This window comes from Mucilaginibacter sp. 22184 (assembly GCF_052045695.1).
Classification (GTDB): domain Bacteria; phylum Bacteroidota; class Bacteroidia; order Sphingobacteriales; family Sphingobacteriaceae; genus Mucilaginibacter.
This window is the reverse complement of the sequence record NZ_JBQEPI010000016.1, coordinates 1-57,671: the sequence shown is the minus strand read 5'-3', so window position 1 is coordinate 57,671 and position 57,671 is coordinate 1. Positions and strand designations below refer to the sequence as shown.

Below are 57,671 nucleotides of genomic sequence, written 5' to 3'. Positions count from 1 at the left end.
AAGTAGGCGGTACGCATGCGCTGCCCCTGGATGAAAAGACAGCCACCTTTCTTTGCCAAGTTTTTGAACGGTTAACAGCGGAAGCACAATCGACTGAATGCAAACCGGATTTACTTCGCGCCTATATGCAATTGATCATTCATGAGGCCCTGAAAATCGCGCCCCAGCAAAAAACCGCGATACTTAACGCATCGAAACTGCGATTAACTGATCTTTTTCTGAAATTGTTGGATACCCAGTTTCTGCAAAACGCAACAAATCATAGCCCTGATCTATGGAATGCGCAACAATACGCCTTGCACCTTTCGGTTCACCCCAACCATTTAAACCGGGTTCTGAAAGCAGTCACGGGAAAATCCACGACTCAGCATATCTCCGAACGTCTATTAAGCGAGGCCAAGTCCAGGCTATTGCACGGAAATCAAAATATCGCAGAACTGGCATACGGCCTGGGTTTTGGCCATGCCTCCAACTTTCAGGTATTCTTTAAGCGCCATACCGGTCAAAGCGCCAACGCCTTCCGTAAACAGCATGCTGCAAACTCATAATTTCCGGTTTGAATCTCATACTTTTTAAAAACCCGGCCATTCTACCTTTGATTTATTAAAAATCAGCGATAAAATGCAAACTATATTGATTACCGGAGCGTCCAGCGGATTAGGAAAGGCCGCCGCGCTAAAATTCGCCAATAATGGCTGGAAAGTGATTGCCACCATGCGTGATCCTGAACGCGGCGCCGAATTGGCCGCCCACAGATACATCACTGTTCTCCCCCTTGATCTTACCCATACTTCCCAGATAGCGGAAACCGTAGAAAAAGCCATTGCATCGGAGGTAGACGTCGTATGGAACAATGCTGGTGTTGGGTTGACCGGTCCTTTAGAATCCTATACCGACACGCAATTACAACAGCAGTTAGACGTCAACTTACTAAGCGTCATTCGGGTGACCCGCGCGTTTATCCCCTATTTTCGCCAGCGCAAGCAGGGACTTTTCCTGGCCACCACGTCGATTGGCGGATTGATCACCTTTCCTTTCAATACCGTTTACTGCGGCAGCAAATGGGCAGTGGAAGGGTTATACGAAAGCCTTTCCTTTGAACTGGCGCCGTTTAATATCGGCGTAAAAACCATATCACCGGGTGCCATCGCCAGTTCTTTTCGGGATAATATGGTCATCGCGCAGCATGAATCTTACCAGGACGCGTTTGAGCAGATGTACCAAGCATTCCTGAGCGGAAAAACACCAACCAGCGTTTCTACCGCAGAAGAACTCGCCGAAGTCGTTTTCGAAGCGGCTACAGATGGGAAAAAACAACTGCGGTATGTCGCCGGCAAAGACGCCCATGTCTATGTTCAACAACGCTTAGCGCAGGGCGCGGAGCAGTTCAGAAATAACATGGCGGAACTTTTCTTTGGCAAATAAACCATCAGGACCGCCAGGCACCTGGCGGTCCTGATAAATCAATACCATCCACATTCCTTTAAGTCCGGCGTTCCGTTAACATATAGCCCTGGCCGCGCACATTGATGATATCTAACGCCGGGTCATCCCGCAAAAACTTGCGCAGCCTGGTGATATAGACATCCATACTCCTCGCACTAAAGACATCATCGTTGCCCCACAGTTTGATCAATGCGGTTCTCCGGTCCGTTAACTGGTTCTTATATTGAAGTAAAAGCTCCAGGAGACCCGCTTCCCTTTTTGAAAGATCAATAATGTTATCGCCATTGTACAATTTCAAGGCGAAGGGGTCAAACAGCAGTTTGCCCAATTGCCGGTTATGATAAGGTGCTACCGCCAATTCCGTTTTGAGCACGCTGCGTCTTAACAAAGCCTTGATCCGCATGATCAGCTCCTCCATGCTAAACGGCTTTTTAAGATAATCATCGGCCCCCATATCCAGGCCTTTAAGCACATCTTCCACCCGTGTTTTTGCAGTCAAAAAGATGACCGGCACGAGTTCATCAACCAAGCGAATATCAGCGACGAGTGACCACCCGTCCTTTCTTGGCATCATGATGTCAACAACACAGACATCGGGCTTCAGGGCATTGAACTTTGCCCAGCCATCGACACCGTTGGTCGCTACCGATACCTGGAACCCCCTTGTTTCCAATGACTCCTTGACCAGCAAGGCCAGAACATCCTCGTCTTCCACCAAGAGTATTTTGATACCTTCCATCAGTAAGGAAAATTAATGATAAAGGATGTCCCTTTCCCCTGCTCGCTTTCCACTCTGATCACGCCACCCAGAGTCGTCACCAATTGTTTGACATAGCTCAGCCCAAGACCGTAGCCTTTTACCTCATGTACATCACCTTCCTGGATCCGAAAAAATTTATCGTATATAAAGGGCAAAACGGATGAAGCCATCCCGCTCCCATTATCTTTAACGATGAGCTGCCAGGATGCGGATAACCCGTTTACGATAACCTCCACCTTGACCTTGGCATGGCTGTATTTGATCGCGTTATCAATGAGATTAGACACGATCGTGCTGATCATATATCCATCTGTCACGATTTCTTCCTGGGGCAAGTGATAAAATAAACTGATCACCGTTTCCGCGCTCCCTGCAAACAGGTGTAAAGTATTTTCGAGTAAGGCGCGGAGACCGACCGGTTCCCTTTTGGCCAGCTTAAGGCCCTGTTCATATCGCGTAATATCTAAAATCCGTTCCACATTAGCGCTCAACTTTTCGAGCACCGCCGTATTGATATGAAGATAACGGCGAATCTTCGCCGGGTCCTCCGCGGCTCCGAAATAAAGCAGCGCCTCGTTAGACGTATTTAAAATAGAGATCGGCGTCCTTAATTCATGCGTCATGTTATTGATAAAATCGTTTTTGATATCATCCAATTGTATTTGGGTTTTGATGACACGGCCCATATAGAAAAGGCATCCGGCGGACAAACAAATCAGTAAGAAAGAAACAAGGACCGGGAACATATTCTGTTTCAGGGACAACATCAGCAAATCACCAAACTCCGCTTCGATGACCGCCGGAGATTGAAGAAAGCCAACAGGTACGCCGATATGACCGGCCGCAACAGACTTTTGATTTTTAAATAAGACCAGGCGAAATGGCAACCGCACCTTTTCTTTAGCCAATTCTCCCTTATAAATCGCCGCCAGCACATCCATTTTTACGGGCTTACTCAGTTGCTGAGCGATTAAACGCGCCAGCATCAGCTTCACCATCGGTAAGTCATTGGAATTGATGGCCATGCTTTTATACCGCACCGTAAAGATCGTTTTTGCATTTTTCAGCATGGATTTTACCGAATCCGGCACCTGATTTTCTACCGTGGTATCCATAAAGACCGACAATGACGGGGTCTTATATTTTAGGGAAGCCGGTAATTGATTTTGCTGCAGTTCATAAGATACAATGCTTTTCTCTAAGACAGCGGTCAGCGTTTTGCTGAAATTTTCCTTTCCCGTCTTATACACGCTGTATACCCAATAGAGCTGAAAAAAGAGTATACCGGTGGCGGTCAAAACCGCGATAAGAAAGATGAACTGGAACCTCTTCCGCATGGTTAAAATAACATATTCTTTATTGGCGACTTCTGCGCGATCCTCAAAGATATTATAAATCTGATACATAAGCCCCGGCAACAAAAGCGTATCCTCAAACGCCCCGTTCAACTGCCGGCAACACCCGTACAGTATTAAAGAAAAACCGGCTTATCCGTGAACAACAACCTCCCGCCGGCAGTGCCTTGACATCACTACCTATTGCTATCAACCATGGTGATCATGTCTGAAAGCTCCTCCAGCAATTCCGCCGACGTTCCATTGAAACCCGTCGTTTTGAACCTGATATTCCCGTTTCTGTCGATGATCAATTTTGTTGGCACGCTGTCGACACCATAGAGACTTCGTACTTTTGATAAGCGGCCATCCTTTCCTTTTTCGTCAAATAAAAGCTGGAAGGCGTACTTATTTTCGTCAATGAATTTGGCCGCTTCCTGTATATAATGGTCACCGGTTTCCCAGGTATCGATAAATAAAAAAACAATGTCCTTATGGTCCCGATACTTATTGAGCGCCATTTGCATCCCGGGAAATGATGCTTTACAAGGCGCGCACCAGGTTGCCCAAAAATCAAGGATCACCATTTTGCCCTTTAAATCCGACAAGTTAACCCGCATTCCATACTGATCTTTTAAACAAAAACCGGGTGCGGGTATGTCCAGCATTTTTTTGGCCAATGCCTGCATTTTCTGTTTTTTTGCTGTATGGAGAAGACTGTCGAGATATGGTCCGTATCCAACTTCGTTGTGATTTATTTGGATATAGGCCTCTTTTAACTCATCTTCCAATTGCCACGAGCTAACATTTGTTCTGATCATCTTTTCGATGACGGCTTTCGTGGTATCATATCTCCCAAGCTTATTCAGCATCATCGCGTAATGCTCCGTAACGCCCAGGACCGGCGCATGCTGACCATAGGTATATACCTGCCCTTGGTAGTTTAAAGCCTCTGCCCATTTGCCCCGCTTGAAAAGTATAAGGGCATAGGTGTCCATACAGTCAAAATAAGTATCCCGATTCAATTCCTTTTGCATGTCCGGGCTTAAGAACATTTGAGGGCTGGGTTTGCTTTGCAAGCTATCCAAAAGCGTTAAGGTTTGTCTGGACAGCCGCTCCGCATCATTTAACCTGTAACTATCTTTTAGCCAATCGGTCAGCACCGCGTTTACCGCTTCCGGCATACCGGATTTGTCTTTCATTTTCCACAAGGCGGATGCAAACTCCGTCAAACGGCGGGCCTGTAGATACGCCGTAGCTAATTGGCCCAGCAACCGATCCGCCTCCGCAGCGGAATCCCGTTCTCCGGGGAAATATTTCGACGTGAGTAGCTGATACAACGAGTCCTTTCGTAGTACATCCGCAGTATGGGAAAAATTGGCCTCCAATTCCGTTCTAACCAACTTTCCCCTTGGAAATCTTATTTTAATTACCCGCGCTAAGGAATCTGCCTTTTTTGTTTTTTTAGCATGCTGAAAATAATCAAGAGCATTGATCAGATCGTGCTCATTCGAGCTTTTTGATAAGGCCGCGGCTATGCGGTTACCGAGCTGCTGGTCCGCGGCCGTAGCATAATATAAGGTCAGCAAATACAAAGACTCATACTCGCGTTCCAGCGAAGGATATCTCGCAAACTCCTTTTTGTAAAGCGCCGCAGCGTCGGTCATATTTTTTTTTATACCAAACATATCGGCGGCCAGACCGACCATGTAGGCCTTATTCGCGAAAGCGCCCCGCGCCGGCAGGTGATTTTTATACACCAGGTAGACGTAGCCCATTTGGTTATTATCATCCAGCAGATCCCCATTACGCAACTTAATACCAAAGGCCTTCGCCCCATCGGGTATCTTAAAACCGCCTTTTAGCCATCTCCCTTCAACCCTTAAGTCAATATCTGCTACCGGGTATTTATCGTTATCAAAAAAGTATACGCTTGCTTTTACAGCTTTGCCCTGCAAAACCGTACCGGCCGGATCGTAGGTCAGCGCAACATAGCTACCCGCCAGTGGCGTGTGGTCTGAAAGGTTTACATGAGGCCCTGCCTGTCCGAATGAAGCAAATGCCCGGATAAGCAGGAGCGCCATTAGTAAAAATTTGTATTTGTTCATCTGGATAAATTATGTTGATGACGCAAAACTATAGAAACCAACAGCGCTCAATGTTAATCAGCAAAGGTTTAGTGTTAACGAGTGTTAACTCCCTGATGAATCAGGTTGAGGCCCGTTTCTATCCATTTTCTAAGAAGTATACCGCAGCTGTAATACGTTGATCAGACCATGGATCAAGGATAAACGATGTATGGAGATACCGGGGAAGCAAATGGCCGGCCTTACCGGTTAAGCCTCGAAAGCCGCGCGGTTTTTACCTATAAATTCGGCCAGCTTCATTGGATCCTTACCGGTGATGGTTCGTATGCGATCATTCATATGGGGGCCCGCAAAAAGATGATCACTGATCACGTGCGCAACGTGATTTTTAAAGTGGTCAGATTCGCCCAGTCCAATAATATCGGCCATTTCCTGAATACTCACTTGTTCGTAAACTATATTTTTTCCCAAGGCACGGGAGAAAATTTCTCCTATTTCCGTGTAGGTCAATTCCTCTGGGCCAAAAAGCTGGTAAGCCTTTCCCACATGTTGTTCTGGTTCATCTAAAATAGCTACAATTGTACGAGCCAAATCCTCCCCGGCTACCGGCGCGTGCCGCGCGCGCTCAGGAAAAGCCATTTGCAATTTGCCTGCTTTGATGGCGGCTGACACATATAAAAACCATTCTGAAAAGAAAGTTGCCCGCAGATGCACGGTGGGAATACCTGACCAGTTGAAGGTTTCCTCGGATAAAAAATGACGTATGGTCGCAGGGCTTTTAACTGTGGACGCCACTTGTTTTTGGGACAAATTGACGATCAATTCCGCACCGGCTTCCTTCGCGGCCTGCGCGAACATGACGGTAGCATCTAATAAATTAGGGCTCAGCGGATAACAAAAATACCCTCTTTTAATACCTTTCCAGGCTGCCCGGACATCTTCCATATCATGTAAGTCTCCCACAAATATTTCCGCCCCAAGCACCTTTAAGCTTGTGGATCGTTCATCCTCTTTATGCACAAAAGCCCGTACTGGGTAACCTTTTTGCATTAATAGTTCTACCGTCGGCGCGCCTGTCGCACCCGTTGCGCCCGTAACCAATATGGTTTGCTTTTCCATGATTTTTAATTTATATATGATCTCTGATATCGTTTTGTATGTCATTTTCCATTATCCTTTCCATCTAAAATATACCGAAAAAGTATATTTTAGATGAAAAAATTGGGGTTTACCGTGCCTCTTTCATTCGTGACCGAACAATTTATAAAATATACTTTTAGTATATTTTATGATAAAAAAATTAACTGCTGTACCTATGGAGTTCATTCTTTAAACCATCGATTAATACCCGCATGGGTGCCTCATTATCCATGGCGCGACATATCACCATCCCGCCCTCTATGGAAGCGTACATCCTAAATGCAAAGGCTTCCGGATCAAGCATGGAAGAAAACTCTCCATCCTTAATACCATCCCGCAAAATAGAAGCGAAATATTCTTGCGAATCCAATAAACGCTCGCGGACCTTCGACTTTATGCAGGCATTATTATCATCAGCTTCCACGGCCAAATTAAAAATGGGGCATCCTCCTTTGATATAGGTTTCCAGCGGCCTGGTATTGAAATCCAGGTAGGCAAAGATTTTCTCTTTCGCGGTTTTTCCTTTGCTGATGGCCTGGTCCGTACCAAAAGTTATTTTCGCTAACAAATAGTCCGTGACCTGAGTCGATAAATCATCCTTGTTTTTAAAGTGACTGTAAATCGCACCCTTGGTTAATTTCGTAGCCTCCAAAATATCATCTACGTTGGTTCCCGCAACTCCTTTTTCGTTGTATATAGGAGCAGCCTGCTCAATGATGAATTTTTTTGTTCTCTCCGCCTTTGTCATAATTCCTTTTGCTTTGGCACAACAAAAATATACCAAAAAGTATATTTTACAAAATTAATAGACGCCTTGGCGCTTTATTGATTTTTACATGACAAAACGCTATAATTTCCGGGTTACTCCGCCAGTTCATCAACCATACCTTCTATCAGATAACTGATGCTGCAAACGAAGCAGCGCGCACTGCTTCGTTTGCAGCAAGACCAGTGATCCGTTTGTTACCGGCATCAATGAAGTAGCCGTATTACAGGGAACGCACGTCAACGATTTTTTTGAAAATGATGTTTTCCGCAGAACTTCCAACCTCGATCTCAAATTTCCCGGGTTCAATCGTATAATTCATTTTTTCATCGTAGACACCAAGCTCATCAACCGGGACACGCAGCACAACCTTAGCCGTCTGCCCTGATTTAATCAGCACTTTTTGAAACGCCTTGAGCTGCTGAACTGGTGTCGCTACCGAACTCACCAGATCTTTCACATAAAGCTGTACAACCTCTTTCCCATCCCGGTCCCCGCTGTTTTTTAGCCGGACTTCAACAGCAATGGTATCCTTCTCCGTTAATACAGAATCTCTTGCTGTACATCCCAGGTAGCTGAAGTTGGTGTAACTGAGTCCATAGCCAAACCCCCAAAGCGGGTCCGGGTGGTCAAAAATATAATGCCCTTTTGGCTTATCCAGGCTTCCCGGACTGTCAAATGGTTCGTTCCTGTCTGTCGCCAAATGGTTGTAATAACTGGGTGTATTGCCCGTACTCCCTGGGAAGGAAATATTTAGCCTGCCCGATGGGTTAACCGCACCGGTCAGTATATCGGCGAGCGTTCGACCCTGTTTTTCGCCCCCATACCATTGCACGAGCACGGCGTCCGCATGCGCTTTTACCCAGGGCATCGCCAATGGCTTTCCGGCAATAAATACAACTATTAACGGCTTTCCTGTCGCCTTGATCGCTTTTAGCAAGTCCTCCTGAACCCCCGGAAGCTCCAGAGCACTAAGATCGAACCCTTCTCCGGAAGTAGAATATTGAGGGCTTCTCCCCAGAAATGTACTTCGCGTCCCTATGGCCACAATGGCCAAATCGCTTTCGGACACGGTTTTGACGGCCCGGGCGATGCCTGATTTATCCTGACTCCACCAGTCGCAACCTGGCTCGTATTTCAGCGCGCCCCGGTTGCCCACGACCTCTTTAAGACCTTGTAACAAAGTAGTTCCCTCCTTCGTATCGCGGCTGGTCCAGGCGTAATCACCAAATACCGTCTGATCGGCATTTGGCCCAATAACCGCGATAGACCGGTACTTTGATAAATTAAGGGGTAGAATCCGGTTATCGTTCTTGAGCAAGATAGCGCTCTCATCGGCCACTTCCTTCGCCAGCGCGATATGTTTCGCACTGCGAACCACCGCGCTTACTTTTTTTGGCTCACCGTAGGGATGATCAAACAAGCCCAATTGAAATTTGACGGTCAAAATACGGCGCACCGCCAGATCGATATATTTTATATCCAGATTTCCGTTTTTAACCGATTCCTCCAGCGTCTCATAAGCCCCGTCAACATCCAGATCAACACCCGCCCGCAGCGACTTGATAGCCGCTTCTTCCCGCGAACTTACCGCATGGTGAAACGTTTGTAACCGCTCCACCGAACCCCAGTCTGAATAAACATATCCCTTGAAACCAAGCTCCCCGCGCAGGATATCCGTCATATAATAAGAAGAGCCGCTTACGGCAATACCATCATAGGAACTATAACAGGACATTACAGCCAAGGGGTTTGTGTGGGCAATCACCTGCCTAAAGGGATACAGATACAAGCTGCGCATGTCCCGTTCACCACCACTGACATTAGCGCAATTTAGGCCTCCGGATGGTGAGCCATGCGCGACAAAATGCTTTGGCGTACAGGTGATGTTAAAAGACTGGTATCCACCGACAAAGGCCGTTCCCATTTGCGCGATCAGGTAAGGATCCTCGCCGAAGGTTTCCTCTACCCGCCCCCAACGCAGTTCCCGCGCAATGTCCAGAACCGGTGACAATATCTGATGAATGCCGATCACCCGGGCCTCTTCACCCGCCGCGGTGGTCATTCTTTTGATCAAATCAGGATTAAAGGTGCTTCCTTGTGCCAGCCCGTGCGGAAAGATCGTACAATTATTTTGCAGGATACCTTCGATGCCTTCCACCGCCGTCAGCAGCGGTATGCCCAGTCTCGTCTTTTGCAGCATGTAGCGCTGCAATTCCTGGTACATATTTGCGCAATCCTGCGCGTTCATACTCATCTCGTGCGTACAGCCGAAACTCTCTCCCTTAAAAATGCGGTCTATTTCCTCCGTCTTCCCTGCGGCCCGGTTTTCCAACTGTTCCATTTTTTCCCGCAGCGTCATGCGCTTTAATAAATCTTCTACGCGGGCGGCAACAGGCGCGTTCGGATTTTTGTATAGCAGCGTGTCCTTGTTTAGTGTGACTGCTGCATTCCCCGCGAACACGATCAGGGATAAAACGATAACGGTAAATGTTTTTTTCATTTTCTTATGGGGTTTGTAGAACTTGCGGCTCGGGAGAGGTCCCGTCGTAGACGTAATGAAACCAATCGAATAAGGCCGTACCTCCGGCACTTGCGGTGTTATAGGAGAAAAGCGCTGGCCGGACCGCCTTCCAGAAATTATAGCCGGACAGTTTACACGCTTCCCCTAATTGATGATACGCCTGACCATTCACACGATAAAAAAGTAAGGTATTGCCATCCAGGTCGATCTTTAGCTGTAAAAAAATGTTCTCCTTGTCCAAAATTCCTCCCTTTGTCACTTTGCCCATATTATCCGCGTAAATGACTGTTCCACTGTCGGTTTTTAAAACACCGATCTCATGAACGTAATTACCCGTCAATGCCAGGCCTGCCCGCTGCCCCACTGTCATTTTAGCAATGTTCAACTTAACCGTAACCATCCCCCGTCTCCCCATTAACTTTTGTGTCAGGGTATTTCGGGCATGCTTATGATCGGCCGCGTTCATGGCGGTTAAAGCGAGGTAACCTTTCTGCCCGGTAAGCGACCAATGGTCGTTTACCGGGTTGTGGTTCCATTGCCATTGAAGCCCCAGGGACGCGGCATTAAACTCATCGGAAGTCTGTAGATAAACGGCTTTCCGCCGGCCATTTACTTTTGGTTTTTGATAAACATCAACCGGTTCGCCAATACCGTTACCGTCATTGTCCACACCCATAACCGGCCAGTCTTTTACCCATCTAACCGGTTCAAGATGAGTTACCCGTCCGATAGCGCCGGCGTCCTGGAAGTGAACAAACCAGGATTCACCCGATGGCAACTCCACCAGGCCGCCCTGATGGGGGCCGTTAATCCTGGTTTTGCCCTGTTCGAGTACAATTTTACGTTCATAGGGCCCGTAGATACTTTTCGACCTTAGGGCCGTTTCATAACCAGTCCCTACCCCACCTTCAGGTATGATCAGATAATAGTTATCATGACGTTTATAGAACTTCGTGCCCTCCGCGACCGGACCTTCATAAACGGTTTTGCCCGAATCCAGCAATCGCGTTCCGTCAGGGCTCATCCGGTGAACGATAATGGGACCCGCCCCCAGGCGGCTGTGTCCTAAATACGCCTGTCCGTCCTCATCCCAAAAAGGACACGGATCTTCCCATCCTTTTATCTGTTTTACATGGACAAGCGGGGCCCAGGGACCCGCCGGATTTGTGGCAGTGGACATATACAACCCCTCGTCCGGTGTACAGAAATAGATATAAAATGTACCATTATGATAACGTAATGCCGGCGCCCAGCTACCCGCACCATACTTGTCCATCGTGTTGTATTTATCATCGATATCGAGGCGGTGATAAACCTGGCCGATAATATGCCAGTTCACCAGGTCGGTTGACTGCAGTACGGGCATACCCATAAAGTGAAACTCCGAACAAACCATGTAAAAACTTTCCCCTACCCGAATGACATCTGGATCAGAATAATCAGCATTGATAACCGGGTTTTTATAGGTGCCATCCAATTGGTCTCCCCAGCGACCGCGCTGTAACGTCACCCGTTGTGCAAAAATGAACTGTGTAAAACCCAGTAGGATAATACCAACTAAAATGCCTCTTCTTTTTGCTTTATTCATAAAATTATTTTCCAAAATGCCAGCTTCCTGTTTCTCCGCAACAAAACGCGGATCGTTTTAAAAGCACGATCAATACCAGCCGGTTCGGCCTGATCAGTAAGCCATCAAAATATACCGGGTTACTTTGCCCGCGATTTTTTAAAGGACGCCTCCCTTCAAGGCGCCCTTAACCAAAGCCGTTATGTTCTTTTAGCGTAAACGCATTGTTGTTTTATTACCGGTTAGATCTGTTTAGTATTTCCCTGTTAATTCGCCCTGGTTTGCACCTGATAGACTTTGGAGTAATTCCAGTAATTCTGGGGATTTTTTCCTGCTGCCAACCCGCCGGCCCGAAGGTAATAAGTAGTATTGGCCTGAAGTTTGGTAAAAACTCTGGTGAAAGAAGCATCTCCGGACAGTCCGGTGTGATCGTCACGATAGGTGCTGTTATCCACGGGATTAAAATTAGACCCATACCATGAAAAACGGTTTACCCCTGCCGATGGACTAAGCCAAGCCGCCGCTTCCGTAACACTTTGAAGTGGATCGTTCCCTTTTACCTGGTAGCTTATCGTTATTGACGCGTTCGTAACGGCCGTTATTTGCATCGTCACCTTTACAAAAGGCGCCACTTTAAAATCATGTCTGGTCTGACCGTCAACCACCAATACCGCGGTATCCGCGTAAAAGGCACCGACAGGTATCGCTTTGTAAGTACCGGCGAAAATTGAATTATTGGTATAAGTACCGTTTTGACTGTATGATGTTCCCTGGGCGCTGGAGGCTGTTGCGCTATAGTGTTGTTGATAAACATTCAAAACCCCGTCCGGGTAATTAAAGCCAAAAGCATTGGTATTATTGGTCGTCGGTACCGTATCATTGGTGCTCACATCCAGCAACGCGCCCGAAATAGAGGCGTTGGGCGGGCTATAATTATCTATTTTAGAGCAGCTGTAAAACAACAGGCTTGTGAGGATGATTACCGCACCTATTTTTATATTGTTGATCATCTGATTTAATTTTTATGAATTAATAACCTGGATTTTGTTTTAAATAGCTATCAGCCCCGCCGGTGCCAATAGAAAAATAATACGTAGATGGAATGAAAGTCCGTGTAGGCCTGTTCGGTACCTGTACGATCCTGAATATATAGGACATGTTGGCAGGGCTGGTATTATCTTTCCAAACCAGGTACGGGAATAAGGCGTGGAGCGGCGTATTGTTAAACACCTTATCCGCAATATGCCATCTGCGAAGGTCCCAATACCGCTGGTTCTCAAAAGCCATCTCCACCGTACGTTCATGTCTAACCTGATCCCGGGTAACAGCGCTTAACAGCCTGATGCCGGCACGGCTACGTATCTGATTGATGGCGGTGAGCGCATCGCTCGTATTACCCAATTCTATAGCGGCTTCGGCGAAATTAAGCAGTACCTCTCCGTACCTGAAAATGATACCCGTGGCCGAGCTCTTGTTCAGATTAGGGACAAAAGTGGAAGATTCTGTAAGGAATTTTTTCATGAAGAAACCCGTCTTGGTAGATTCGTTGGAAACCGTTGGTCCGTCCTTACCATTAAAGGTGATGGCGTTAGCTCCTGTACCGTAGGTCTTACTCAGATCCTCGTTAATCAGGGTATCCGTTCCGACTACGATCCCTCTCCGTAGTTCTATATAGCCGCCTTTGGGGTCGCCGTTGGCGTGCCACTCCGCGTTAGGATATAAAATAGAGGCGAAAAAACGGGGGTCTTTACCGGCAAACAGGTCCGCGGGATTTTTATAGGGAATGGGGTTCCCGTTCGCGTCATTGACTTTCAATTTCCCGGGGCTGCCGTCGGTATACTCAAACTGCTCGACCAATTCCACTGTTGGATTCGTATAGTTACCCCAGTCTACTTTGAAGCTTTGGGGTTCATTGAAAAAATCGAGGCTGTATGCGTTATTCGGCAGCGTATATGCCTTGGCAAAAATAATTTCCCTATTATTTGTAGCATCGGTACCATTAAACAATTGCTGGAAGTTCGCCGCCGGATCGGCATTGCCCTGATAAAGCCCAAATGCCCCCGATTGTATAATAGCCTGTCCCGCGTCATGGGCTTTCTGCCAATAATCCGTGGCTGCCGAGGCCGGGATACCTACCAGACCATTGATTTGAACAGATCCATATTCGGCCTCTGAGGCGGCATATAACATCGCTCTGCACTTTAAAGCATAAGCCGTATACTTGGTTGCCCGGAATTTATCAGAGCCATCGCCGTAAGCCGGACTTAACACATTGATCACCGAATCCAACTGGCCACCTACAAAATCATATACCTGTTGTTCCGTGCTTCTGGGTACCTGCAAATTGTCAACCCCGGGTACCAGTACCTTGGTAATGATGGGGACCCCGCCATAGCGCTTCACCATGCCGAAATACATATAGGCGCGCAGGAACTTCGCTTCCGCCAGATATCTTGTCCGCAAGTCCTGCGTAATATTGGCACCGGGAACTTTAGCTATAAAATCATTCAAATCCTTCATCAGTCCATAGTCCCACCAGCCAAACCCGCCTGAAACGTTGTTGGAAACATTGGCCCAGGGAAAAGTGCCGATGGATTCATCTGTCCAGGTACCCGTATAATTGGGCGGGAATCCTTCTGAGTAAGTTTGATCCTCGAAGTTTGATCCGATCCTGCTGTAAAAAGAAGCCATCAGCGCATAAACAGCACTGGGCGTAGAGTAAGCCGCGGTCCCCGATATAATGGTTGTTGGCTGCAGATTTACAAAATCCTTTTTGCAGGATGAAATCACCAACGCGAGTAAACATAAAATATAGTGTAGCTTTTTCATAGCTTATCGTTTTAACTTTAGAATTATGAGCGAACTAAAAGGTCAAATTCAGACCCAGCGAGAATACCTTTTGTATGGGATAAAAGCTCCCCCTACCATTGCCAGCCAGGTTTTCCGGATCAAGATATTTCACACCCGTTAAAATAAACAGGTTCTGACCGGAGAAATAAAATCTGGCACTGCCGATGCCTGTACCCTGAAGGAGGCTTTTCGAAAGGCTATATCCCAAATCCAACGTCTTCAACCGCAGATAGGTGCCGCTTTTGGTCCAGAAGGTAGACGATTGGTTGTTATTGTTCGAGCCGCCAACAATCGTGCTCGGGTATTTTCCCGGCACCCAGGGGCTGCTCGGATCAAATATGTTTTCATGATGCCACCGGTCTGTGAAAAACTGAAATGTATTTGATCCGTTAAATAGCGGATCCTGCAGTTCAGCAGCATAATTTACGTCAAATTCAGACGCGCCCGCAAAGAGTACCGAAAGATCAAATCCCTTGTAAGCAAGCGTCGTATTCAAGCCGTACTGCAACTGCGGAAAAGTTCCCCTGCTGATAGCTGTCTGATCGTCGCCGTTGATAACACCATCACCGTTGATATCTTTGTACCGGATGTCACCTGGCCTGAGGGTTAAGTTTCCTTCGCCATCCTGGATCGGGGCGGAATTAATTTGTTGCTGATTTTGAAACTGCCCGATAGCGATATATCCGCGTCCCAAATTGGCATTCCGATAGGCAGAACCACCGGTATAATTGCTCCATGCGCTTCCGGCAGGAGGATTGACCTGAAAGCCATTCCGGGTACGGCTATAGGCCACATTGGGCGACAGCGTCAATCCAAAATCACCAAACCTCTTGTTAAAGCTTAACTGCAATTCAAAACCCCGGGTATTATCCTGGTTAAGATTGGCTTGTGGCGGGTTGATGCCGGTTACCGACGGATAGGTCACCTGTACGGTAGCGGGAAGACCGGTTCTTTTCCGGTAGAAAACATTGAATTCCCCGGTAATCATGCCCTTCCACATCCCCCACTCCAGTCCGCCATTATACAGCGTTCCCACCAACCAGGTTAAATTAGGATTGGCATAGCTGCCGACTTGCAGCCCATTGGTAGGCGCGCCGGTAGTAAACAGGTAACTCCCACTTGGATAATTATAGCCTGAGATATAATTAAAACCATTAAAATTGGCATCATCCGGCGTACGCGCCCAGGATAGCTTCAATTTCAAATTGGATATAAACGGAACCTTGAAGAAGTTTTCCTTGCTGATCACCCAACCGGCCGATACTTCGGGAAAAAAGCCCCCGCCATTCGGAAACTTCCAGGAATAATCATATCGGCCACCAAATTCCGCCAGGTATTTCGCTTTATAATCGTAATTGATACGGGCGGCATAGCCCATATAGGCCGTTTGGCTAAACGGGTTATTCACGTTGATCGTCTGATTGAGGATATCCCCGAGTTGTAATTGATCCAAGGCATCAAGAGAGAAATTACGCTGGACGGAATAGCCGTCCGAATTGGTTTTTGTCTTTTGCAACAGCAATAATCCGGTCACATGGTGGTCCGCACCAAACGTATGATCATATTTCAACGACAATTGAAGGTCAGAAGGAATTCCTCCCTGGTAATTGTATTGATTTAAAGTAGACGGGGAGTTTGCCGTAGAAACAACATTATACGCCCCGGTGGATGGCGAATAATTGTATAAGGAGTACTGCTTCAGCCAGGTTTTGGAATTCGTATTATCATACTCATAGTTATAGTTAAGACTTGCGGTAAGCCCATCAACATAGGGTATTTGGTATTCTATTGTTCCTGACGCGTTTAAAACGGCCTTGCTGTTATTATAATAGCCTGCCTGGGTGCTTGCCGTGGCCAACGGATTTACCCCAATGACATTGGTCGCGCCAAAATAATTGGTGTTATTGTTCGCGTAAGGCGTATATATGGGATACGACCTGATGATAGCCGAAACCACGCTCGTGCCGCCGCCGCCATCGGTAATGCCCGGTCCCGGAGGTGCAAGGGTATTCTCCAATCTGCCACTGACATTAAAGGACGCCTTTAGTCGCTTGCTGATTTTGAAATCTACGTTACTCCTAAAGTTATATCGTTTAAATGTAGAGGTATTGCTGCGCAGCAAACCGTCCTGGTCCAGGAATCCGCCGGAAATAAAATATTTTGTCGCGTCCGTTCCACCTCTTATACTCAGGCTGGCGTTTGTCAGCGGCGCATAGTTTTTAAAGATCAGCTTATGCCAATCTGTACTCTGATAACCCGGGGCGGTCCCCGCTATCCATTTTTGAACGTCCTCCTGGCTGTAGGGCAATGATGGCAATGGTCCGTTGGGATTTTGGGCCGAGGCGATATTGATCGCGGCCTCGTCGCTCAGTTCCACAAACTGTCCCGCGTTCAACAGCTTGGGATAGGCGACCGCGTTTCCCTGCAATCCCCTGTAGATATCCAGCGACAACACCGGCGCGCCGGTTTTACCATGTTTTGTGGTAACAATGATCGCGCCGTTCGCGGCCTTAAAGCCGTACATGGCAGCCGCACCGTCTTTCAATACCGTGATGGATTCTATATCATTGGGATTCAGCTGGGAAATATCCGTCGCGACGCCATCCACGATGGTCAGCGCGCTCCCAAATCCCCTGATATTAACGGATGCGCCATCGGAGCCCGGCTGACCGCTTGTTTGTTGAAATTGTAAACCGGGTAATCTTCCCTGCAAGGCATTATTGACATTGGTCACCGGCGATTTGGCAACTTCTTCACCAGTGACTTGTGTAACAGCGCCGGTTAAAGTCGCTTTCTTTTGTTTGCCATAAGCGACGACCACAACTTCACTTAATTCAGCCAGCTTAGGAACCAGTTTTATCGTCACCTTTGCCGAAGCCTGTATCTCCTGGCTGTCGTAGCCCACAAAAGAGACCAGCAGCACAGCCCTTTCTTCAACATTCCGAAGGGAAAACTGCCCGTTACTATCCGTTGAAGTACTGATCTGCGTGCCTTTGATGACTACCGTTACGCCGGGCAGGCTTTTTCCGTTTTCATCCAGCACAAGTCCCTGCACATCGATTTTAGCCGGGATCGTACTTGTCCGGGTGGGGTTATTGACCTTATCCTTCTTTTCGATCACCACCGTGTTTTCATATATATTGAAATCAAGCGGTTGGCCGGAGAGGCTTTTTTTCATCACCTCTTGCAAGGGGGTGTTTTTAAAATCTATGTCAATCGTAACGTTCGTGTTTACCTGGTCATATTGATAGAACACATTATAACCTGTTTGCCGTCTAACTTCTTTAAATAACTGTTTGAGTGTTATGTGATGGTCTTTCAGGGTCACATTCTGCGCATAGGAAACAGCGCTTGCCTGCATGATGACTGTAAACAAAAATAGGGCCGTAAGCTTCATAACCCGCAGGATTGGTCGTATGCATTGTTGCAGCCGATGAGAAATAATAGCATAGTAAAAGCTAGTATAGTTTTTATACATTTGGGAGTTGGTTTAATTCTTAAAATGTAGTCCGAAATCTCTTTTTAGGATACCGACTTTAAATCAGGGGAGCGGGAACTCTCCTGATTTTTTTTATGCGGTAACCAATTGTTCTGGGGTTACTGTTTTTTTCTTTTCTTCATCTCTTTTGGTTAATTTAATAATTGGTTTATCTGTGGTTTATTGGGTCACGATGATTTTCCGGCCTTCGAGCTTAAAATGAGCGGCGCGTGTCAGCTCCAGGGTTTTAAGGACGGAGGAAACATGAGCAAAACGGGATACGGTGCCGCCGAAAAATTTATTTTTAACCGAGGGATTCTCGTAAACGATATCAACATCATACCATCTGGAAACCCTCCGGAGTATACTTTCCAGGTTATCGCCATCAAACGAGAAATAATTGTTTTTCCAGGCCAGAATGTCGTCGACATTGACCGTATGCAAAACCATATCATGGTGACCTGCAAACTGCTCGGCTTGCTGACCTGGTTTTAAGATCGCTTCCTGTTCAGGGCTACTCACTTTGATACTTCCCTCGACCAAGGTCGTTTTGATGGAAGCTTCGTCATCATAAGCGTTGATATTGAACATGGTACCGATGTCTTCGATGGTCTGTTGTTTCACTTTAACTTTAAAAGGTTGTGCCGCATGATGGGTTACTTCAAAATAAACCTCACCGGTAACCTTGACTAAACGTTCTTTTCCCTTAAAAGTCGTCGGAAAAGTGATGGTGGATGCCGCATCCAGCCATACCCTGGTGCCATCAGCCAGGATTAAAGGATATGGGGATTGTTGTCCCCTTGCCGTAGAAAGTGTATTATAGACCACCTCGTCTGCAGCATTATCGTTACCAGCTGCTGTATAGGAAATCGCCTTCCCATTGTCAACTTTTACAACCGTATTGCCCTGTTGCGCGAGTGTGCCATTCAAATGACTGGTAAGTGTAATTTTCCGCCCATTAGCTAAGGTTAACGTAGCCTGATTGCTACCCGGCGCGATATCCGTCGTTTTTGCCAGGCTGCCCGGTGTCGCCGGTTTCCTGATCGCTATGAAATATAGCCCTACTATTAAAATGACGGATGCCGCTACCGCCGCGATGCGCAGGGTTAGTACGCTGCCCCCGCGGTTCGGCGGCAAAGCGTTCCAGATCTCGGTCTTTAGTCTTTCATAATTGGGCTCCGGAAGCGTATCCTCCATAGATGCGGATGAGCGAAGGTACCAGTTTTCTACAATGGCTTTTTCTTCTGGGGTACAATTACCCTGCAGATATTTTTGCAGTAATTCTTCTTCGTTATTGCTCATAAACGACCCGGTGTCTTATTGGTTATGATGTATAACGACAAACCAACCGGGAGGTAGTAGATTAAAATAAAAAAAAATCAAATCATTAACCAATCACCTCATCTGATGATCGTTACGATATCATTTATTTCTTGTTCGCGGTTATAAATTTTCTCCGTCATTTTAAAGATCTGCGGAGGCAAGTTAAAAGGGTAACTTTCGCAACCTTATGAGGTCAGGCAAATGGTCAAATCTATTTGATGAGTAATTTGCCCCTTAATATCTGGAGGGCATTGCTGATTTGCTTTTTAACGGTATTGCTTGAAATGGCCAATTGTTCCGCGATTTCTTTATGACCAAGATGCTCGTTGCGGCTAAGTTCAAACACCGCACGCATTTTTGCCGGTAAGGCAGCCACCTCTTTCTCAATTTCAACAGCGAGTTGCCTTTCCCTGATCAGGCTGTCCGTAATAAAATCCGCTGACTCCTTCATGTCTTTCAGGGACTCCATGAATTTGCCTTTTACTTTCTTGTTTTTTAAATGATCAAGTACCTTGTTACGAACAGCGATATAAAGAAAGGCTCCTAAGGGAGGAGCGATACCCGCGTCGTTTGTTTTTATCCAAAGCATGGTGAAAATTTCCTGGACAATGTCCTGCGCTTCGGTATCGTCCTGGAGCATTTTCCGGCAATGCCGAAACAATATCGGCCAATATCGGTCATAAATTACCCTATAGGCTTGCTTTTCGCCGGACTGAAGCCGCTGTAAAAGTTCGTCATCCCCCAAATGGGTTAAATTGTCCATCGCCCCGAAAAATCAACTAGGTGGTTTATAGAAAGAACAATATTAATTAATTTTAGATCTATCGACCAAAATTATTCAAAATAATGGGCTTGCAGCAATGATTGTCAAAACCGATACGGAATAGAACGCACAATATTAACCCCTATAGATGAAACCATTTCCCTATCTGACAAAACACAAAAACAGGCTTTATCCCCATTATTTTTTGCAGACACCGCAAGTTAAACCTTCTTTCGCACAACGCTTGCAGTATTTGCAATCCTTACAAGCCTTGCATGGACTCTACCCTTTACAGGTCAGTCAATTACAAAATAAATCACTCATTTTTTGATGAACAATCATATTCAATACATCATCATTCAACGGCCGCAATTGATTTCAAATCATCAGTTACTCGGGAAGATAGTTTGACAACGGCTCAGTCAATGGCCATTCAAAAGAAGCTGCGCCTTTTTTTTTCGGACAACGGTATTCAAAATAAAATCGCTCAATGGTTTCAATGTCAAATCCCGGTACACCGGATGGACACCGCCCCCAGTAAAGAACTCATACTCGTCCTTTCTTTTGGTATACCACACTTTTCCCAGTGAGTAAGTTGTCAAAGTATCGTAACGGAGGACCATTTGGAAGTCGTTAAATTTAACACGATCATACGGAATGACCGAAGGGTCTCCGGGAAAAGCATCGCAGGCCACCTTCTCGTACTGCCTCCCGTTCCAGCGTATACATTTTTCCTTGATCATAGATAGATAAATCCCCCCTAAGCCGATGACTAGCACCAAAGAACCCGATAACCATATGACATACCAGGGATCGGTCAATTTCCGCGGACCTGTTTTCTTTTCTTTTGGCGGCTCCACTATCATATCCTCTTGCATTCCAATATTATCATCTCCAACAGCGGTCGGGATATCCTCCGGTTCAACCGGACCGGCTATGTCAATGGGAACCGGGTATAGCCTCAGGTACTCCTGGTATGGCCTGGGTGAAAAATCGGTTAACCAGGCTAATAATTCTATTTGCCTTTCTCCGGGTTCAGCGACTTCTCCGTTTAAAAGATTACTAAGTGCTCTAAAACTATTAACGCCTCCCCTTCTTATCACCCGTGCATATTCAGTATAGTCTTCACGTTGCTGAAAAAATGAAGCCAGTAGCTTTTCGTCAGATCCTTTGAAACGGCTTTCACAAGCATTAACCGCTTCCCGCCGCAGATTCGCCGCCGTTGGATGCGTCAATTCATGCGAAAGACTGCAAGCGGTCTTTCGTTCTTCATAATCCCGGAGTACCGCGGCACGGTATTCATTAAACCGATACATCGTACTAAGATTTAAACTTTAGCCTTTTCCAGTCTCGCTACGGCAGCCAGCAAAGCCTCTGTGTGCTGATAGATCCCATCCAGGGATTGCAGCTCATATTTCACCTCTTTCTTCGCCTCATCCAGTACGACCAGGTATTCCTTAGCACCACCCAAATACAAACGACAGATCGTTTTACGGTTATTATCATCCAATAGGATCGCAAAATAAGACTGCGCATCCCGGTAGGTGACCCGCTTCGCCTCAACATGCTGACGCAGCAAAGATTTCACAATATAAAAACCTTCCAGTTCCTCTTCAGTCGTTACGATATTCGAGGCCGGCTCCGTCGCCATAGCCCCCTCCAGTTTACCCGCTTCCGCCACCTCGATCTGCTTTTCCTGGTTAAGGGCGGACTTTAGCCGCTCATTGATCGCATCGCTGATCAATACGAAAAAAGAGCGTTTGATGATCGGCCCGAACTGTTCTTTGACCTTAGCGGTCAGCACACCCGCATATACCTGCTTGGTAAAGAAAGAAACAAAATGATCCGAAGGCGCCAGCATTTCCTTATTCAATAAGTTCTTCAGCTCGTTCAGGTATTTCAGTTCGCTGGCCGTATTCGTAATACTTTCTATATCAAAATATGACTTATGAAACTTCTTCAGTTCCACGATCTCCGTTTCCTTGATCTCCGTGATCGTAAACTCAAAGAAGGGCGAACTGTCCATCTTGTTCTTTTCATCGAGGTCCGTATAAAAACGATAAGTCAATCCATTGGTCAACAAGCCGAACTTCGCCTTGGTCGTATGGAAATAACGGAACAGTTGCGAATTGTGCGGGTCCAGCTTCTCCAGGTGATGCTTGCATTCGATCAGAATCGTAGGTTCCCCATCCTTCATGATCGCGTAATCGACCTTCTCCCCTTTTTTGATACCGATATCCGCGATAAATTCCGGGTTGACCTCAAAAGGGTTAAACACTTCATAGCCCAAAACCTGTATGAAAGGCATGATGAGCGCGTTTTTGGTTGCCTCTTCCGTTTTCAGCTGGGGTAACAGCTTTTCGACACGCCCCGCCAATTGTAATATTTGATCTTTAAAATCCATAATGATAGTGATATAGGTTCAACGCAACTGATAAAATTCAGCCACGGGTTTAAATGCAGATAACGTGGTTGTCAAAATAGGCCTCATTCCAATGCCCCCTGTTATCCGTACGCTTGTTCTTATTTCCTTAAATCTTCAATTTTTGCCCTGGCCTCTCCGAAAGCACTTTCAATGACCGTCCTGTCTTTGATAAACAAAGTATTGTCCGTGCCATACTTTTCCAGTTTCACATACCAGGTGCTTTTTCCCTTTTCAACATAATAGCCAAGCTGAAAACCATCGGTGGTGACGAACTTATTTTCCAGGTAGTCCGGATTGCCTGCGATATCCTTTTCAATCTCCTGTGTCAGGGTTTTCAATGCTTTGATGACCTCCAACAAATCGGTATATTCGATCGAAGCCGTCGTATTGCTATATTGACCTTTCTTCTCGATCTGATAAAAATAAAGCGTCTCCGCGCCGCTCATTAACTTCCTGACCCTGGTCTCCGCGTTTGTATAGGCGGTTTTCAGGTCAGGCAACCGGAAATCCACAAACTTGGATATCGTCCCCGTTTTGGAAGAGAACTTCTCCATTTTGGTTTCAAAGACCTTCGTCTCTTTTTTGACTTCCTGGGACCAGGCAGCAGTTGAAATAAAACCGCATAATACAAGGGCCAGGATCATTTTAACAGATGACAATTTCATGGTTGTGACAAATTTTGTTTTAGGATATTTGATAGACTGTTTTCAGAAAGTGATACGATTTAGAATCCATATAAACTTTTACGCTTGACGCTGGCGGCGACACTGTACGTTTTAATAGCGGCGTTGATTTCCGTACTCATCTCCGTTTTACCATTGTACATCAGGTACTCCACCTTGTTGTTATCATTGACGACGCCCACCAACTCCATAACAGGGATCTGTGTGGAATGCAGAATGAATCCAAACTCATCAATAAACTGAATCGTCAGTGTTCCGTTGAGCGAGTAGTTTTCCCGGAGGTCATTGAGCTCTGATACCCTTAAGTTATAGTAAAGAAAATTACCCCGGTACAAGGCCTTGAGCGAGGTTGATGCGCCCGGCTTGACAAAGCTCAGGGTACTTACCCCCAAATCCCTTTGTTTGGGTTTAGAGACTTCGAACTTCTTGATGTCCCGGGCAGCCAGGTCCCCTATTTCCCGGAGCTCGTTATCAATTACCTTATAGATCTTATGCCCGTGAATAAAAGTATTTTCAGCAATCTGCGTATCACGACCGGCACAAGAAGCCAGTAACAGGATACCTACGAGGTAAATAACTGATCGGGTATACTTTATCATGATGAATTTAGATTAAGGTAACACCTCAAAAGTATCGAGTCCGGAGATACATTTTTTACGGGAACCCGTAAACCCATTGACCATGCGTCAGGCCAGCTGACAATAAAAAACGCCCCTATTGTCGAGACGAGGTCAACCGCCTGTTCCATACCATTTCCGAACCATCGGATGAGATAATCGTTCCTGTCTTACAGCCCGCACTTACAGACCGACCGCTCCACATATTCCTTATTTCCCCCGGAACTCATATAGTAGCAGCCACCCTCCGGACCTAAATAGAGCTGCTGACCGCTTTTATAGGTACCGCAATTGGAATCACCGGAACCCCGATCCGTGTTGACATCGGATTTTTTAGAACAATTGGTCAGGACACAAAGCCCCAACAACGAGAGCACAATTAACTTTTTCATGTGATTTGGTTTAAATAATACTTTTAATAAATGCAGGTGATCAATCAAAATATATCGTGTGTCTATATGGAGCACTAAACCATGACACTGTTCAGGCTACTTCCTCCATAAGAAAGGTCACCATGAGACCACGATCCTCCTGACCCGTTTTTCCCCTTCCAGGCCCACCCGTTTTCCGGCTCCCGCGACGCCGTCTCATCCCGAAGTGGCCAGAGCGATCAGGGCCAGGTTCATCCCCATATACAAACCCAGCACCACCCAGGCAGCGCGCCGGTCAAATTTCAGCGCCCGCTCCAGTTTCCCGTTCTCCGCCATCCGTAGGGAGACCACCGATAAAACCAAAGTCGCCAGGATAAACAAAAAAGTCAGGTCATGAACTTGATCCACAAAGGAAAAGGCCGTCGTAGCGGGAATATTACTGTCCATAACATATTTATTGCCCACCGCGGCAAACAAGCCCCCGATACTCAAGCCAAAGCGCTGGTCACGCGCCGGCGGCACAAAAAACACCAGAACGGCCACAGCAAAGGAGATATATAACCCGATGAACAATTTAAAGAACAGCCCCCAGCTGTTCCTTTGAATACGGACCTCATACGTGATCCGGGAAAAAGCACTATGCCCTTTTAAACGCCGCTCCCCGAAGTCCGAATCATAATGCACCAGGCTCTCTTTCGCCCCATAGCCGATAATATGCCAGCCTGGAAGCCCCAGCCCGCTATACAGCTTTAAACCCTCCGCCTGCCCCTTTAAGATCATCCTGGATGTATCCAAACCCGCTTCCAATTGAATCTGCAGCGCCTGCCGGTCAAAAGGGTAATTCTTCAGCTTCCAGTCATGGATCAGAATCGCCCTGCACGATTCGCTCGCCAGTAACAGACGCCCGTCAGCACGCGCGTAATACGGATCAGCAAAGGAGACCTGTTTCGCGTTGATCAGCTCGACATTGTTCAAAGGGTCGAAACCCTTACGCCGGTAATCAAACCACATCCAGAAATCCGTCGTGCAGGCATATTCCTCCGGCCGGAGATCATACATATTTTTCAAATATATCCCCGTATAACAGGTATCCCGCTGTCCGCCGAATAAAGCAAGCGGCCATACCAGTAAAGCACAGCACAACCACTTTTTCATCTGATCGTCGGAATCATCGGCGTGGGTATAAATGACTGCAGGACCATACCCAGGCCAAACCATAAAACCCAGGCCAAACCCAGCAGCAGGACCACACGGGTCACCGCAACGGCCAGGTTACCATGCTGTAACTCGACCCGAAGGGATTGCCCCCTGAACACCTGACGGGACAACAGGCCCTCCAGAACAGCAGCGATCACCCAGGCCACACCGGTCAGACAACAACAGATCAGCAGAAAACTCAGGAAAGCCCCCGAGCGCCATGGGTTAAGGGAAGATACCACCAGCAGAAAATCCCGCACCGGCGCGAACAAAGCCGTGATCAGGATGATACCCGACAATGTTTTACCGGCTAAAACCAGCGCCTGTGCCGGATTCGGCGACTCCCTGGGAAAATGCTTTTTCCGGAAAGCAACGGTCACTACCAGAACAAATAAGTAAGTCCATACGACAGCCAGCACCAGCATAATGCCTCCGGCCATTAAAAATGATGATTTCATGATGAAAGTGTATTAATCAGGTAAAAATCCCAATAGTCCATATGATCAACCTCCGGGCTGAGCCGCCCCGCGGTAAATCCCTTCGCCGTCGTTTCCCATAACACAAAACGCTGCGGTCCCGCCATTTTCGCCGAACCCGGCAGCGGCAACTCCAGACCCAGCAGGGAATGCCGGAACGCCGTGCTCCCCAGGATCGCTACCTGATAACGGTAATGGTTAAATAAAGTAAACAAAAAGAGCGTCCGGGTATCGCAATCCCCTTCCAAATTCGCCATGAACTCCACCGGAGACTGTACACCATAGGGGATGTGCCCCAGACAGGCTTTCACCTGTTCCTCGGGCCCACTTAAATTCAGATCGGCAGCACTGTTGCCGCAGCTACCCTCTGTTACCGTTGTATAAGGAATATCCTGTACAAATCCGACCAGCATTTTCGCGAATTGCAGGCTATCCAGCCGGTTAACCCGGCGCAGGCTATCGAACAAGGGGTATACGCCGTTCAGCCGTGACCGGTCCGCCAGGGTCATCGCCGTATAAACATCGGATAAGGAAGTCAGCCCCTTGAGCCCTTCGTGTTCCGCTACCGCGCGCCGGTAGGCCGACCGGAGTACCCGGACATCGCCTTCATATGGATGACCATCCTGGTCGGTCCAGGCCCGGTGATGAATGATCCACTCGTCATCCGCTTTCTCCGTGTCTTTCCGGACAGCCCGGTGCCTGACCGGTTGTGTCCGGGTGAAATCCCGCCTGTCAGTACGCTGATCCGGTCGGGGGGCACCAGGATGCCGGGCCTGGAACACCCGGAAAATACTAACCGCGATCCCGGCCAGGTACAACAGGCATAGTAACCCATAAAATATGGAGCGGAAAGTATTTCCCCAACCGGTACGCCCGACACGGGAAGTGATCGCCGCCAATAAGATCAGCCCCAAAACAAACAGGCCCGGCCATGACCAGTTGATCAGCCACAGTAAGAGCAGCCCGATGAAGCAAATACCCAGAACCGTTTTGATCAAGCTCGTAAACGACCATCCCGTTTCCACCGCATACCAGTCCCCCCACCGGTAAGCGCCATTCCCATGACGGTAATAATCCCGGCGATGCCGTGAACCATGGATATAGCTATACTCAAAGTTAGCCGTCCTTGTCCAGGCATTCCCCCTGGTACCCGTTGAAGCCGCGGCAGCGACCGGAGGAGCCGGCGCATTGAAGGGATGCGGGTCCGGCAACACGTGTTCCGTCCTGACCCGCTCGGTCAGTATTTTGGAAATATAACCGTAGATCGTACCGGATATGGTCCCCAGGTGCTCATTGTCCTCTTTCATCACTTTGGATAGTACCGGGTCCGCGATCCGCGGCTCTTCCAGGTTCAGCTGAAAATAAGCCCCGGAACCGGGGTCATAACAACTGACCGGCTGACCAAAGGTTCCCTTGAAGGAACGCATCCCCGTCACCTCCGGAAAATCCCCTTCCTCATCTTTCCGTACTTCTTCCAGCCTGATTTCCGCCTGATAGATATGCATATGATAAAACTCGCTGTACGTCTGTGACCACTCCCCGCGATGTTCCGCATAATACTTCCCCGTAAACGTGCCTTTGATAAAAGTGCGCTGCACGGTCGTGATCGTATCTTCTGTCCAGAAATTGCTCATCGGTAAATCCGTTCTAAAAAATCTTCCTGATCCTTCAGGTCTCGTTTTTCTACTATTCTTTCGGTATTGAAAGGTGGATCCTGATAGGTCTCCCCGACCTGGATATCCAACCGGTATTGGTCTTTGAACAGGTCTGTATAGGTCCGCTTGAATTCCTGGTAATCCCGAAGAATGATATTTTCATACACAGCCCTTTTATCTTTAAAATAAGGGTTAGAGATATCCATATGCCATTTCAGGTAAAAGGGCAGCAGGAATAAGGCCACCACGATCAACGTAAAAAACCAGGACAGCATATATAACCCGCCACTGACCAACAGCTGCAAGCGCTGCACAAAGAAATCCGCCCTGCCAATCACAAAACGAACACGTTCCAGCGCATTTTCCCTGTCCAATATCAGGCGACTGAGCTCGTCGCGCAGGGGTTGGATAGCCTGAGCCGGGTAGCCCAGGTGCTCCTTGTGCCGGATGGCCGCTAACAGCCTTTTTTCCACTTTGGCCGATCGCGCCGTCAGTTCCTTTTCCGCCCTCCCGATTTGCCTTGCTTTGAGCTGTTCCACTTTACCCGAAAGCTGGGGCTCAAAAACCCAGGCCTCCAACGGTTTGGAAATAAATACAGCAAAGAAAATGACAAAACCCACCCTTAGAATAATGGAAAGGTGTTTGATGACCCCCTGATATTTCATGCGCAATACCGGTTTAGATAGGGTGGTCAACAGTACCTCGTAGATATTATTGATCATCCACGCGAACAAAAGCGAAACCGGAATCGCCATCCAGGCGCTATCAAACAACATCTGAAAAGAATACCAACAGGATAAGAAACTCAGCATACCCACCAGGAATGCCACCAGCCCGACCAGGGCGAAGCGGCCCCGGATACCCCGGTGCCCACAGTGATTGATGATCCACCAATCTTCGCCGGAATGTTTACAAAAGTATTCCACGATACCTGCCATCGCCTTAGGATGAATGCTGTGCTGATATCCCGTCTCTCTCTTCATCCGCTGCGGTCATCTCCGGCTCCTTAATGTCGATGCCGTCGGGCGTGATGGTACTGACATAAGCATCCAGGTTCGCATCAATATGCGCCTTTTGCTGTTCCTTCCAGCGGTCAATAATATATTCGTTCAGCTCTTTTTGCGCTTCAATGACCCGGGCTTTCATACTGGTCATTCGTCCAACCTCGTGCTGGATGACCAGTTCCCGTTCTATACCTTCCTTATCCTTATAATAATCATGATGGATCTCTATGCCGTTCTGCGCCTTGACCAGGTCTTTGATATTCTCTTCCAGGTAATCATACGGCCCTTTGATCAGCATCATCTTAAAAAATATAGGGGTCAGCTCGATAGCCATGAACAACAGGGTAATAAAAATAGAAATGCCGGGCGCCAGTTCATGGGAGATCTTGATCCTTTCCAGCAGACCATCCAAACCCGCGGACACCGACTTGTTCTTTTTCAAAGCCACCTCCAGTTCCGCATTCATCCGGGACCGTCGTTTTTCGATGTCCTGGATCTTGGATTTATTCATTTCCGTAAACTGATCCTTTTCCGCTTCCACCCGGTCCCGTTCCGCTTTATAGGATCTGGCCATAGGCCCCTCCCCCTCTCCGCGCCCGCCCTGCCCCTTGGAGGTTTCGATATTCCAGAGCGAATCCTTGGTCGCGATCACCTTCATATACTGATCGATCCTGCTTTGTATACCCGCGTTTTCTTTATCCAGGTCCCTGATCCGGTCCTCGAAGTTCTTGCGGGTTTTGATCTCATATTCCTTTTGCGCTTCCAGCTGGACCTGGTAAAGCCTGGCGTCGATCTCGCTTTTAAACATCCGGATCTCCACGGGTTTGGAAATCGTGAGGGCGATGATCGTCCCCATGATAATACGGGGCAGGGCGCTTTTCAGCTCCTGTTTGGTGATCGCTTCTGTGCCATCGCCCTTTCCGGTACTGGTCACAATAAAACGATCTATATTAAAAATGATCGCCCCCCAGATCAGGCCAAAAAGAACAGCCAGTAATAAGGTCGGTATATCTGTTGGATCATATTGCCCCGAATGGACGATCGTTTTGATATCATCGATAGCGTCCCCCTTGGGCGCAAAGATCGTGTAAAACGCATAGCCACCCGCCAAAGCGGCCATCACACCGGTAGCCAATACGATCCCGCCCATACAGGTATATTTGACCTGATCCGAATAAGTGCTCTTTTCCAGGATATACCTATCTGCCCCGGATATTTTCCAGAACTGGCGCATCACCCAGGTTGGGGTGGGATTTTTGTAATAATTAGTTTCCATGAGAATAAGGGTTTGGTTTTTCCATAATGAACTGATCCTGAATCAGGCGTTCCTGTAACGCGGTCTCCAGGTATTTCCGATAAGGTGTATCCAGTAAAATATCTTTCAGGTAAATGACCGGCTGCGGCGTGCGGGGCTCCGGATTCATTAACCGGAGCAAAAAATCCTGTACCACGGGCGGCTGTAAATGATCGGATTTAGTCCATATGGGCACTCCTGCTTCGCGACAGTTTAGCTCCCGGACCGTTAAATGCAAAGACCTCCGGATACGCCGGTAGACGCCACAGGCCTTCACTTCCAGTCTGCCGGAAGCCGGTACCGGAATAACAGGGTAGTCTTTTGGCAGATAGGAGCCTATCTTTTCCCCATCAACGTAGACCTTTACCAGGTAGGCACCGCGAATATTCCAGATGAGCCGGACACTCGAACCGGTAAACAGCAATCGCTGCTCGGTATCGAGAGCAGCAAATCGAAGAGACTTCAATCCACAGGCCAGCCAGGTCCAACGGCAAAATATCATCAAAAAAACCCGGGATCGACGATTGCTCATAAACTGATAAATAAGACATTAACGGCTGATATAAGGGGTCGTATGACAGAAAAAAATATCCTATTTTGGCTTAAACAGCGCAGACGGATACTCCCCGATAACAAAACCGATCGGTTCGAAAAAAGCGTGCTATTACCTAAAATGGCATCCCCTGCCGCGGGTTTACATATTCTTTTCATGATTGTGATAAGGTTTAGGTTGTAATATCTATTCGAACACACGACTATCGTGCATTACGATCTATCTCTTAACTGGTTCGGCTAGTTTAATAGCGATCCCAATTATTATAGATCCAGTTCATTACATGCTCCTGACTTCTTAAATGAGCCGGGTGAGCTTTGATCATCCGTTCTATTTTCTGTCCCGCTAGCACTGTTGTCAGCCCCCATGCTGCCATCAGTTTCCTAATCATATACAACACCTCATATCCTTCGGAACGATTAAGTAAACTGCTATCCGGCTCACCTTTTAATTTAGGATCATCCTCCCGGGTATGTATCCAGCTATAGTTACCGTGTAAATCTGCTTTTGTAAATGACATTCGAATTAATTTAATCGTTAATGGTATTTCAAAAGTATACAGGAATGAAAGGCTTTTCTTACGGGAAACCGTAAAAGCAAAAACAGTGAATCTATTTTCGATACCCTAATTTTGCGACACAGCACTTCATTTATTAGACTTCCTTTTCTCCGGTAAGAATCATTCTGATTTCCTGACCCAAAAAGCATTTTCGACATTTCTTATTTTTTTTACCATTTGGCAAAATATCTAAGGCGTCGAAAAGATCAGATCGATCTAATACTACTCACGAAATGGGACCGCTTCAGCAGGAATGCGCCCTATAACTATCAAATGATTTGTATATTGTAATCCGTGGGTGTCGCACCACAAGCTATCGAACAGCCATTGGGCATGTCTCTGCCGGAAAATAAAATGATGACAGGGCTCGAAATCGAAAACGACCGCCGTGTCCTCAACACCTTGTTTAGCGTGCAACGCGCAAGAAAAGAAAGGGTTGGATGGTCGTAAGCTCCTAGCAGTTATAAAAGCAAAGATGACGAAGGTGTTAAAAAATACATTGATATTGACATCCCGAAACTGGGTTCAAACCAACGATCTTCTCATGTAGATCCAAACGAGAAACCCTATGACATATTTGCGCAGAAAGTGTTCTGAAACAATCAAATCATCCCCATATCCTTACAGAAGGCCACCAATTGCTCATTTTTCGAAAACTCCAGGACCTCTTTCATCTGGTTCAATCGTTTTTCCACACTGCTCAAACCGGATGGCCGGATCTGATTTTGCGCTAAATAAGCCGGGATATCTTTTTGAAGCACGCCCTGTGCCAGCAGCGAAATAATAGTGATGTCCAGGTTACTGAACGCATAAGCATTTTTCTGTCTGTTCATTTCCCGGAAATGGGCGGGAAAATGCAGCTTACCCTTATAAATTTCCTCCATCGCGACTTTCAGCTCCTGCGCATCATACCTTGCCTTGCGCACATAGCCGTTAATACCCTGCACCTTAAAAAGGCCGTCGATCACAGCGACCTTACTTTCCGCCGAAAAGACAAGGGTTTTTAGATCAGGTTGTACTTGCTTAGCCGCCAGGATCAGTTCCGCGCCGCCGGAGATCTTTTGCTTCCGGTCATCTTCCTCAAAAAAGAGATCAGTGATCAGCAGATCATAGGGGCTTCCCTCCTGGAGGCTTTTCTTTACCCACATCAGGGCGTCATCACAATAATAGGCATAACGGGGTAAAAGAATACCCAGGTCTTCCAGAGTTTTCCGAACGGAAATACTGGCACTCTCCTGATCTTCAGCAATTAATACATTTTGGAACATAATTGATCGATTAAGCCACGGGAAAAGCAACCTGTATTTGGAGGCCTTTTTCCGCAGATGTGTCAAAGGTAATAGCCCCGTGTATATGGTCTATACGGTTTCCCGTATTTCGAAGCCCGTTACCATACCTGACTTGGGCAGGAAAGCCCAGCCCGTCATCCGCATAATGAATCTCCACCTTGTTCTCTTCCCGCGCAAACCGGACAATCACATGGGCAGCCTGGCTGTGTTTGGCCATATTGACCATCAACTCCTGCAGGATCTGCAGTACCTCCTCCCGGACCGGCGCGCTAACGTTTTCCCAGATATCCCGCGCATTGCCCACCATACCTACTTTGGTGCCTGCATTCGCAAAAGCCATCAACAAGGCTGTCACCTGGTCCTGGAAATTATCTTCCGCGACAGATTGCTTTTCATACGAAATATCACGCGATTGCTCGTACAACACCTCAATCCGGTCCAATAACTGTTCTTTATCGATCGCGTGCTGATATTCGATTTCGGACATGATCCGGTACAAACCATTGGCCACTACATCATGTACTTTTTTCGAAGTCCGGAATTGATGTTCCGAGATCGCCCGTTGGGCCTCCAGTTCTAAGCGCTGCTTTCGCTTGCGGTACCAGAACACGGCGAAAACCACCCCGGCCAGAACTGCCAAAATAAGCCCATAAAGCAGGATACGCTGCCGCACAAGCTGGTATTTCTTTTCCGTATTGTCCCGCTGGAATTTCAGTTTATCTGCCTTGTTTTTTTTACATCATAACGAATAAAGGCAAATTGATTCTTCGCCGCATTGCGCGCAGCCTGCAAACTATCGCTGAGCTGCTGATAACGGAAAAAGTAGCCCTTTATGGCCTCCGGGGGACCGAGCCTGACCAGTTTTTGCAGGGCCTCGAGCTGGTCATCCGGGCTTGCAATAAGCCTTGCTACCCTATACATTTCCCCGGCATACCGAAAAGCCGAATCTGGTTTCAGCATCGCATAATAATCAGCCAGATGCGCATAGCTGGCATTCTGTCCCCAGAGATCTTTCTCCCGTTGACGAATCCGAAGCGCCGTTAATAGCTCAGGAGCCGCGTTATACCCTGGTCGCTGCAGCCATCGGGTCCTGGCCATATTGGATAATATCCGGGCGTATTCTTTTCCGTTCTTCGGCGTCTGGCTGATGGTTGAGCGGTATAGAGCCAATGCTCCCACGTAATCCCCCTTTTTCTCCAGGGCCAAAGCCTTATTATTCAGAAAAATCCGCTTGAAGGCCTCCTTCCTGGTAAACCGGATCGCCTGGTCATAAAAAGGAAGCGCCGCCTCATAATTTTTCAGGTTTACATTGGTCACACCGAGTTCATTATAATCCGAGGAAAGACAGGGATAGTTTTTTTCCTTCTCCTCGTCTAAAAACCTCAGCGAGGTCGCCAGGCTTTCCTGGCTCCCAAAATAATCCCCCGCGTCGGACTGGATCACCGCCATATTATTGTAGGCCATAGCGATCTGCAGGCTATCTTTCGAGACAGCCACGACCTTATTGAAATAATAATAAGCGGAATCATTCTGCCGGTATAAAAAAGACTCTGCTTTTTTATAATCCGCGGTTTTAACCGGCTTCCCGGGGGGCGGATTTTTCGTTTGGCAGGACAGCAGGCCCTGCACCAGCAGCAATAAAAGAAATAAGCGCTTTTTCAACAGTTAAATTTTGATCTAAAATAAAAAATTAAAACTGTTAATTAGGAGCCTCACCAGGCGGGATAGTCACCAAAAAAGTAAGGCAAGATCACTCTTGCCTTACGCTGGTCCATATAACCTTAGGGATTCGGAGGTGTAATCCCCGGCGGAACATGTCCGTTTTCCCCGCCAGTATCATCCTGGGCTACGATGGTTATATTATTCGGATGGGTATTATGGTGTTGCGCAGGGCATGAGTATGCCAGGAAGAGCGCAAAAAATAGCTCAAACATTTTCAAAAAATTTAAAAGGTGAATAAATCCTGCAGGCATCCCCGGGAACTATTCCCGGGGACAGCGCTGCAAACCGCGTAAGAGGCGCCTCTCACATTTTTTTGGGAAGTGTGGAGCATTGATCGCGGAAACCTTTAACTGCTTCCCAAGCCGGCTATCAGCCCCCGCTTTCTTTGCTCTGACGAAACCAGTTTTGTATAAATGGCCCCGGTAGCGAACCGGGCTCATTGCTGATTTCGAAACAAAGGTATGGGGGCCTAAAACACTTAAAAGCAAGGAATTCCGGTAATTCCTATAATTCCGGAAGAATTCCTGAAATGCCTCCGGTATTCCTGAATTTACCTTAGCTTTACCTTAAAAAAGTTAAAAGATGTTTGCTGATTATCAAGCACTCGTGTTACAAACCTATCACGACAAGAAAGCGCAGAGCGAACTCCCGTTCCATCTGAGCCATCCCACGGCCGCCCGGCTCAAAGCGGAATGCCTCCGTGTATGCGAAAAAAGATATCACCGGAAAGACGAAAACTTACTCCACTCCTTTTTTGATCGGCAGGAGGATCCGGCAAGCTATAGAAACGCGATCAGGAAAACCGACCCCGATAAATTCAGGCCGCTGGTTACCTATCTAAAACAAAGCGGCCAGCGCCGGACCAGTGAAAAGAATATTGAGCTACTGGCCTGGCTCATTGATTTCGAACCCAGGCCCTTCCGTCCGGGGGAACCATACCCGGCTCAGCCAGCCCTGAGCAGACCCAAAATGGATGCACCGGAACAACTCGTAGATACCCGGTCATCCCAGCTTCCCGGACTAGCAGGATTAATCCCTTCTATAAAAAAGCCCGGAAAGCTCATCCTTTTAGCAGCCTCCGCCACCATCGTTGGTATCACGACTTATTTTATATTAAAACCAGCATCTACATCGATAAAGGGGGGATGTATGTACTGGGATAAGGACCATTATCAAGCCGTCCCCTGTAATCAACCGCCTGGTGAAACCCCGTTTTATCTACTGGATATGCAGAAAATCACCCACTTCAGACGCATTACCCAGCCCGATACCCTTACACCGCATTCCTTGGGATCTGTCTGGTATATCAAAATTAATGGGCGGATAGAATTTTATACCGCCAGTGGGAACCATCCGGTCGATACCAGCAGACACCTGCTACGACTAAGCAGTTATATCCTTAATAAATATATCTATCATGTGCCGGACCATCATTAATGGACTTCCCCATGGTGAATCCCATCTATATTTTTCGGTATTTTAGCATAATGGAATCTATTATACTTAACAAAGCCCAGGCACGCAAGATCATACTTGAGGCCGCAGGGCTCTCCAGGAAAGCACAGTTTGGAACGGGCATAGCAGCCGTTTACCGGCTGATCACCCACCTGGGTTTTGTACAATTGGATACTAATTACGTAGTAGAACGGGCTCATCACCATGTCATGGCCACACGCATACCAGACTACAAGCCCGAATGGTTAACGGAATTGACCGAAGATGGCCGGATTTTTGAATACTTCACCTCTGATGCCGGTTATCTCCCTATGCCCGACTTCCGTTTTTCACTACCGGTCAAGCAAGCCTTTGCCACACAGCAAAAACTGCTGACCAAACCGGAACGCCATCTGATGAAGCAGATATTGGACCGGGTGGAACGCGAAGGTCCAATGATGGTCGGGGATTTTGAAAATGACCGCCAGGAGGCCAGCTCGGGTTGGTGGGACTGGCGCCCAGCCAAAATAGCGCTTGAACGGCTTTACCTTAACGGTGAGTTGATGATCCGCCGCACAAAAGCATTTCATAAAATCTATGACCTCCCCCACAACCTCATCCCGGCAGATATAGATCAAACCATACCTGATCCCGAAGAGTTCGCCCGCCAGGTGATCCGCCTTACTTTAGGTGCCCTGGGCATCGGATACGCGAAGGAAATAGCCTGGCGCGCCCGCCGTGTAAAAGGCAATCTGGTTAAAAAAGAACTGCAAAAAATGGTCGAGGCCGGTGAGCTAAAAACGGTCATCGTCGAGGGGCTGAAAAATGCCCAGTTGTATATGTTACCCGAACAAAAAACGGAAATCGAGCTGTCAGGCGAAGCCTTTATTCTCTCCCCCTTTGATATCCTGAATGTCTTCCGGCACCGCTTAAGGGATTTCTTTAATTTCGATTACCAGATCGAATGTTTTGTACCGGCCGCCAAACGGAAGTATGGCTACTTCTCTTTGCCTATATTGCTGGGTGATACTTTTGTTGCCCGGATGGATGCCAAAGCCGACCGTAAACAAAAACTGTTCATCGTCCATAATTTACACTTCGAGGCCGTCGAACTGAGCGAAACCGGGCTCGGGGAAATAATAAGGGCATTACAAGCATTCGTCCAATTCAACCAATGCAGGGACGTTGACTTTAAGAAATCCAATCACCCGGTTTATCTGGAAGTTATCACCCGGGCTTTCCGGTAAATCTCATCTTTGACGCCCTAGTCATATTCATATTGTTACAATAATTAAGCCCTGTGTTTTATACCTTGTATTCGCAAATCCATTCCCATATGCCATTTAAGATCAAAGTATTTTGCGTCAGCATGCTATTCGTGTTGCGCGTACTGTCCTCTGCCGCACAGCAAATTGATTATCCTGCCACCGACCAGGTGGCGGCTGACTTCAAAAAGCTTCTGGAGCGCCCACGTGTTCCGTTAAACCCCGCCTTCGACGTAATTCAAACAGATTCGGTTATCATCGAGCACGGCTTTATTTACAGCGAAAAGAACGAGCGGATACCTATCCTGATTTATAAACCAGCTACAGGTATGCGGTTATACCCTGCGGTTATTTTTTTACACGGCACGGGCGGCAAAAAGGAAGATAACAGGAAGTTTTTATACCAGCTGGTTAAAAGAGGTATTATGGGTATCTCTATTGATGCCCGCTTTCATGGTGAACGGATCGCCGGGGGAGCGCATGGTTCAAGGGAATACGTGGCCGCTGCAACCGCTGCATGGGAAAACAAAGACAGGGCCCATCAAACCCATCCCTTTTTATTTGACACCGCTTTTGACCTGTGGCGGGTGACCGATTACCTCACCAGCAGGCCTGATGTCGATCCCAACCGCATAGGCATGGGTGGTATCTCCATGGGCGGAATAGAAACATGGCTTGCCGCCTCGGTGGACCCGCGGATCAGGGTGATCGTGCTGGATATTTCCATACAAAGCTTTCAATGGTCTTTGGTTAATGACCAATGGCAGGGGCGTGCAGGTACGATCCGGGGTACACACCTGCAGGCGGCTAAAGACCTGGGCGATTCGGCCGTAAACAAACAGAATGTAAAAGCAGTATGGGATAAATTGCTGCCCCATATTACCGGGGAATTTGACTGCCCGTCATTACTACGACTCATGGCACCACGCCCCCTGCTGGTTCTCGGCACCGAAAACGATCCAAACTGTCCGCTACCCGGCGCCAATATCGCTTATACGTCGGCCATGCAGGCTTACCGCTCCAAAAACGCGACCAATAAAATCAGTCGTGATACTACCCCTAAACTATTCCATACCTCCACGGCTGAACATTTTAAAATGGCACTGGATTGGTTTAGCAAATGGCTGTAATTACCCTTCCTGGCCATTTGCAATAAGGTACCTGTAGCTGGCTCCCGTACCTTTCGATTTACGTGAACAGTTTAGCGATGAAGAAATAGCAACAAACCTTTAAACAAATAAAAAAACTTATGAACTATCCCTATTTTTTCAGTTAAAAAATGGGATTGTCCTGTCCAGAGACCCCAACCGGCCCAAATTGGAAGCCTGTTAATAACCCTCAAAATCCGGTATGGTTGCATCTATATCTTCCTGCCCGCATGATAATAGGTGCAGATTCTATCTTTTGAAAAACATGACGGCAGCCCGGAGAACAATACAACAGGGGGACCACGGTAATTTGGTCCTGTAGACCGGTATCTAAATCGATCCCAGGCAATACGCTACGGGTCTTCCTAAATGTCCCTACCAGGCTTTTTCCGGTCTTCAGAAGGCCCCTACAAATAATGAAAAGTATTGTTTGTAACAAATATTTTTTTATGTCGAATATATTATATTATTACTTATCTTAGTGGCCGTTAAGTCATTGGGATAATTTTGTGAAGTACCTTAAACCTAAATTAAACAAACGTTTAAAAGCCTATACCATGTCAGAGATCCTGGTCGTGCTGATCATTATCGGCATCCTGTCGTTCCTGGCCTTACCTTACCTGTTAACCGTAGTTACGCGGGCAAAATCGACCGAGGCCAAACTACAACTGGAACACCTGCAGACATTGGAAAAAAGCTATTTCTACGAATATTCCAGATATACGACCGATATGGATGAGCTTGGGTTCGTCCAGGAAAAACTGGTGACCGATAGTAAAGATGCCCGTGCCAATTACCGGATCGAGATCATCAGCGCGAGCAATACCGAATTTAAAGCACGAGCAACCTCGGTAGTAGATTTTAATGGCAATGGCGTCTTTGATGTCTGGGAGATCGACGAGAATAAAGTATTGAAAGAAGTGACGAAGGATTAACGTGCAGCTTTACTTACAAATTCTGGTGTTGCTATTACTGGGGCTCGTATGGATACAGGATCTTCGGTATCGTGCGGTTTCCTGGATAATCTTTCCGTTCCTATTGGGCGGAGGCATTCTATTGCGATTACTATCCCATGAGACTTTCGCGGATATCTGGCCGGAACTGCTGATCAATATCAGCCTGCTGCTCATTATTTTGTCACTGCTTACCCTGTATATAGGGATCCGATCCGGGCGCCTGGTCAACATCACCAAACGGCACCTCGGAAGCGGAGATCTATTGTTCTTTTTAGTACCCGCCTGTAGCCTGTCCGTGTTGAACTTTCTCTTCTTTTTTGTAAGCAGCCTTTTCTTTACCGCGCTGATCCAGTTGGTTTGGTGGACGGTAAACAAAAACAAACAAATCCCTCTGGCGGGCCTACAGGCGCTGTTCCTTATATTTTTTTTATCCAGTGACTGGTGGCTCTTTCACCAGAATGTGACTAACGATAGCTGGCTGCTCCAATTTTATACGCCATGGATGTAAAACAATCGGAATCCATTGTTCTGCAGACCGCAGATCTGCATATGCTTTCCCGGGAACAAGCCTGGCATTATCGTGTCCTGCCCAAACTAGCATCCGCTGGTCTTCTGGAGCTTTATTGCGATGAGCAAACGGATAGGAATGCGCTTCAGGCGGAATTAGAGATCGTATCCGGTCTGGAGATCCGATTGTTCCCGGTCAAACCGGAGGTGGTGAACAGACTGCTATCCCAATATTATATACAAGAGTCCACGACGGCGGTCCGGGTATCGGTCAATCAGAATGCCGAGGATTTTCTGATCCAATTGATCCGAGAAGCCAAAAACCTAAAAAGCAGCGATATCCATATCGAACGCTACGAAAAAAAATGCCGGGTCAGGATCCGTATTGACGGTAATATGGTAGAGCGCCATCTCCTGAAAAATGACGATTACCCGGCCTTGATCAACAAGATCAAGATCAAAGCCGAACTTGATATCGCTGAAAAAAGACTCCCCCAGGATGGCCGGATCAACTTCAGCTACCAACAATACCAGTTTGATATACGGGTATCGGTCCTGCCGACGCTCTATGGGGAAAAAGTGGTCCTGAGGCTACTGAATAACGATGCTACGGGCATCGAACTGGACAGCTTGGGTTTTTCCGGGACCGACCTGGCCAACTACCTGCAAGGCGCTAAAAGACCGAACGGCTTGCTGCTGATCAGTGGCCCGACCGGTTCCGGTAAGACAACCACCTTGTATGCCACCCTCAAATTATTGAACAAGGAAACCCGGAATATCCTGACGATAGAAGATCCCGTCGAGTACACACTGGAAGGGGTCAACCAGGTGCAATTGCGGGAGTCTATAGGCCTGACCTTCGCCGCCGCGCTCCGGACATTTCTGCGACAGGACCCGGATGTGATCATGGTCGGTGAGATCCGGGACCCGGAAACAGCCGGTATGGCCATCCGCGCGGCCCTTACCGGCCACCTCGTTCTATCGACAATCCATACCAATTCCGCCTGGGGTATCGTTTCCCGTCTCATCGATATGGGCATTCCGGCATTTCAGGTGGCCGACACGCTCAATACCGCTGCAGCACAAAGATTGATCCGTTTATTGTGCCCGCATTGCAAGAAACAGCAGGACTTTAGTCCTAAGCTTTACCCTGGCCAGTTCAAGCCGTACCACGAAGTTAAACAGCATTACGTAGCCGGGGGCTGCGAACACTGTTATTATACCGGTTACAAAGGCCGGAAAGCCGTTTATGAGGTTATCCCCGTTGACCTGGAACTGGCGCAGGAGATCAAGGCAGGCCACACGCAGATCGCGCGCCTGCTTAAAGACAGAGGCATACAAACGCTGGCTGAAAACGCATTCCATATCTTCAGCCAGGGCGATACCTCCCTGGAAGAAATTTATCCGCTCTTATTTAATTATTAATTCCTCTATGCACAAAACCTTTACCCGAATCCTATGGATATTGTTATTGAGCCTTAACGCCCCTGATCTATGGGCACAGGCACAGCAGGGGGACCGCATACAGGCGTTGCAATTTAAATTAGACAACGCCGCCGGATTGGTCCCTGGCCTGAATCAAAAAATCCAGCTCATGGTGACCGGGGTCTCTATACAACAGTATATCGGCGCACTATCCCGGGCTAACGACCTGAGTGTCAGCGTTGACCCATCACTAAATTTCCAGGTTAATGATACCTTCAATGGTGTTACCGCCGAGAATGTATTACTGTTGCTCGCACAAAAATACAATCTGGATATCACGATCGTGGGTTCCATCATTTATATTAGCCCCTACCGAAACCCGGTTCCGCAAGCCAAACCTAAAGAGTTTAAGATAAGTTATGCTGCCGCTGGTGACCTGCTTTCTATGGAACTCGAGGGAGATAGTTTACCCGCCGTTGCCAAAAAAATCACCGAAGTATCAGGCAAAAACATTATCGTACCCGGCGCGCTGCAAAGCAAACGGGTTACCGCATTTATCCGGGACGCACCGTTTGAGGTTGCCTTAGAAAAATTGGCTTATGGCAACGAGATCAAGATGGTCCGTACCACCGATAATTTTTACCTGTTTCAACCTCTAGGTGAGAATGAAGAACTTTATGTCAACGGTGACCATCACACCGATATCCGAAAGACCTTTCGCGCGACCGGTCCCCAGGTGCAGCCGGGGGCAAACGGTCTTTTTGTTCGCTCCGTGAGCGGGCAAAAGCTCATTTCGGTCGACGCTGTCAACGCGCCGATCCTTGACCTCGTTAAACAGGCCTCACAGGAGACCGGTAAAAGCTATTCCCTGTACTCCGATATCAAAGGCGCGATTACCATACATGTCAGCGATGTGAACTATGATACCTTTCTTGATCTTCTGTTTAAAAGTACGGAATATACATTTCACACGGAACGAGGAGTCTACCTGATCGGAGACCGTAAACTGGAGGGCTTACGTACATTTAAAGCTGTGCGGCTGCAAAACCGAACGATTGACACGGTCGTATCTATGATTCCGGCTGACTGGAAACGAGGTATGGAAATTAAGGAGTTCCGTGACCAGAATACCATTATGCTATCCGGTTCAGCTGCGCAGATCAATGAAATTGAGGCGTTTATCAAGCAACTTGATGAATTAGTACCGGTTGTACTCATTGAAGTGATTATGGTTGACGTGCGAAAAACACGTACGGTATCGACCGGGATCTCCGCAGGTGTCTCTGACAGCGTAAAAACAGGCGGTACGGTATTGTCCGGCCTGAACTATACCTTCGGATCCAAACCGCTTAATGATTTTTTAAGCAGCATGAGTAAGTTTACTTCCGTCAATCTCGGCCATGTTACTCCCAATTTTTACCTGACACTAAATGCGTTGGAGGCTAAAAATAACATAGAAATCCGTTCAACTCCCAAAATGGCTACCTTGAACGGACATTCTGCCAAACTCAACATGGGTAATAAACGCTACTATAAAAACACCACTCAGAATCTTGTCCCGTTTACCAACAGTGCGCAGACCATCTTTACGAATGTATTCCAGGAAGTGAACGCAGATTTGTCTGTAAATATCAGACCCATTGTATCCGGTAATGACCAGGTCACGCTGGGAATAACCGTCAATAATTCAGAGTTTACTGCTTTTCCGACCGACGGGTCACCACCGCCTCAGTCTAACAATAAATTCGAAACCAGCCTGCGTGTCCATAGCGACGATACCATCGTACTCGGAGGTCTGGAACGTACAGAAGCGGACGAAAATGCTTCGGGCATCCCTATACTATCCCGGATACCGGTGTTGAAATGGCTATTCAGCAGTCGCAGCAAGACAAACGCTAAAATATACACTGTATTATTTATCAAGTCTACTATAATCCGTTAAACATGTCACTGCTGGAAAGTTATTATAATATTAACGAGGCGACGGGGCTCAGTATCACGATCAGCCGCGACGGGCAGATACAGCTGGACGGATGCGGGATTCTAGTTAAAAACAACAAACTCCATCTGGAGAAAAAAGTCACAGCAGTCAGTAAGATAGAAGAACTTGGAAAACGATTTGACACCACGCTTCCGGTATCCCTGAACCTGTGCGGGAAAGGCATTCTCTACAAGCAAATGCCGGGGGTGGACGACATCGGACCAGAGGAGTTCGCGGTGCTCCTGCCACGGGCGGAAATGACCGATTTTTATGTACAGCACTTCCGTTCCGCGGATATTTCCTTTGCCGCGATCATCCGCCGTTCAGAAGCGGACGAATGGATAAGCTTACTGGACAAGCAGGGCTTCCGGGTGCTGATGCTGAGTCTGGGTCCTTTTCCGGTTCAGCATATTCTCCCGCAATTGAATATTTATAATGAAGAAGTAATTTTCAATGGTCATACCATTTCGCGGGATATATCCCTGAACTGGACAAGCGTCCGGTATCAGGAACCGGAGTTCGCCCCGGCAGCTTTTCCGCTCAAGGTAGAGAACGAGCCCATCGATCAAAGGCTGATCATACCTTACGCCTCGGCTTTTCAACTGGTGATGGCTACCCGGCTTCATCCCAGCAAGGCATCGGCCCCCGTGCCGGATACCGCCTTTAACCAGGCAATGGAAATGAAAAAGGTCCGCGTTAAAGCCTTTATTGTGCTGCTGATCTTCTTTATCGTATTGCTTTGCAATTTCCTGGTTTTTTCCTGGCTACAAGGAGCTAATGACACCCTATCCGGACAGGTCAGCAGCAGCACACAAAATGCGAACCAAAGACAGCGGATGATCACCAAGATCAACAAAAAAGAACATCTGCTCCGAGACCTGGGCTGGGATGAAGGCGGCCGGAAAAGTATACGGATAGATGAGATTGCCTCGCTCTTGCCACCGGAGATCACCTGGCAGGAAGTAGCTGTCAATCCCATTGATGAGCGAAAAAGTAAAGATAAACATACGCTCAACTTTGCAGACCGCCGTATTGTGGTCAAAGGCGTATGCCCCCAGATCATCCCGGTCAATGAGTGGCTGGCCCGGATCAAAAGCCGCAAATGGGTCAAAGATGTGCAACTGGAGAGTTATGATTATAACAGTGAATTAAACACCGGGGTATTTACCCTGTTTATTACTTATTGATATGTGGAAGTATTGGCCGTTTCGAAAAGATTACCTAGTGTATACCGGTGCCGTTCTCTTGTTTTTTATTTCTTACGGGCTGGCGTTCTCCAGAACCCTGGATGAATGGCATACTTACCGCGAGCTAAACCAGGAGTTGGCGGCAAATAATGACCTCAGTTATCAACCTGGCTATATGGAGCGCAAATCAAGGAACCTGGAGCGGGCATTAGCGCTTTACCACTCGGATACCGCGTCATTTCGGAGCAATACCCTGAGCCAGATCGCTATACTGGCGGAAAAACAGCATGTCCGGTTAACCGGTGTGCCGGCTGAACAGGATATCTTTCATACCGACCGCGCCATTCTGCAAAAACTTCGTTTTACCGGAGACTTTTTTTCCCTGAACCGCTTCCTGTATGAACTGGAGTCCACCAGGGGCATTGGTCTTCCCAGGTCTGTCGTCTACCGAACAGACCGAAAGGTCGCTCCTGCCGCCTCCGCCACACCGGTTCTGGAGGTTTTATTGGAGATCAGTAAATGACCCGGAGTAACATGTTTAACGTTAGCTTATTACCCTTGTATATATTATTTTTGAATGCGATTAATTATTTGTCGGCGAATGAAACTTAAATACGTGTCCACCTGCTTATTCATCGTGCTTTTATTAACGGAAAGCCTTTCCTCCTGCAAAGAGTTTATTGAACCGTCTATCAGTAAAAGGACGGTCAAACTCAATGCCCCCGCTGATAATTATCAAAGCACCAGTTATAATATTACTTTCTGGTGGGACGGTGTAGAAGACGCTTTATCCTATCGTCTCCAGGTAGTTTCTCCCAAATTTGATTCCATTGGCGTCCTGGTGCTGGACACCCTGATCCGCGGCACTAAATTCGTACAGACCCTGGATCCCGGAACCTACCAGTGGCGGGTCAGGGCGGAGAATGGGAGCACACAAACCGGATATACCGAACCCAGGAACCTGGTTATTCTGGCTTCCTCCCTAACCAATCAAATCCCCGTCCTGTCCTCCCCGGCGAATAACGCGGCGACTACACAAAGCACGGTTATTTTCAAATGGAGCAGTCTGTATAAAGCGACCAGATATCATTTGCAGATCGATACCAACAGCTTTGCCGATGAAAGCGCCTTGGTCAAAGATCAGTTGACTCCGGGGCAGCAGTTTTCATTCAAACTACCCCGGGATCAGGTTTATCAATGGCGGGTCAGGGCGGAGAACGACTCGAGTCAGTCCAAATGGTCTGCTATTAACCAACTCAGCTATGATTCTACTCCGCCGGGGACGGTTACCCTCGTTCAGCCCCAGGATAACACCACGCTGAGCAAACCGCTCACCCTGTCCTGGAATAAAGTAAACTCAGCGTCGAGTTACAAGCTATATGTATACAAAAGCGACCAAAGCACGCCGTACAGCAGCACTTTCCCTTTGACCTTGACCGCGACCAGCTATTCCTTTAATTTGGGTAACAGTGGTGACCGGATCTATTGGCAGGTCAGCGCACTGGACGCGATCGGTAATGAAGGAAAAAGCAGCGAACTTCGGAGCTTCACATTACAATAACACGGATGAAAAGTAAAAAGATAAATTATCTGCTGGGGCTGTTGGTCGTGATCATCTGGGGATCGATCATTTACCGCGTCGTTGCCGCCCTTAATGGCGACAGCGACCTTCCCCTCCCGCAAACAAAACCCCGTGAAATTTACAATGACCATGCGCTCATCAGCGACACCGTGCACCTGCATACCGGGTACCGGGATCCCTTCGGGCAGACCAAACTCAAGGACACAGCGGGCAGCATACCTGTAAAAAAACTGATCCTTTCCAATGTCAATATCTCCCGGCCGGCTGTCAAATCCCTGATCAACTGGGATATGATCAGCTACCGGGGCTTTATCCGTAACCCGGGGTCAAAGAAGCTGATCGCCATTATGACGATCAACGGAAAACCCGTGATGCTCGCTGAAGGAGAACGTTCGGGACCGGTCAAACTGCTCCGGAACTTCCGGGATTCTGTCAGCGTCGACTATCAGGGGCATCATAAATTTATACCGATCAATCCGGCTGCAATATGAAACAACTGCTACTCTCTATACTGCTCTTATTCCCTGCTTTAGTACGGGCGCAGCAGATACCCGGTGATGGCACCAGCCAGGTCCGTATTAATGATACAGACAGGATGATACGTGCCGGGATCTTAGCCATTTCGGCTACACCCAAAACCATTCCCGATCGTCTGTATTATTGGTACGGGAGCGGCGGGATCCACCAAACACAGGGTGGTTACAGCGGGCACCTGCTCCATGGCGTTTATGAAGAATATTTTCTCAACAAAAATCTGCGGATGCAGGGGACCTTCGCGGGAGGACTGAAAGACGGTATCTGGAAAGAATGGAACGAGACCGGAAAAATGAGCCGCCTGGTCACCTGGGTCCGGGGCGAACAAAACGGACCGTTCCAATGGTATACCACCGATGGCAAAGTCAGCACCTCGGGTTATTACAAACATGATCTTTGGGATGGCACCATTACCTTTCATATGGGTACGGACTCCGTTAAAACCCTGCGGTATAAAAGCGGCAAAGTCCTGCCGCCGGGAAAAGGCAATATCCTGAAACGGCTGCACCTGTTCCAAAAGAAGAAAGAGTCCGCAGTAAAACCGGCGGTTTAATGATCAGCTATGCTCAAAGCCTCTTCTTTATATATGGTGATCATTATCGCGCTTGTTATCAGCCTCATTTGTTCCGCGCTGATTAGCGCGGCTTATTTTTACCGGGCGCAATACCAGCTTCATTTTCAATATGACCGGCTGGTGAGCAATTGCAATTCCGGTATGCAGATCCTGTTGAACAATACAGACAGCAGCTACCGGGAACCCCAGAGTTTGTCGCTATCCGGCCTCCCTACAGATTCCACCATCCTTCAGAAATACCCATGGGGAATATTCGACATTGGTGTCATCAAAACCTTTAGTCACCGGGACACGCTATGGCGAGTTTTCAGCATCGCCAATCAGGTAGATTCCAGCAAATGGTCTTCCATTTACCTGATCGATGAAGACCGGCCACTTTCTCTCAGCGGAAAAACAAGTATCCAGGGAGACGCGCGTCTTCCGAAAGCAGGCGTTAAAACCGCCTATCTGGATAACCAGTCCTACAGCGGAGATGAGCAACTGGTCAAAGGGCATATCTATGACAGCGACAGGCAGCTACCCCCACTTGCCGGTCCGCGTCTGGAAATGATCAAGCATCTTTTCCGACAGCCTGCAGACAATAGCGGGCGCCCGGGACCGTCAGCCGGAGCAACCCGGTCTTTCCGGCTACCCACCCGGGTGATCCGCTTAGAGGCTCAGGCCACCCTGCAAAACGCAAGCTTTAACGGAAACCTGATCTTATACTCGGATACTACGCTGACTATCGACAGTACGGTTTCTTTGGAAAATGTCATCGTTGTGGCGAAATCCATACAGGTCAAAAGCGGTTTTCATGGTCATTGTCAACTTTACGCGACCGACTCCCTCAGCGTGGGCGGCAATTGCCACTTTACTTATCCCTCCTGCCTGGCCTTAGTCAGGAACACTTCCGGCATTACCGACCTACCTGGAAAAATAAGCCTGGGTGAACACAGCAGTCTTGAAGGACTGATCTTTACTTATGAAAAACAAAGCAGCAAACTGCCACCCGTAATCAGCCTCGCCAAAAATGCCGTTGTCTCCGGCCAGATATATTCACAGGGGAGCCTTTCTTTAAAGGAAGGAGTAATCATTCGCGGAGGCGTCATGACCTCCCGTTTTCTTTACCAAAACAGCATCACCTCTTACGAGAACTACCTGGTCAATACCCGTATTGATATGACCGCTCTATCCCGGTATTATCTGAGCAGCAACTTAAGCCCGTCCGCTGGCGCCACCCAACACATACTGCAATGGTTAAAATAAAAATCAGGTTTCAGGGCAGGTTATCCGCTTCCAGCCTGATGGAAGCGGTCATCGCGATGGTAATTATGGTCCTGGTCTTCGGGATCGCCATGATGATCTATACGAATGTGACCCGTTTATCCCTTTCCGTCAGGAAAATCCGGGCACAGGCCGTTTTGCAGGAACGCTTAATTCAAACGGTTAAAAACGGCAATACCGATAACCAGCATATCCAGGTCGACGAATTCGAGATCGAGCAAAAGGTCAGCCCCTTCGGACCGGGATCGGGACTTATTCAAATTGAGCTGACCGCATTCGGTGAAAACCACCAGCAGTTAGCGCAATTAAAGCAAATCATCAGCCATGCAAACGAGGCACATTAAACTTCCGGCTTTTACCATCATGGAAACTATCCTGGTCATGGTCGTTACCGCTATCCTGATCGGATTTTCCTATTCGGCTTACCTGCTCATCAGCCGCTCCTATCAATCCTTTAATACCAAAAACAAGCATATGATGACCGTATTGCAGCTGGATAAACTACTGAAAAAAGATTTCATACAAGCGCGGCTGATCACCCTGGAAGACCGGCATCTGATCTTTCACGGTGACAGTATGGTCACTGACTATGAATTCCAGCCGGATTATATTCTCCGGACCCGGGGGCTGACCGATACGTTTTACGTGCAAAGTACTGCTCCCGTCACCGCCTTTGAAGAGCTCCGGTCAGACAGCACCCAGACCGGATCGGATAATACCGTTGACGATCTGCAATTGACCGTATTCCTGCAAAAGCAAAAAATTCCGTATCATTACCATAAGTTATACAGTTCCGAAAACCTTTTTCAACCCAGCACCGATGCCATCCATTGATCTCAGCAGGTACGAGCGTAAAAAAAGCGCACCTTCTTCCCCAGTCACCCGGAGACACAGCTTTCATGACCTGATGAATAAAGACATCAGCTTCGGCAGCAAAGAGCTGAATGATAAAAAAAAAGAGGCCCTTTATCTTGAACTGAGCTCCCTGCTCCGGGCCGGTATTGACCTAAAAAGCAGCGTTGAACTGATCACCAGCGGACAGGAGACCGAAAAAGACAAGCAATTGTTTCAAAGTATCCAGGACAAGATACTCAAAGGCGCCCCCTTCTCCCAGGCACTGCAGCAAAGCGAAAAATTTTCCGCCTATGAGGTTTTCAGTGTCGAGATCGGTGAAGAAACCGCCCAGCTGACCGAGGTGCTCGAAGATCTCGCCAACTTCTATCAGAACAAGATACAGCAGCGGCGCAGGGTAATTTCTGCGCTGACCTATCCCTGTATCGTGATGAGCACCTCTGTGGGCGCCGTTTTCTTCATGCTCAAATTCGTGGTGCCGATGTTTGGCGACGTTTTCCTGCGCTTTGGCGGGGAACTGCCCTGGATCACCCAACAGATCATCAGTCTGTCCAAAGCGATACAAACTTATTTTCTGCCGGTCCTGCTGGTCACCATGCTCTGCGGCGGATTGCTTTGGTACTTCCGTAAGCACGAGCAGTTCCGGAAAACCGCCGCCGCACTGGTCCTCCGTTTACCGGTCATCGGCAATCTGGTACAAAAAGTTTACCTGGCACGCTTTTGTAATTCCATGCGCCTGCTGCTGGGCGCCCGCATTCCCCTGCTGAGAGCCATCACGCTGAGTAAAAAGATGATCGGTTATTATCCGATCGAATCTTCACTAGGACAGGTGGAAAACGAGATCCTGAAAGGCCGTTCCTTACACGAAAGCCTGCGTGATTACAAGATCTATCCCGCTAAATTGATCATGCAACTCAAAATAGCAGAAGAAGGTAATAAACTGGACATTTTTTTTGGTCGTTTGTCTGATCAATACCTCAAAGAAGTAGAATATCAGACCGCCACACTGAACAGCGTCATGCAGCCTGTCTTCACCCTGGTATTGGGTCTTATAGTCGGTATTATCATGGTGGCCATGTACCTGCCCATGTTCCAAATGAGCAATACTTTTCAATAGCAGAGCCTCAGGCGTTTTCTTAAAACTACGTCACCATGGTGATGACTTTAGCAGGCCTTTAATGCCAATCAGGAAAGAACAGAGGATATCGTGAAGCTATTCCAGCTGTCAAAGCCGGTGTTTATGCCAACCTAACTGGCGGCCGAACTACTAACCATTTTTTGATGCAGATGAATTACGAACCTTACGATATATATTTACAAAACATTCAGAACTGCTCCAACTTCCTGGATGTAATTAAAAACTCGAATATTACAGGGTAAATTATTGGTACCGACACTTCATTCACATCAAGTAGAAACGAAAGGTAAATAAAGGAAAGGCTTGCGTAAACTACTCAACCAGGAAAAGTAAAACCAGGCTTGGATTATTGAATGACGTCTAATAAAATAAAGAAAAAATAACCAACCCCGGCGCCTTCTGTCTCTACAGCCTTAAGTTGACAAAACAAATGACTGTTCACCTATGGTATTACCCCATAATAGCATAAAAAATTGTTCCACCATTTTACACCAGCTCGTTTGATCGGATGGCATCTCACTTAGACTACTTGGGGGCTTATTTAAAAAATGGTTATTTGGATAGCGGATTGTATATTTGGACACTTAATCCATATTCCATAATATGCTCTTTAATTCTGTTGCTTTCGCCATATTTTTGCCAATCATATTTATTTTATATTGGTTTCTAACAGGTAAAAATTTAAGAATCCAAAATGTATTACTTCTTATATCAAGCTTTTTCTTTTATTCTTATTGGGATTACAGATTTTTATTACTGCTGATACTTTCCATTTCCCTCGATTTCGTAGTTGCCAAAAAAATTCACAATGCAGAAGGACCGAAAAAGAGGTTGTGGTTTTTAACCAGTATAATTTTCAATTTGGCGATATTATTCTTTTTTAAATATTTCAACTTTTTCATTGAATCCTTTTCTTCCGCGTTTGGGACTATTGGAATTCCAATTAATGTGAGTATTCTAAATTTGATATTACCACTGGGTATTTCCTTTTACACCTTTCATGAATTATCCTATATAACAGACATTTACAGAGGAAAAGTTAAACCAGTAGAAAACTATGTTGACTATGCACTTTTTGTAAGCTTTTTCCCTTTACTGGTGGCTGGCCCTATTGAAAGGGCTACTCATTTATTGCCGCAGATTCAAAAAAAAAGATATTTTAATTACAGCCAAGCTGTTAACGGCTTAAGGCAATTACTTTGGGGCTACTTCAAAAAAGTAGTGATAGCGGATAATTGTGCTGAAGTAGTGAATTCAATTTTTAATAATACTTCTACATCACATACAGGCAGCGCTTACTTTATAGGCGCAGTTTTCTTTTCATTTCAAATATATTGTGATTTTTCCGGATATTCAGATATCGCCCTGGGAACTGCCAGACTGTTTGGGTTTGAATTATTAAAGAATTTTAATTATCCATATTTCTCCCGTGATATCGCTGAGTTTTGGAGACGATGGCACATATCATTAACCACTTGGTTTAGAGACTATGTTTATATTCCGCTAGGAGGAAACAAAGGAAGTACCTGGATAAGAGTTAGAAATACATTTTTAATTTTTTTAATTAGTGGTTTTTGGCACGGCGCGAATTGGACTTTTATTGTTTGGGGACTTTTAAACGCTGTATATTTTTTACCATTATTGTTGCTCAAAAAAAATCGAAGCAATTTGGAAATAGTTGCCAAAGGCCGTAATTTCCCCACGCTTAAAGAGACCTTAAGTATTATTATAACCTTCATTTTGACAACCTTAGCTTGGATTTTTTTCAGAGCCGAAAATATGACCGCGGCGATATCCGATATTTCTGCGATTTTTTCACCATCATTAATTACCCTCCCACATCTTGCTTCATTTACATTTAATATTTATGCGCTGGATGTGTTGATATTATTATTATTATTAATAGAGTGGGCGGGCCGCGAACAAAACTTCGCGTTAGAAACACTTTTTGTTAAATCCAAACGATTTATCAGGTGGCCATTTTATATAATAATTATTATAACTATCGCTATTTGGAGTAAGGATCAACAACAGCAATTTATATATTTTCATTTCTAAAGTTGATTATGAAATCATTTATCCGCAGTGTCGCAATTTTTATTTTTTTACTTGTTTCTTTTAATATTTTAGGGATACTTGTTATTCCACCAACAGCTTACGTCTCTAATTCCTTATTATCTGGTAAAATAAAAAAAGATTCTTTATTGAGAAATACGCCCTCTCCAAGAGTGATACTCATAGGAGGCTCGAACGTTAGTTTTGGTATAGATAGTTATACAATAAAAGATTCGCTAAAAATAACACCTGTTAATACTGCAATACATGCAGGTATTGGATTGATGTATATGCTATCGCACACTATTCCTTTTGTAAAAAAAGGCGATATTGTTATCATCTCTCCAGAATATGAACAGTATTATGGTAATCTTTTTTTGGGGAGTGACGAGCTCGTCAGAACCATTTTTGACGTTTCAAAAAGCGATTACAAATATTTAACTTTTGACCAATGGGTACATTTAACCCCATATATTATCCAATATGGCTATTCAAAATATAATTTAAGAAATTTGTATTTCAAGCGAATACCTATTTATTCACCGTCAGACTCAGTTTATTTAAAAAGTTCATTTGATAAGTTTGGCGATGCTACGGTTCATTGGAAGTTAAAAGGCATAACCGTTCCACCCGAGGATATTAAAAATAAAGGCGACCAATTTAATTTTGATGTTATAAAACAATTGAAAGCATTTCAAGCCGCTGCTCAGCAAAAAGGAGCAATAGTTTATATTACCTATCCTGGCCTTCAGTCAAGCTCATTTGCGAAAAGCGTTGGACAAATAAATCAAGTTTCATATGAATTGAAAAAGGCGAATTTTAAATTGCTGGGAAACCCCTATCAATATAGAATACCCGACTCGCTATGCTTTGATACCAAGTATCACCTCATTAAAAAGGGGGTAGATATGAGAACCAAATTATTGATTCATGACCTAAAATCAAGTTTGGCATATAATAAATAGGACCTATGCAATGATGATAATTATATTTTTTATCTGAATAAATTATAAAAAACTTCCATCAAGCTTATCCTTAATGATCCTGGTGATTATCCCATCCGCGTTTACCGGCCAACCCTACCCAAGATGCTTTCCCCCGCGAGCGCAGTCCGTTATGATGATAATTTAACTAATTGGAACAGAAATTCCCCTGCCTTCGGCATTTCCGAGATTTATGGCGATATCTGGAACCCCGGTATACAAATTAACGGGATCAATCCATATTTACCGAGTGCCGCTGCGTTTGGTGACGGGCCGATCAAATCTGTTCGGAGAGATACCGCCGGTGGCGACATGTGATAATCAGCGTCAATAGTAAGAGGTATAAGTATTTCATTTTTTTAGCATGAGCCCTTCAATCTCGTTTTCTTTTTCTGTGTGTTCTGTGATTGGAGCGGCATCCCGCCTTATCATGACAATCAGCCAAATTAGTGGGACATCATGGTCGGCTCAAAGTTCAGTATGCGCAGCCATTCGGTAAAGCCAGCATGTAAACGGGTGTAGGTACGGTTCATGTGTTAGTTTGCTAAATTGTGTGCCCTCTTGTTTTATAGGCTTATTGGGTTACTGACTTCTTCTTGCTGGCTTTCTGCACTTTGTGTAACCCATCGCTGGTTTGGGTTACTGTTGGGTTACGGGCTACTGAATTGATCGTTTCCAGTATAGTCTTGACCATTTGCCGGGTATCATTGGTTAGGGATTCAAGGTCATTCCAGCTGTTTACCTTATACTCAAAGCCTTTGTAGCTGCTGCCACGTACTATTTTGATGTAACCCATCAGTTCCAGTACATATAGGTAACGTTGCATACTACTAGGTGTTATCCGAAGCATGGAGCGGATATCTTTGCTATAAAAGCTTTCGGTATGGTTTTGCTTTAACCAGGTCTTTAGCTTCTCAAAGAAAGTACGGCAAGCATCGTTCAGTTCAACACTCTTTTTGAGCAGGGTTGTTTCCAGCAGTGAAAAGGCCACCTCGATATCTTCAATCGTCGTTTCCACGTACTGCTTACCGGTAGTAGTATCGGTTTGCAGTTCCCGCTGGTACTGGTGGTAGAACGTTATGGTTTCGGTGAACAAAAGCAGCAGCAGCATGGTACGCCTGGGCTTAAAGATGGCCTCCGGCAATTGCAGGTAGGTGGCGAACGGGTTTTTAACGCTGACGGGTTGCAAAAGCCGCTGCACGTTCTTCAGCTGTTCGCGCACGTTGCGCTCGGCCTGCTGATCCACAAGCCCGGCGCTTTGCCTGCGCTGGTAGTCCATGATCTTTTTATCCTGTTCCGGGCTGCCGTCCGTGTACAGCAGGATACAGCGGTTGGCGTTATCTTCGTAAAGCTGTTCACGGGTGGTACACCCGCTTACACATACCGGGCCTTCGACATTAAGCGTAACCGTTTTCAGGTTACCCTTGCTGTCTTTCAGGGTCACCGTCTTACTGATCCGGCGCTTGCTTTGCAGTTCCCGGAGCGGGTACAGCACGTTATCGGCACCGTCCATATCCTCGATTAGCAATAACTTATTCTTCAATTCATCTTTACCAAAGTAGTAAAAGGCATTCATGGACAGCATAGTGATCTCCAGTTTGTCTTCTTCAGGGATCAATTCGCTGACCCTTTCCTGCAGCCAGGTCTTGCCGGTACCGGATGGCCCCAGGCACATCAGGTGCAATGGTGTATTCCGTTTTCTCGATGTATAGACCAGGTAGGCGATCAGACTATTAACTTCCTCGCCGACAATACCGCTGGCCGAGATCGCCTGCCGGGTCCGTCCGAGCAGGCCGGGCGCTTTGAGGTATTGCAGGGCAATTTTCCGCTCGGCCTCGGTGAGCTGCTTCTTTTCTGCCTGTTTTGACTTCATGGCTTCCAGCCGCTCAGTCCGGTAATCTTCCAGGGCAGCAGTCAGGCGGCTGATCACCCCGGCCAGTTCAGCCGCAGCCACATCCAGCGCATCACCGGCTTTCTCTATCAGCTGTTCGGTGTGAACGCTGTTGTACAAGTCAAGGTTGTGGCGGAAAACCCTGTTGGTATTGCCACCGCAGACTATCTTTAATATTACTTTTAAGCGGTCGAAGCCGGTCAGTTTGATGCCCCCCAGGACGGTAATGTGCAGTTTACCATCAATGTATAACAATAGTTCAGGATTTTCTACAATAAGCTTAGATACTATATTCATTGGAAATGATGTTGTATACTACTTTTTTATTTTGCAATAATAAGTATGGTGCTTGTATAAACGCAAATGATACCCATTTGTATTTTACCACGTACTTTATGTATCATTCTTAGTATTTTTGATGTGATAGGAACAAGGAATAATGAGTTTAGGAACCCGGATCAAGGAGTTACGTACGCAAAAAAGATTGAAACAGGCAGAGCTTGCCGAAATCGCCGGCCTGAACTCTTATGTACAGATCGGCCGATATGAAATAGGCAAAGCTAAACCCGCAGCAGATATGCTTTCCAAGCTGGCCAAAGCGCTGGACACCACTACCGATTACCTGGTAAATGATGATGTGAACGATGCATCCGTAACAGCGCAATTGACCGACCGGGAACTGCTTAAACAGTTTAAAGAAGTGGAGTTATTTAGCCCGGAGGACAAGCACCTTGTGAAGACTTTTATTGATGCCTTTATTACTAAAAGGCATATCCAGGAATTAGCTAAGTAAGGCTATTTAACAAACAAAACCCCCTTTGCAGGGGCTTTTGTCGTTTTATATATAACTGATAATAAGGCCATAATCTACTCTTTTTTGTAGTCTGTATCAAAAAAGCTTATACTCTCTCGGATTTTTTTAAAAGGATATTCTCTGATGCTTAGAGTAGCAGCAGTTAAGTTTTTTATCACATGCAATTCAGGCTTGTGTGTTCCAACAACAATTTTAAGAATAGAATCTTTTACAAGACAATATTTGAACTTGTACGTTGTTTGAGTTGAATCCATTCGTCTTAAACCAGAACCATCTCCATTAAAGACCATCATAACATCTCCAACCTCCTTGCTTTTATAAACCCATTTTCCAATGATAAGCTTTTTATAAGTCTTGTGTATACTCTGCTTCTTATGTTGGAATGAACTGCTTATAAAACAGATCATAACTAACAGGGAAATGAAAAGCAATTTATTGCCCTGTCGCTGTAAGTTTCTTTTTAACATCTTCTCTTTTCTGAACTGTAATATCAATATTTGTTCCTGTACCTGCCTTTTTATTGGCGTCTAATCTTTGATTTATATCTGCGCCGACTGCATTAATGGTTTTATTACCTGCTACACATGTAAAACATCCTTCGGAGCCCGTTGTTCGACCTTCACCACTTAAGTTTGTATAGTTTCCACCTACATGTATAGATACACCTTTCGCTACATCTGGCTTTGTTCTGAGTGCGCCGGGCATTGGCTCTGCTGCAAGTCCTCTTGAGCCATCCTTATTTGTTAACACAATTGCCGGAAAACCTGTGTCTTTTGGATAATCATTAACCATAATACCGTTATATGAACCTTCAGATGTTTTAGGCTCAAAGGCAGTATTATTTACATTGTAACTTCCTTCAGAGCCTTTGTCGCCAAAGTTTAATATAGGAGCGTCTCTTGTAACTGTATATGTTGAAACCTTGTCGGTTGCATCATCTGTAATAGTCATTTGGTATGTTGGAACTGACATAGTGAAACCATAAGGCTGTTTAACACTCTCGCTGCCGATCACTCGAATTTGCGTAGATCCAACTGGCTTATCGCTGATTGTTATATGAATATCAGCCGGAGCCATTCCCCCTACATCGAAAATCCGTATAGGATTATTCAATCCATAATTATAGGGCGACCAAGATTGATACTTGTCTGCAAGCGGATCCACACTCGTCCACCTGGCAATCACCGGATCATAGAACCTGGCACCGTAGTCATATAAACCCAGGTTCTCCTGCAGCTCCTTCTTATTGTAAAGATACTCATTTTTAGGGCTCGCTGTGCTTGTGTTGATCTCCATCCCAAAGGCATAGTAATCATCTACCTGTACCTGCCTGGCTGTTCCCGTTCCCGTATCAAAGTTCACCCGGCTATTCCCCAGGTGATCGGTTAACGTGTATTCATAGTTGTAACTGATGGCGTCTTTAGGCAATGTCCTCCCCTCTTCCGTCTGGATAAAGCTGATTGTGGATGACGCCGCCGTGCCGTCATACTGGATACCGGAGATATAATCCGTCTTGGCTGTGTTTATTAGTCTGGACAGTTTTTGTCCGGTAGCATCATAGGTATAGGTCGTGCTCTTGCCCGTGATCGTCTGCGGCAGGTTCAATAGGTTATAGGCAATATTACTGATCCCTTTACTGTTGTCACTGATCAGGTTACCATTACCATCATACGCATAGCTCGCTATCCCGCTTTTCTGACCGGCATTGTTACCGGTCGCATCCGTTACCGCCTGTAACTGGCTGCTCCCCGTAGGGTACGTGTACGTCAATTGATCGATCAGGGTATCCCGCCGATAACGGTTTAAGCCCGTGATATTCCCCAGCAGATCATACGTGATGTTATTCTCATGGTTACCCGTCGATGCCGTCGCCGCCGTTAACCGGTTCAGCTGGTCATAGGTATACGCGTAATTCTTAGTCAGGCTGCCGGGTGTTCCCCAGTACTGGTAGGCGATGTTGCCGTTATATTGTTTACTCGTCCCGGTATTGTAATACAGCTGCTCGGCAAACAGCGGCGCGCTGCTCGTGTTCAGCCAGCCACGTTCATTATAGCTATAGGTAATGGTTTGTTTAAAGCTGGTGCTATCCGTACTGTGCAGGTTCTTTCTCCATACCTGTCCCAGTTCGTTATACTCTGTTTTCGACAGGATCGGGTTTGTATCTGCCGCCTGGCCCCCGTTCTGGATCTGCTCCCTGGT

The 57,671-nt window shown here is 46.7% G+C and carries 51 protein-coding genes (1 of these 51 running past the window's edge); 21 read left to right on the top strand and 30 right to left on the bottom strand.

Translation table 11 applies throughout. From position 1 onward, the window contains the following. Both ACTJKG_RS26730 and ACTJKG_RS26725 read left to right on the top strand, forming a co-directional pair. On the top strand, positions 1–548 hold the 3' portion of the coding sequence (locus ACTJKG_RS26730) for a helix-turn-helix domain-containing protein (protein ID WP_440740919.1). Its footprint begins 355 nt before the window's first position; the window shows 548 of its 903 coding nt (coding positions 356–903); its start codon lies beyond the left edge, outside the window; the stop codon is at positions 546–548. A 73-nt stretch (positions 549–621) separates the two neighbouring features. Further along, positions 622–1,425, top strand: coding sequence for an SDR family oxidoreductase (locus ACTJKG_RS26725; protein WP_440740918.1), 804 nt, complete (start codon positions 622–624; stop codon positions 1,423–1,425). Positions 1,426–1,483: 58 nt separating this feature from the next. Here ACTJKG_RS26725 and ACTJKG_RS26720 read toward each other — a convergent pair whose 3' ends face one another. The 27 genes from ACTJKG_RS26720 to ACTJKG_RS26590 form a co-directional block, all read right to left on the bottom strand. After that, entirely contained in the window at positions 1,484–2,185 is a 702-nt protein-coding gene (locus ACTJKG_RS26720; protein WP_440740917.1) for a response regulator transcription factor, read from the bottom strand. Beyond that, the gene (locus ACTJKG_RS26715) at positions 2,185–3,612 is read right to left on the bottom strand and encodes a sensor histidine kinase (protein WP_440740916.1); all 1,428 of its coding nucleotides are present in this window, start codon (positions 3,610–3,612) and stop codon (positions 2,185–2,187) included. Before ACTJKG_RS26715 ends, ACTJKG_RS26720 begins: the two co-directional genes overlap by 1 nt. A 125-nt stretch (positions 3,613–3,737) precedes the next feature. After that, positions 3,738–5,648: a TlpA family protein disulfide reductase gene (locus ACTJKG_RS26710; RefSeq protein ID WP_440740915.1), complete on the bottom strand. Its 1,911-nt coding sequence runs from the start codon at positions 5,646–5,648 to the stop codon at positions 3,738–3,740. A 228-nt stretch (positions 5,649–5,876) separates the two neighbouring features. Further along, positions 5,877–6,746 carry an NmrA family NAD(P)-binding protein gene (locus ACTJKG_RS26705; RefSeq protein WP_440740914.1) on the bottom strand — a complete coding sequence of 290 codons (870 nt, stop codon included), beginning with the start codon at positions 6,744–6,746 and terminating at the stop codon, positions 5,877–5,879. A gap of 181 nt (positions 6,747–6,927) precedes the next feature. Continuing rightward, the gene (locus tag ACTJKG_RS26700; protein WP_440740913.1) at positions 6,928–7,515 is read right to left on the bottom strand and encodes a TetR/AcrR family transcriptional regulator; all 588 of its coding nucleotides are present in this window, start codon (positions 7,513–7,515) and stop codon (positions 6,928–6,930) included. Between the two features lie 241 nt (positions 7,516–7,756). Beyond that, complete coding sequence (locus ACTJKG_RS26695) at positions 7,757–10,036, bottom strand: glycoside hydrolase family 3 N-terminal domain-containing protein (protein ID WP_440740912.1); 2,280 nt, start codon at positions 10,034–10,036, stop codon at positions 7,757–7,759. Positions 10,037–10,040: 4 nt separating this feature from the next. Then, positions 10,041–11,645 (bottom strand): glycoside hydrolase family 43 protein, encoded by a 1,605-nt coding sequence (locus ACTJKG_RS26690; RefSeq protein ID WP_440740911.1) that lies wholly within the window; start codon positions 11,643–11,645, stop codon positions 10,041–10,043. A gap of 245 nt (positions 11,646–11,890) precedes the next feature. Further along, entirely contained in the window at positions 11,891–12,634 is a 744-nt protein-coding gene (locus tag ACTJKG_RS26685; protein WP_440740910.1) for a DUF3823 domain-containing protein, read from the bottom strand. 19 nt (positions 12,635–12,653) lie between these two features. Next, the gene (locus ACTJKG_RS26680; protein WP_440740909.1) at positions 12,654–14,453 is read right to left on the bottom strand and encodes a RagB/SusD family nutrient uptake outer membrane protein; all 1,800 of its coding nucleotides are present in this window, start codon (positions 14,451–14,453) and stop codon (positions 12,654–12,656) included. A 34-nt stretch (positions 14,454–14,487) separates the two neighbouring features. Further along, entirely contained in the window at positions 14,488–17,871 is a 3,384-nt protein-coding gene (locus ACTJKG_RS26675; RefSeq protein ID WP_440740908.1) for a TonB-dependent receptor, read from the bottom strand. A gap of 261 nt (positions 17,872–18,132) precedes the next feature. Further along, positions 18,133–19,254, bottom strand: a complete 1,122-nt coding sequence (locus tag ACTJKG_RS26670; RefSeq protein ID WP_440740907.1) for a FecR family protein — start codon at positions 19,252–19,254, stop codon at positions 18,133–18,135. A gap of 232 nt (positions 19,255–19,486) precedes the next feature. Continuing rightward, entirely contained in the window at positions 19,487–20,038 is a 552-nt protein-coding gene (locus ACTJKG_RS26665) for an RNA polymerase sigma factor (RefSeq protein ID WP_440740906.1), read from the bottom strand. 422 nt (positions 20,039–20,460) lie between these two features. After that, positions 20,461–21,354 (bottom strand): hypothetical protein, encoded by an 894-nt coding sequence (locus ACTJKG_RS26660; protein WP_440740905.1) that lies wholly within the window; start codon positions 21,352–21,354, stop codon positions 20,461–20,463. A gap of 11 nt (positions 21,355–21,365) precedes the next feature. Further along, positions 21,366–22,442 carry a type I restriction endonuclease gene (locus ACTJKG_RS26655; RefSeq protein WP_440740904.1) on the bottom strand — a complete coding sequence of 359 codons (1,077 nt, stop codon included), beginning with the start codon at positions 22,440–22,442 and terminating at the stop codon, positions 21,366–21,368. 119 nt (positions 22,443–22,561) lie between these two features. Next, the gene (locus tag ACTJKG_RS26650; RefSeq protein ID WP_440740903.1) at positions 22,562–23,107 is read right to left on the bottom strand and encodes a hypothetical protein; all 546 of its coding nucleotides are present in this window, start codon (positions 23,105–23,107) and stop codon (positions 22,562–22,564) included. A gap of 80 nt (positions 23,108–23,187) precedes the next feature. Then, positions 23,188–23,745 (bottom strand): hypothetical protein, encoded by a 558-nt coding sequence (locus ACTJKG_RS26645; protein ID WP_440740902.1) that lies wholly within the window; start codon positions 23,743–23,745, stop codon positions 23,188–23,190. 605 nt (positions 23,746–24,350) lie between these two features. Continuing rightward, positions 24,351–25,289 carry a hypothetical protein gene (locus ACTJKG_RS26640; RefSeq protein WP_440740901.1) on the bottom strand — a complete coding sequence of 313 codons (939 nt, stop codon included), beginning with the start codon at positions 25,287–25,289 and terminating at the stop codon, positions 24,351–24,353. Continuing rightward, positions 25,286–25,789, bottom strand: coding sequence for a DUF350 domain-containing protein (locus tag ACTJKG_RS26635; protein WP_440740900.1), 504 nt, complete (start codon positions 25,787–25,789; stop codon positions 25,286–25,288). The genes ACTJKG_RS26640 and ACTJKG_RS26635 overlap by 4 nt, the downstream gene beginning before the upstream one ends. Continuing rightward, entirely contained in the window at positions 25,786–27,441 is a 1,656-nt protein-coding gene (locus ACTJKG_RS26630; RefSeq protein ID WP_440740899.1) for a hypothetical protein, read from the bottom strand. The genes ACTJKG_RS26635 and ACTJKG_RS26630 overlap by 4 nt, the downstream gene beginning before the upstream one ends. Then, a complete protein-coding gene (locus ACTJKG_RS26625; protein WP_440740898.1) occupies positions 27,438–28,445 on the bottom strand; it encodes a DUF4407 domain-containing protein in 1,008 nt (335 codons plus the stop codon). The genes ACTJKG_RS26630 and ACTJKG_RS26625 overlap by 4 nt, the downstream gene beginning before the upstream one ends. Beyond that, positions 28,405–29,742, bottom strand: coding sequence for a DUF4407 domain-containing protein (locus ACTJKG_RS26620; protein WP_440740897.1), 1,338 nt, complete (start codon positions 29,740–29,742; stop codon positions 28,405–28,407). Before ACTJKG_RS26620 ends, ACTJKG_RS26625 begins: the two co-directional genes overlap by 41 nt. Continuing rightward, positions 29,732–30,292 carry a hypothetical protein gene (locus ACTJKG_RS26615; RefSeq protein ID WP_440740896.1) on the bottom strand — a complete coding sequence of 187 codons (561 nt, stop codon included), beginning with the start codon at positions 30,290–30,292 and terminating at the stop codon, positions 29,732–29,734. Before ACTJKG_RS26615 ends, ACTJKG_RS26620 begins: the two co-directional genes overlap by 11 nt. Positions 30,293–30,557: 265 nt before the next feature. Beyond that, positions 30,558–30,833 carry a hypothetical protein gene (locus tag ACTJKG_RS26610; protein WP_440740895.1) on the bottom strand — a complete coding sequence of 92 codons (276 nt, stop codon included), beginning with the start codon at positions 30,831–30,833 and terminating at the stop codon, positions 30,558–30,560. Between the two features lie 641 nt (positions 30,834–31,474). Next, positions 31,475–32,140: a response regulator gene (locus tag ACTJKG_RS26605; RefSeq protein WP_440740894.1), complete on the bottom strand. Its 666-nt coding sequence runs from the start codon at positions 32,138–32,140 to the stop codon at positions 31,475–31,477. Between the two features lie 10 nt (positions 32,141–32,150). After that, positions 32,151–32,834 carry a sensor histidine kinase gene (locus ACTJKG_RS26600; RefSeq protein WP_440740893.1) on the bottom strand — a complete coding sequence of 228 codons (684 nt, stop codon included), beginning with the start codon at positions 32,832–32,834 and terminating at the stop codon, positions 32,151–32,153. Positions 32,835–32,872: 38 nt separating this feature from the next. Continuing rightward, positions 32,873–33,823: a tetratricopeptide repeat protein gene (locus ACTJKG_RS26595; protein WP_440740892.1), complete on the bottom strand. Its 951-nt coding sequence runs from the start codon at positions 33,821–33,823 to the stop codon at positions 32,873–32,875. A 119-nt stretch (positions 33,824–33,942) separates the two neighbouring features. Continuing rightward, a complete protein-coding gene (locus tag ACTJKG_RS26590) occupies positions 33,943–34,095 on the bottom strand; it encodes a hypothetical protein (RefSeq protein ID WP_172338199.1) in 153 nt (50 codons plus the stop codon). Positions 34,096–34,465: 370 nt separating this feature from the next. Here ACTJKG_RS26590 and ACTJKG_RS26585 point away from each other — a divergent pair, with 370 nt between their 5' ends. The 18 genes from ACTJKG_RS26585 (at position 34,466) to ACTJKG_RS26500 (ending at position 52,749) form a co-directional block, all read left to right on the top strand. After that, positions 34,466–35,320 carry a hypothetical protein gene (locus tag ACTJKG_RS26585; RefSeq protein WP_440740891.1) on the top strand — a complete coding sequence of 285 codons (855 nt, stop codon included), beginning with the start codon at positions 34,466–34,468 and terminating at the stop codon, positions 35,318–35,320. 50 nt (positions 35,321–35,370) lie between these two features. After that, the gene (locus ACTJKG_RS26580; protein WP_440740890.1) at positions 35,371–36,564 is read left to right on the top strand and encodes a winged helix-turn-helix domain-containing protein; all 1,194 of its coding nucleotides are present in this window, start codon (positions 35,371–35,373) and stop codon (positions 36,562–36,564) included. A gap of 89 nt (positions 36,565–36,653) precedes the next feature. After that, entirely contained in the window at positions 36,654–37,712 is a 1,059-nt protein-coding gene (locus ACTJKG_RS26575) for an acetylxylan esterase (protein WP_440740889.1), read from the top strand. A gap of 575 nt (positions 37,713–38,287) precedes the next feature. Continuing rightward, positions 38,288–38,665 carry a general secretion pathway protein GspG gene (locus ACTJKG_RS26570; RefSeq protein WP_172338196.1) on the top strand — a complete coding sequence of 126 codons (378 nt, stop codon included), beginning with the start codon at positions 38,288–38,290 and terminating at the stop codon, positions 38,663–38,665. A 1-nt stretch (position 38,666) separates the two neighbouring features. Further along, entirely contained in the window at positions 38,667–39,194 is a 528-nt protein-coding gene (locus ACTJKG_RS26565; RefSeq protein WP_440740888.1) for a hypothetical protein, read from the top strand. Beyond that, positions 39,185–40,618 (top strand): GspE/PulE family protein, encoded by a 1,434-nt coding sequence (locus ACTJKG_RS26560; protein WP_440740887.1) that lies wholly within the window; start codon positions 39,185–39,187, stop codon positions 40,616–40,618. The genes ACTJKG_RS26565 and ACTJKG_RS26560 overlap by 10 nt, the downstream gene beginning before the upstream one ends. A 169-nt stretch (positions 40,619–40,787) precedes the next feature. Beyond that, entirely contained in the window at positions 40,788–42,560 is a 1,773-nt protein-coding gene (locus ACTJKG_RS26555; protein WP_440740886.1) for a type II secretion system protein GspD, read from the top strand. Positions 42,561–42,562: 2 nt separating this feature from the next. After that, the gene (locus tag ACTJKG_RS26550; protein WP_440740885.1) at positions 42,563–43,786 is read left to right on the top strand and encodes a hypothetical protein; all 1,224 of its coding nucleotides are present in this window, start codon (positions 42,563–42,565) and stop codon (positions 43,784–43,786) included. Position 43,787: 1 nt separating this feature from the next. Next, positions 43,788–44,309 (top strand): hypothetical protein, encoded by a 522-nt coding sequence (locus ACTJKG_RS26545; protein ID WP_440740884.1) that lies wholly within the window; start codon positions 43,788–43,790, stop codon positions 44,307–44,309. Positions 44,310–44,387: 78 nt separating this feature from the next. Beyond that, entirely contained in the window at positions 44,388–45,347 is a 960-nt protein-coding gene (locus ACTJKG_RS26540; protein ID WP_440740883.1) for a hypothetical protein, read from the top strand. Between the two features lie 5 nt (positions 45,348–45,352). After that, entirely contained in the window at positions 45,353–45,859 is a 507-nt protein-coding gene (locus ACTJKG_RS26535; RefSeq protein ID WP_440740882.1) for a hypothetical protein, read from the top strand. Next, entirely contained in the window at positions 45,856–46,455 is a 600-nt protein-coding gene (locus ACTJKG_RS26530) for a toxin-antitoxin system YwqK family antitoxin (RefSeq protein WP_440740881.1), read from the top strand. Before ACTJKG_RS26535 ends, ACTJKG_RS26530 begins: the two co-directional genes overlap by 4 nt. Before the next feature lie 9 nt (positions 46,456–46,464). Further along, the gene (locus ACTJKG_RS26525) at positions 46,465–47,721 is read left to right on the top strand and encodes a hypothetical protein (protein ID WP_440740880.1); all 1,257 of its coding nucleotides are present in this window, start codon (positions 46,465–46,467) and stop codon (positions 47,719–47,721) included. Next, complete coding sequence (locus ACTJKG_RS26520) at positions 47,709–48,083, top strand: hypothetical protein (RefSeq protein WP_440740879.1); 375 nt, start codon at positions 47,709–47,711, stop codon at positions 48,081–48,083. The genes ACTJKG_RS26525 and ACTJKG_RS26520 overlap by 13 nt, the downstream gene beginning before the upstream one ends. After that, positions 48,064–48,573, top strand: a complete 510-nt coding sequence (locus tag ACTJKG_RS26515) for a hypothetical protein (RefSeq protein WP_440740878.1) — start codon at positions 48,064–48,066, stop codon at positions 48,571–48,573. Before ACTJKG_RS26520 ends, ACTJKG_RS26515 begins: the two co-directional genes overlap by 20 nt. 73 nt (positions 48,574–48,646) lie before the next feature. Next, entirely contained in the window at positions 48,647–49,708 is a 1,062-nt protein-coding gene (locus ACTJKG_RS26510; RefSeq protein ID WP_440740877.1) for a type II secretion system F family protein, read from the top strand. 624 nt (positions 49,709–50,332) lie between these two features. Beyond that, positions 50,333–51,787 carry an MBOAT family O-acyltransferase gene (locus ACTJKG_RS26505; protein WP_440740876.1) on the top strand — a complete coding sequence of 485 codons (1,455 nt, stop codon included), beginning with the start codon at positions 50,333–50,335 and terminating at the stop codon, positions 51,785–51,787. A gap of 8 nt (positions 51,788–51,795) precedes the next feature. Continuing rightward, positions 51,796–52,749 (top strand): hypothetical protein, encoded by a 954-nt coding sequence (locus ACTJKG_RS26500; RefSeq protein WP_172338182.1) that lies wholly within the window; start codon positions 51,796–51,798, stop codon positions 52,747–52,749. Between the two features lie 592 nt (positions 52,750–53,341). On the opposite strand, the gene ACTJKG_RS26495 is transcribed toward ACTJKG_RS26500, so the two are convergent. Further along, positions 53,342–54,955: a hypothetical protein gene (locus ACTJKG_RS26495; RefSeq protein WP_440740875.1), complete on the bottom strand. Its 1,614-nt coding sequence runs from the start codon at positions 54,953–54,955 to the stop codon at positions 53,342–53,344. A gap of 142 nt (positions 54,956–55,097) precedes the next feature. On the opposite strand from ACTJKG_RS26495, the gene ACTJKG_RS26490 reads away from it, so the two are divergent. Then, complete coding sequence (locus tag ACTJKG_RS26490) at positions 55,098–55,451, top strand: helix-turn-helix domain-containing protein (RefSeq protein WP_172338180.1); 354 nt, start codon at positions 55,098–55,100, stop codon at positions 55,449–55,451. A 74-nt stretch (positions 55,452–55,525) separates the two neighbouring features. Here the strand turns inward: ACTJKG_RS26490 and ACTJKG_RS26485 are convergent, their stop codons facing one another. Together ACTJKG_RS26485 and ACTJKG_RS26480 are read right to left on the bottom strand one after the other, a co-directional pair. Further along, positions 55,526–55,879, bottom strand: coding sequence for a hypothetical protein (locus ACTJKG_RS26485; protein ID WP_440740874.1), 354 nt, complete (start codon positions 55,877–55,879; stop codon positions 55,526–55,528). 25 nt (positions 55,880–55,904) lie between these two features. Continuing rightward, on the bottom strand, positions 55,905–57,671 hold a 1,767-nt coding region (locus ACTJKG_RS26480), incomplete at its 5' end, for an RHS repeat domain-containing protein (protein ID WP_440740873.1).

Excerpts from the sequence above, each read along its gene's own strand:
- ACTJKG_RS26725 (WP_440740918.1), top strand. The coding sequence starts at position 622 with ATGCAAACTATATTGATTACCGGAGCGTCCAGCGGATTAGGAAAGGCC.
- ACTJKG_RS26720 (WP_440740917.1), bottom strand. The coding sequence starts at position 2,185 with ATGGAAGGTATCAAAATACTCTTGGTGGAAGACGAGGATGTTCTGGCC.
- ACTJKG_RS26715 (WP_440740916.1), bottom strand. The coding sequence starts at position 3,612 with ATGTATCAGATTTATAATATCTTTGAGGATCGCGCAGAAGTCGCCAAT.
- ACTJKG_RS26710 (WP_440740915.1), bottom strand. The coding sequence starts at position 5,648 with ATGAACAAATACAAATTTTTACTAATGGCGCTCCTGCTTATCCGGGCA.
- ACTJKG_RS26705 (WP_440740914.1), bottom strand. The coding sequence starts at position 6,746 with ATGGAAAAGCAAACCATATTGGTTACGGGCGCAACGGGTGCGACAGGC.
- ACTJKG_RS26700 (WP_440740913.1), bottom strand. The coding sequence starts at position 7,515 with ATGACAAAGGCGGAGAGAACAAAAAAATTCATCATTGAGCAGGCTGCT.
- ACTJKG_RS26695 (WP_440740912.1), bottom strand. The coding sequence starts at position 10,036 with ATGAAAAAAACATTTACCGTTATCGTTTTATCCCTGATCGTGTTCGCG.
- ACTJKG_RS26690 (WP_440740911.1), bottom strand. The coding sequence starts at position 11,645 with ATGAATAAAGCAAAAAGAAGAGGCATTTTAGTTGGTATTATCCTACTG.
- ACTJKG_RS26685 (WP_440740910.1), bottom strand. The coding sequence starts at position 12,634 with ATGATCAACAATATAAAAATAGGTGCGGTAATCATCCTCACAAGCCTG.
- ACTJKG_RS26680 (WP_440740909.1), bottom strand. The coding sequence starts at position 14,453 with ATGAAAAAGCTACACTATATTTTATGTTTACTCGCGTTGGTGATTTCA.
- ACTJKG_RS26675 (WP_440740908.1), bottom strand. The coding sequence starts at position 17,871 with ATGAAGCTTACGGCCCTATTTTTGTTTACAGTCATCATGCAGGCAAGC.
- ACTJKG_RS26670 (WP_440740907.1), bottom strand. The coding sequence starts at position 19,254 with ATGAGCAATAACGAAGAAGAATTACTGCAAAAATATCTGCAGGGTAAT.
- ACTJKG_RS26665 (WP_440740906.1), bottom strand. The coding sequence starts at position 20,038 with ATGGACAATTTAACCCATTTGGGGGATGACGAACTTTTACAGCGGCTT.
- ACTJKG_RS26660 (WP_440740905.1), bottom strand. The coding sequence starts at position 21,354 with ATGTATCGGTTTAATGAATACCGTGCCGCGGTACTCCGGGATTATGAA.
- ACTJKG_RS26655 (WP_440740904.1), bottom strand. The coding sequence starts at position 22,442 with ATGGATTTTAAAGATCAAATATTACAATTGGCGGGGCGTGTCGAAAAG.
- ACTJKG_RS26650 (WP_440740903.1), bottom strand. The coding sequence starts at position 23,107 with ATGATCCTGGCCCTTGTATTATGCGGTTTTATTTCAACTGCTGCCTGG.
- ACTJKG_RS26645 (WP_440740902.1), bottom strand. The coding sequence starts at position 23,745 with ATGATAAAGTATACCCGATCAGTTATTTACCTCGTAGGTATCCTGTTA.
- ACTJKG_RS26640 (WP_440740901.1), bottom strand. The coding sequence starts at position 25,289 with ATGAAAAAGTGGTTGTGCTGTGCTTTACTGGTATGGCCGCTTGCTTTA.
- ACTJKG_RS26635 (WP_440740900.1), bottom strand. The coding sequence starts at position 25,789 with ATGAAATCATCATTTTTAATGGCCGGAGGCATTATGCTGGTGCTGGCT.
- ACTJKG_RS26630 (WP_440740899.1), bottom strand. The coding sequence starts at position 27,441 with ATGAGCAATTTCTGGACAGAAGATACGATCACGACCGTGCAGCGCACT.
- ACTJKG_RS26625 (WP_440740898.1), bottom strand. The coding sequence starts at position 28,445 with ATGAAGAGAGAGACGGGATATCAGCACAGCATTCATCCTAAGGCGATG.
- ACTJKG_RS26620 (WP_440740897.1), bottom strand. The coding sequence starts at position 29,742 with ATGGAAACTAATTATTACAAAAATCCCACCCCAACCTGGGTGATGCGC.
- ACTJKG_RS26615 (WP_440740896.1), bottom strand. The coding sequence starts at position 30,292 with ATGAGCAATCGTCGATCCCGGGTTTTTTTGATGATATTTTGCCGTTGG.
- ACTJKG_RS26610 (WP_440740895.1), bottom strand. The coding sequence starts at position 30,833 with ATGTCATTTACAAAAGCAGATTTACACGGTAACTATAGCTGGATACAT.
- ACTJKG_RS26605 (WP_440740894.1), bottom strand. The coding sequence starts at position 32,140 with ATGTTCCAAAATGTATTAATTGCTGAAGATCAGGAGAGTGCCAGTATT.
- ACTJKG_RS26590 (WP_172338199.1), bottom strand. The coding sequence starts at position 34,095 with ATGTTTGAGCTATTTTTTGCGCTCTTCCTGGCATACTCATGCCCTGCG.
- ACTJKG_RS26585 (WP_440740891.1), top strand. The coding sequence starts at position 34,466 with ATGTTTGCTGATTATCAAGCACTCGTGTTACAAACCTATCACGACAAG.
- ACTJKG_RS26580 (WP_440740890.1), top strand. The coding sequence starts at position 35,371 with ATGGAATCTATTATACTTAACAAAGCCCAGGCACGCAAGATCATACTT.
- ACTJKG_RS26575 (WP_440740889.1), top strand. The coding sequence starts at position 36,654 with ATGCCATTTAAGATCAAAGTATTTTGCGTCAGCATGCTATTCGTGTTG.
- ACTJKG_RS26570 (WP_172338196.1), top strand. The coding sequence starts at position 38,288 with ATGTCAGAGATCCTGGTCGTGCTGATCATTATCGGCATCCTGTCGTTC.
- ACTJKG_RS26560 (WP_440740887.1), top strand. The coding sequence starts at position 39,185 with ATGGATGTAAAACAATCGGAATCCATTGTTCTGCAGACCGCAGATCTG.
- ACTJKG_RS26555 (WP_440740886.1), top strand. The coding sequence starts at position 40,788 with ATGGTGACCGGGGTCTCTATACAACAGTATATCGGCGCACTATCCCGG.
- ACTJKG_RS26550 (WP_440740885.1), top strand. The coding sequence starts at position 42,563 with ATGTCACTGCTGGAAAGTTATTATAATATTAACGAGGCGACGGGGCTC.
- ACTJKG_RS26545 (WP_440740884.1), top strand. The coding sequence starts at position 43,788 with ATGTGGAAGTATTGGCCGTTTCGAAAAGATTACCTAGTGTATACCGGT.
- ACTJKG_RS26540 (WP_440740883.1), top strand. The coding sequence starts at position 44,388 with ATGAAACTTAAATACGTGTCCACCTGCTTATTCATCGTGCTTTTATTA.
- ACTJKG_RS26535 (WP_440740882.1), top strand. The coding sequence starts at position 45,353 with ATGAAAAGTAAAAAGATAAATTATCTGCTGGGGCTGTTGGTCGTGATC.
- ACTJKG_RS26530 (WP_440740881.1), top strand. The coding sequence starts at position 45,856 with ATGAAACAACTGCTACTCTCTATACTGCTCTTATTCCCTGCTTTAGTA.
- ACTJKG_RS26525 (WP_440740880.1), top strand. The coding sequence starts at position 46,465 with ATGCTCAAAGCCTCTTCTTTATATATGGTGATCATTATCGCGCTTGTT.
- ACTJKG_RS26520 (WP_440740879.1), top strand. The coding sequence starts at position 47,709 with ATGGTTAAAATAAAAATCAGGTTTCAGGGCAGGTTATCCGCTTCCAGC.
- ACTJKG_RS26515 (WP_440740878.1), top strand. The coding sequence starts at position 48,064 with ATGCAAACGAGGCACATTAAACTTCCGGCTTTTACCATCATGGAAACT.
- ACTJKG_RS26510 (WP_440740877.1), top strand. The coding sequence starts at position 48,647 with ATGAATAAAGACATCAGCTTCGGCAGCAAAGAGCTGAATGATAAAAAA.
- ACTJKG_RS26505 (WP_440740876.1), top strand. The coding sequence starts at position 50,333 with ATGCTCTTTAATTCTGTTGCTTTCGCCATATTTTTGCCAATCATATTT.
- ACTJKG_RS26500 (WP_172338182.1), top strand. The coding sequence starts at position 51,796 with ATGAAATCATTTATCCGCAGTGTCGCAATTTTTATTTTTTTACTTGTT.
- ACTJKG_RS26495 (WP_440740875.1), bottom strand. The coding sequence starts at position 54,955 with ATGAATATAGTATCTAAGCTTATTGTAGAAAATCCTGAACTATTGTTA.
- ACTJKG_RS26490 (WP_172338180.1), top strand. The coding sequence starts at position 55,098 with ATGAGTTTAGGAACCCGGATCAAGGAGTTACGTACGCAAAAAAGATTG.
- ACTJKG_RS26485 (WP_440740874.1), bottom strand. The coding sequence starts at position 55,879 with ATGATCTGTTTTATAAGCAGTTCATTCCAACATAAGAAGCAGAGTATA.